Source organism: Eikenella halliae, assembly GCF_001648475.1.
Classification (GTDB): Bacteria; Pseudomonadota; Gammaproteobacteria; order Burkholderiales; family Neisseriaceae; genus Eikenella; species Eikenella halliae.
In genome coordinates, this window is record NZ_LXSQ01000030.1 from 1 (window position 1) to 55740 (window position 55740).

At 57.1% G+C, this 55740-nt stretch carries 56 protein-coding genes, 1 tRNA gene and 3 pseudogenes; 29 read left to right on the plus strand and 31 right to left on the minus strand.

Annotation, left to right across the window (positions count from 1 at the left end):
- The first annotated feature begins 283 nt into the window (after positions 1-283).
- Positions 284-844 carry a hypothetical protein gene (locus A7Q00_RS11650; protein ID WP_064090699.1) on the plus strand — a complete coding sequence of 187 codons (561 nt, stop codon included), beginning with the start codon at positions 284-286 and terminating at the stop codon, positions 842-844.
- Between the two features lie 101 nt (positions 845-945).
- Positions 946-2040, plus strand: a complete 1095-nt coding sequence (gene ribD / locus A7Q00_RS11655) for a bifunctional diaminohydroxyphosphoribosylaminopyrimidine deaminase/5-amino-6-(5-phosphoribosylamino)uracil reductase RibD (RefSeq protein WP_064090700.1) — start codon at positions 946-948, stop codon at positions 2038-2040.
- 262 nt (positions 2041-2302) lie between these two features.
- Here ribD and A7Q00_RS11660 read toward each other — a convergent pair whose 3' ends face one another.
- The 7 genes from A7Q00_RS11660 to A7Q00_RS11690 all read right to left on the minus strand — a co-directional run bounded on the left by A7Q00_RS11660 (position 2303) and on the right by A7Q00_RS11690 (position 10492).
- A complete protein-coding gene (locus A7Q00_RS11660) occupies positions 2303-3208 on the minus strand; it encodes a hypothetical protein (protein WP_064090701.1) in 906 nt (301 codons plus the stop codon).
- Positions 3209-3308: 100 nt separating this feature from the next.
- Positions 3309-4652, minus strand: coding sequence for a DUF58 domain-containing protein (locus A7Q00_RS11665; RefSeq protein ID WP_064090702.1), 1344 nt, complete (start codon positions 4650-4652; stop codon positions 3309-3311).
- Positions 4653-4661: 9 nt separating this feature from the next.
- Positions 4662-5666: an AAA family ATPase gene (locus tag A7Q00_RS11670; protein WP_064090703.1), complete on the minus strand. Its 1005-nt coding sequence runs from the start codon at positions 5664-5666 to the stop codon at positions 4662-4664.
- Positions 5667-5818: 152 nt separating this feature from the next.
- Positions 5819-7186: a DUF4350 domain-containing protein gene (locus A7Q00_RS11675; protein WP_064090704.1), complete on the minus strand. Its 1368-nt coding sequence runs from the start codon at positions 7184-7186 to the stop codon at positions 5819-5821.
- Positions 7183-8742 carry a DUF4129 domain-containing protein gene (locus A7Q00_RS11680; protein WP_064090705.1) on the minus strand — a complete coding sequence of 520 codons (1560 nt, stop codon included), beginning with the start codon at positions 8740-8742 and terminating at the stop codon, positions 7183-7185. The genes A7Q00_RS11675 and A7Q00_RS11680 overlap by 4 nt, the downstream gene beginning before the upstream one ends.
- Positions 8739-9719: a stage II sporulation protein M gene (locus A7Q00_RS11685; RefSeq protein WP_064090706.1), complete on the minus strand. Its 981-nt coding sequence runs from the start codon at positions 9717-9719 to the stop codon at positions 8739-8741. Before A7Q00_RS11685 ends, A7Q00_RS11680 begins: the two co-directional genes overlap by 4 nt.
- Positions 9716-10492 (minus strand): RDD family protein, encoded by a 777-nt coding sequence (locus A7Q00_RS11690; RefSeq protein WP_064090707.1) that lies wholly within the window; start codon positions 10490-10492, stop codon positions 9716-9718. The genes A7Q00_RS11685 and A7Q00_RS11690 overlap by 4 nt, the downstream gene beginning before the upstream one ends.
- Positions 10493-10521: 29 nt before the next feature.
- Between A7Q00_RS11690 and A7Q00_RS13780 the strand changes: the two genes are divergently transcribed.
- Together A7Q00_RS13780 and mscL are read left to right on the plus strand one after the other, a co-directional pair.
- Positions 10522-10662 (plus strand): hypothetical protein, encoded by a 141-nt coding sequence (locus tag A7Q00_RS13780; protein WP_156503822.1) that lies wholly within the window; start codon positions 10522-10524, stop codon positions 10660-10662.
- Positions 10663-10877: 215 nt separating this feature from the next.
- On the plus strand, positions 10878-11309 hold the full coding sequence (gene mscL / locus A7Q00_RS11695) for a large conductance mechanosensitive channel protein MscL (protein ID WP_064090708.1): 432 nt from the start codon (positions 10878-10880) through the stop codon (positions 11307-11309).
- A gap of 266 nt (positions 11310-11575) precedes the next feature.
- Here mscL and radC read toward each other — a convergent pair whose 3' ends face one another.
- The gene (gene radC, locus A7Q00_RS11700; protein WP_064090709.1) at positions 11576-12268 is read right to left on the minus strand and encodes a RadC family protein; all 693 of its coding nucleotides are present in this window, start codon (positions 12266-12268) and stop codon (positions 11576-11578) included.
- Positions 12269-12546: 278 nt separating this feature from the next.
- Between radC and hfq the strand changes: the two genes are divergently transcribed.
- From hfq to argS, 4 genes are all read left to right on the plus strand, one after another.
- Positions 12547-12807, plus strand: coding sequence for an RNA chaperone Hfq (gene hfq / locus A7Q00_RS11705; RefSeq protein WP_064090710.1), 261 nt, complete (start codon positions 12547-12549; stop codon positions 12805-12807).
- A gap of 106 nt (positions 12808-12913) precedes the next feature.
- Positions 12914-13612 (plus strand): 5'-methylthioadenosine/adenosylhomocysteine nucleosidase, encoded by a 699-nt coding sequence (locus A7Q00_RS11710; RefSeq protein WP_179946232.1) that lies wholly within the window; start codon positions 12914-12916, stop codon positions 13610-13612.
- 92 nt (positions 13613-13704) lie between these two features.
- Positions 13705-14097, plus strand: coding sequence for a fluoride efflux transporter FluC (locus tag A7Q00_RS11715; RefSeq protein ID WP_064090712.1), 393 nt, complete (start codon positions 13705-13707; stop codon positions 14095-14097).
- A gap of 43 nt (positions 14098-14140) precedes the next feature.
- Positions 14141-15859 (plus strand): arginine--tRNA ligase, encoded by a 1719-nt coding sequence (gene argS, locus A7Q00_RS11720; protein ID WP_064090713.1) that lies wholly within the window; start codon positions 14141-14143, stop codon positions 15857-15859.
- A gap of 394 nt (positions 15860-16253) precedes the next feature.
- Here the strand turns inward: argS and rpiA are convergent, their stop codons facing one another.
- The gene (rpiA, locus tag A7Q00_RS11725; protein WP_064090714.1) at positions 16254-16922 is read right to left on the minus strand and encodes a ribose-5-phosphate isomerase RpiA; all 669 of its coding nucleotides are present in this window, start codon (positions 16920-16922) and stop codon (positions 16254-16256) included.
- 119 nt (positions 16923-17041) lie between these two features.
- Complete coding sequence (locus tag A7Q00_RS11730; protein WP_064090715.1) at positions 17042-17680, minus strand: hypothetical protein; 639 nt, start codon at positions 17678-17680, stop codon at positions 17042-17044.
- A 145-nt stretch (positions 17681-17825) separates the two neighbouring features.
- On the opposite strand from A7Q00_RS11730, the pseudogene A7Q00_RS13785 reads away from it, so the two are divergent.
- Positions 17826-17965: pseudogene (locus A7Q00_RS13785) on the plus strand (IS5/IS1182 family transposase); the annotation flags it as partial.
- Here A7Q00_RS13785 and ispF read toward each other — a convergent pair.
- The 3 genes from ispF to A7Q00_RS11745 all read right to left on the minus strand — a co-directional run bounded on the left by ispF (position 17949) and on the right by A7Q00_RS11745 (position 19797).
- On the minus strand, positions 17949-18434 hold the full coding sequence (gene ispF / locus A7Q00_RS11735) for a 2-C-methyl-D-erythritol 2,4-cyclodiphosphate synthase (RefSeq protein ID WP_064090716.1): 486 nt from the start codon (positions 18432-18434) through the stop codon (positions 17949-17951). The pseudogene A7Q00_RS13785 and the gene ispF sit on opposite strands and share 17 nt — an antisense overlap.
- Before the next feature lie 67 nt (positions 18435-18501).
- Positions 18502-19092 (minus strand): GTP cyclohydrolase II, encoded by a 591-nt coding sequence (ribA, locus tag A7Q00_RS11740; RefSeq protein WP_064090717.1) that lies wholly within the window; start codon positions 19090-19092, stop codon positions 18502-18504.
- 51 nt (positions 19093-19143) lie between these two features.
- On the minus strand, positions 19144-19797 hold the full coding sequence (locus A7Q00_RS11745) for a GAF domain-containing protein (protein ID WP_064090718.1): 654 nt from the start codon (positions 19795-19797) through the stop codon (positions 19144-19146).
- 157 nt (positions 19798-19954) lie between these two features.
- On the opposite strand from A7Q00_RS11745, the gene A7Q00_RS11750 reads away from it, so the two are divergent.
- A complete protein-coding gene (locus A7Q00_RS11750; RefSeq protein WP_064090719.1) occupies positions 19955-20821 on the plus strand; it encodes an ATP-binding protein in 867 nt (288 codons plus the stop codon).
- Between the two features lie 231 nt (positions 20822-21052).
- On the opposite strand, the gene A7Q00_RS11755 is transcribed toward A7Q00_RS11750, so the two are convergent.
- The 4 genes from A7Q00_RS11755 to A7Q00_RS11770 all read right to left on the minus strand — a co-directional run bounded on the left by A7Q00_RS11755 (position 21053) and on the right by A7Q00_RS11770 (position 24150).
- Positions 21053-21829, minus strand: a complete 777-nt coding sequence (locus A7Q00_RS11755; protein WP_064090720.1) for a ferredoxin--NADP reductase — start codon at positions 21827-21829, stop codon at positions 21053-21055.
- A gap of 2 nt (positions 21830-21831) precedes the next feature.
- Positions 21832-22674, minus strand: coding sequence for a J domain-containing protein (locus tag A7Q00_RS11760; protein WP_064090721.1), 843 nt, complete (start codon positions 22672-22674; stop codon positions 21832-21834).
- A gap of 148 nt (positions 22675-22822) precedes the next feature.
- Entirely contained in the window at positions 22823-23254 is a 432-nt protein-coding gene (locus tag A7Q00_RS11765; RefSeq protein WP_082887854.1) for a DUF4124 domain-containing protein, read from the minus strand.
- A gap of 86 nt (positions 23255-23340) precedes the next feature.
- Complete coding sequence (locus A7Q00_RS11770; RefSeq protein ID WP_064090723.1) at positions 23341-24150, minus strand: outer membrane protein assembly factor BamD; 810 nt, start codon at positions 24148-24150, stop codon at positions 23341-23343.
- Between A7Q00_RS11770 and rluD the strand changes: the two genes are divergently transcribed.
- From rluD to A7Q00_RS11795, 5 genes are all read left to right on the plus strand, one after another.
- On the plus strand, positions 24149-25267 hold the full coding sequence (gene rluD / locus A7Q00_RS11775) for a 23S rRNA pseudouridine(1911/1915/1917) synthase RluD (protein ID WP_064090724.1): 1119 nt from the start codon (positions 24149-24151) through the stop codon (positions 25265-25267). The two genes, A7Q00_RS11770 and rluD, sit on opposite strands and share 2 nt — an antisense overlap.
- Before the next feature lie 259 nt (positions 25268-25526).
- Positions 25527-26513, plus strand: coding sequence for a thiamine-phosphate kinase (thiL, locus tag A7Q00_RS11780; RefSeq protein ID WP_064090725.1), 987 nt, complete (start codon positions 25527-25529; stop codon positions 26511-26513).
- Positions 26506-27009 carry a phosphatidylglycerophosphatase A family protein gene (locus A7Q00_RS11785; protein ID WP_064090726.1) on the plus strand — a complete coding sequence of 168 codons (504 nt, stop codon included), beginning with the start codon at positions 26506-26508 and terminating at the stop codon, positions 27007-27009. The genes thiL and A7Q00_RS11785 overlap by 8 nt, the downstream gene beginning before the upstream one ends.
- Before the next feature lie 10 nt (positions 27010-27019).
- Positions 27020-27502 carry a DUF4279 domain-containing protein gene (locus tag A7Q00_RS11790; RefSeq protein ID WP_064090727.1) on the plus strand — a complete coding sequence of 161 codons (483 nt, stop codon included), beginning with the start codon at positions 27020-27022 and terminating at the stop codon, positions 27500-27502.
- Between the two features lie 97 nt (positions 27503-27599).
- On the plus strand, positions 27600-28157 hold the full coding sequence (locus A7Q00_RS11795; RefSeq protein ID WP_064090728.1) for a Z-ring associated ZapG family protein: 558 nt from the start codon (positions 27600-27602) through the stop codon (positions 28155-28157).
- Between the two features lie 76 nt (positions 28158-28233).
- Here A7Q00_RS11795 and A7Q00_RS11800 read toward each other — a convergent pair whose 3' ends face one another.
- Entirely contained in the window at positions 28234-28875 is a 642-nt protein-coding gene (locus A7Q00_RS11800) for a tellurite resistance TerB family protein (protein ID WP_064090729.1), read from the minus strand.
- A 344-nt stretch (positions 28876-29219) separates the two neighbouring features.
- Positions 29220-31793 (minus strand): ATP-dependent chaperone ClpB, encoded by a 2574-nt coding sequence (clpB, locus tag A7Q00_RS11805; RefSeq protein ID WP_064090730.1) that lies wholly within the window; start codon positions 31791-31793, stop codon positions 29220-29222.
- Positions 31794-31955: 162 nt separating this feature from the next.
- Here clpB and A7Q00_RS11810 point away from each other — a divergent pair, with 162 nt between their 5' ends.
- Both A7Q00_RS11810 and A7Q00_RS11815 read left to right on the plus strand, forming a co-directional pair.
- On the plus strand, positions 31956-32405 hold the full coding sequence (locus A7Q00_RS11810; RefSeq protein WP_064090731.1) for an acyl-CoA thioesterase: 450 nt from the start codon (positions 31956-31958) through the stop codon (positions 32403-32405).
- On the plus strand, positions 32402-33310 hold the full coding sequence (locus A7Q00_RS11815; protein WP_064090732.1) for a tyrosine-type recombinase/integrase: 909 nt from the start codon (positions 32402-32404) through the stop codon (positions 33308-33310). The genes A7Q00_RS11810 and A7Q00_RS11815 overlap by 4 nt, the downstream gene beginning before the upstream one ends.
- A gap of 233 nt (positions 33311-33543) precedes the next feature.
- On the opposite strand, the gene A7Q00_RS13795 is transcribed toward A7Q00_RS11815, so the two are convergent.
- The 8 genes and pseudogenes from A7Q00_RS13795 to ccoN form a co-directional block, all read right to left on the minus strand.
- Positions 33544-33711 carry a hypothetical protein gene (locus tag A7Q00_RS13795; RefSeq protein ID WP_156503824.1) on the minus strand — a complete coding sequence of 56 codons (168 nt, stop codon included), beginning with the start codon at positions 33709-33711 and terminating at the stop codon, positions 33544-33546.
- Between the two features lie 87 nt (positions 33712-33798).
- Complete coding sequence (locus A7Q00_RS11820; RefSeq protein ID WP_064090733.1) at positions 33799-34077, minus strand: hypothetical protein; 279 nt, start codon at positions 34075-34077, stop codon at positions 33799-33801.
- A 57-nt stretch (positions 34078-34134) separates the two neighbouring features.
- A complete protein-coding gene (locus A7Q00_RS11825; RefSeq protein ID WP_064090734.1) occupies positions 34135-34968 on the minus strand; it encodes a PHP domain-containing protein in 834 nt (277 codons plus the stop codon).
- A gap of 73 nt (positions 34969-35041) precedes the next feature.
- Positions 35042-36334 carry a serine--tRNA ligase gene (gene serS, locus A7Q00_RS11830; RefSeq protein ID WP_064090735.1) on the minus strand — a complete coding sequence of 431 codons (1293 nt, stop codon included), beginning with the start codon at positions 36332-36334 and terminating at the stop codon, positions 35042-35044.
- A gap of 132 nt (positions 36335-36466) precedes the next feature.
- Positions 36467-37462 (minus strand): annotated as a pseudogene (gene ccoP, locus A7Q00_RS11835) (cytochrome-c oxidase, cbb3-type subunit III); the annotation flags it as partial.
- Positions 37459-37671 carry a hypothetical protein gene (locus tag A7Q00_RS11840; RefSeq protein ID WP_064090737.1) on the minus strand — a complete coding sequence of 71 codons (213 nt, stop codon included), beginning with the start codon at positions 37669-37671 and terminating at the stop codon, positions 37459-37461. The pseudogene ccoP and the gene A7Q00_RS11840, both read right to left, overlap by 4 nt.
- 14 nt (positions 37672-37685) lie before the next feature.
- Complete coding sequence (gene ccoO / locus A7Q00_RS11845) at positions 37686-38312, minus strand: cytochrome-c oxidase, cbb3-type subunit II (protein WP_064090738.1); 627 nt, start codon at positions 38310-38312, stop codon at positions 37686-37688.
- 36 nt (positions 38313-38348) lie between these two features.
- Entirely contained in the window at positions 38349-39791 is a 1443-nt protein-coding gene (gene ccoN, locus A7Q00_RS11850) for a cytochrome-c oxidase, cbb3-type subunit I (protein WP_064090739.1), read from the minus strand.
- Between the two features lie 263 nt (positions 39792-40054).
- Here ccoN and A7Q00_RS11855 point away from each other — a divergent pair, with 263 nt between their 5' ends.
- The 4 genes from A7Q00_RS11855 to A7Q00_RS11870 all read left to right on the plus strand — a co-directional run bounded on the left by A7Q00_RS11855 (position 40055) and on the right by A7Q00_RS11870 (position 42716).
- The gene (locus A7Q00_RS11855) at positions 40055-41794 is read left to right on the plus strand and encodes a M61 family metallopeptidase (protein ID WP_064090740.1); all 1740 of its coding nucleotides are present in this window, start codon (positions 40055-40057) and stop codon (positions 41792-41794) included.
- 195 nt (positions 41795-41989) lie between these two features.
- Positions 41990-42292, plus strand: coding sequence for an integration host factor subunit alpha (locus tag A7Q00_RS11860; RefSeq protein WP_064090741.1), 303 nt, complete (start codon positions 41990-41992; stop codon positions 42290-42292).
- On the plus strand, positions 42276-42620 hold the full coding sequence (locus A7Q00_RS11865) for a hypothetical protein (protein WP_064090742.1): 345 nt from the start codon (positions 42276-42278) through the stop codon (positions 42618-42620). The genes A7Q00_RS11860 and A7Q00_RS11865 overlap by 17 nt, the downstream gene beginning before the upstream one ends.
- Before the next feature lie 19 nt (positions 42621-42639).
- Positions 42640-42716: transfer RNA gene (locus A7Q00_RS11870), tRNA-Pro, on the plus strand.
- Between the two features lie 537 nt (positions 42717-43253).
- On the opposite strand, the gene A7Q00_RS11875 is transcribed toward A7Q00_RS11870, so the two are convergent.
- The 4 genes from A7Q00_RS11875 to clpS all read right to left on the minus strand — a co-directional run bounded on the left by A7Q00_RS11875 (position 43254) and on the right by clpS (position 47575).
- A complete protein-coding gene (locus A7Q00_RS11875; protein ID WP_064090743.1) occupies positions 43254-44030 on the minus strand; it encodes a ferredoxin--NADP reductase in 777 nt (258 codons plus the stop codon).
- Between the two features lie 247 nt (positions 44031-44277).
- Positions 44278-44823 (minus strand): thermonuclease family protein, encoded by a 546-nt coding sequence (locus A7Q00_RS11880; RefSeq protein WP_082887867.1) that lies wholly within the window; start codon positions 44821-44823, stop codon positions 44278-44280.
- Positions 44824-44968: 145 nt separating this feature from the next.
- The gene (gene clpA, locus A7Q00_RS11885) at positions 44969-47266 is read right to left on the minus strand and encodes an ATP-dependent Clp protease ATP-binding subunit ClpA (protein WP_064090745.1); all 2298 of its coding nucleotides are present in this window, start codon (positions 47264-47266) and stop codon (positions 44969-44971) included.
- Positions 47267-47269: 3 nt separating this feature from the next.
- Positions 47270-47575 (minus strand): ATP-dependent Clp protease adapter ClpS, encoded by a 306-nt coding sequence (gene clpS / locus A7Q00_RS11890; protein WP_064090746.1) that lies wholly within the window; start codon positions 47573-47575, stop codon positions 47270-47272.
- A 450-nt stretch (positions 47576-48025) separates the two neighbouring features.
- Between clpS and A7Q00_RS11895 the strand changes: the two genes are divergently transcribed.
- The 8 genes and pseudogenes from A7Q00_RS11895 to rfaE1 all read left to right on the plus strand — a co-directional run bounded on the left by A7Q00_RS11895 (position 48026) and on the right by rfaE1 (position 55631).
- Complete coding sequence (locus A7Q00_RS11895; RefSeq protein WP_003822547.1) at positions 48026-48229, plus strand: cold-shock protein; 204 nt, start codon at positions 48026-48028, stop codon at positions 48227-48229.
- Positions 48230-48317: 88 nt separating this feature from the next.
- Positions 48318-48427: pseudogene (locus A7Q00_RS13805) on the plus strand (IS5/IS1182 family transposase); the annotation flags it as partial.
- Positions 48428-48585: 158 nt separating this feature from the next.
- Complete coding sequence (locus tag A7Q00_RS11900; RefSeq protein WP_064090747.1) at positions 48586-50049, plus strand: DegQ family serine endoprotease; 1464 nt, start codon at positions 48586-48588, stop codon at positions 50047-50049.
- 88 nt (positions 50050-50137) lie between these two features.
- On the plus strand, positions 50138-52057 hold the full coding sequence (locus tag A7Q00_RS11905) for an ATP-binding cassette domain-containing protein (RefSeq protein WP_064090748.1): 1920 nt from the start codon (positions 50138-50140) through the stop codon (positions 52055-52057).
- Between the two features lie 22 nt (positions 52058-52079).
- On the plus strand, positions 52080-52586 hold the full coding sequence (locus tag A7Q00_RS11910; RefSeq protein ID WP_064090749.1) for a hypothetical protein: 507 nt from the start codon (positions 52080-52082) through the stop codon (positions 52584-52586).
- 189 nt (positions 52587-52775) lie between these two features.
- Positions 52776-53852: a peptide chain release factor 1 gene (prfA, locus tag A7Q00_RS11915; RefSeq protein WP_064090750.1), complete on the plus strand. Its 1077-nt coding sequence runs from the start codon at positions 52776-52778 to the stop codon at positions 53850-53852.
- Positions 53853-53912: 60 nt separating this feature from the next.
- Positions 53913-54608: an aspartate/glutamate racemase family protein gene (locus A7Q00_RS11920; RefSeq protein WP_064090751.1), complete on the plus strand. Its 696-nt coding sequence runs from the start codon at positions 53913-53915 to the stop codon at positions 54606-54608.
- A 54-nt stretch (positions 54609-54662) separates the two neighbouring features.
- Positions 54663-55631 (plus strand): D-glycero-beta-D-manno-heptose-7-phosphate kinase, encoded by a 969-nt coding sequence (gene rfaE1, locus A7Q00_RS11925; protein WP_064090752.1) that lies wholly within the window; start codon positions 54663-54665, stop codon positions 55629-55631.
- The last annotated feature ends 109 nt before the right edge of the window (positions 55632-55740 follow it).

Sequence of the window (55740 nt, forward strand, 5' to 3'; positions counted from 1 at the left end):
TGCGGTTTGGCTGATGTTTTTGCATTGTTCGTAATAGTTTAAAGCTTTGTTCCTTAAGTCCGCAGAGTATGCCATGGTTAGACCTTCAAAGTTGAATATTGTACTATTTTGTTTTTAATTTACTATAGTGATTATTGCGGATATACGGACAAAAATTGATCCACGGATTACCAAAAACCCCAATGTAACTGTTCAAAGGCTACCTTTTGATGACCTAATTGAGCAGGAAGCCAAAAGACAGGGCAAATGCCCGAAAACCGAAAAAATATGTTAGGAAATTAGAATGATAAATGATTCATACATTAAAAATAAGTTATTCGAACATTATGGTCCTGTTTATTATTTTCAGCCTAACAATAAGGAACTCGCGGATGAAGAATGGATTAAACTGGTATCGGAGTTGTCGGAGTTTATATACGACAACTATCAAGAGCCGGAAACCGTATTTGCCGACTGCAATTTTCATTTTGAACCCGTAATGATGAGTGCTTATTTAAGGATTGCCAAAGGATTAGAGGATAACCTTTACCTGCTGCAATCTGAAAAAGTCAGAGCTTTTTTAATCGAACAGCTTAAGGATAAAAAATGGCTATCCGGACACGCTAACTTCTTACGTCCTTTAATCATGATGAATGACAGGAAACTGATCAATGATATTGCAAAAGACATGCCCCACTTATGGGAAACGCATTTTGTGAATACTTTCCTGATGGAGGCTGTGGCAAAAATGAAAATTCCGGGATTTCGGAAGGAGATGGAACAGTTTCTGAATAGCGGGGCAAAAATATTGGTTAGGAAAGCAGAAACTTATTTAAAGAACGAAGGCAAGTACAAGCCTGTATAACTTTCGGTTGTTCAGTTTCATTTTTTCAGGTAGCCTTTAAAGCGATAAAGGCTACCTGAAAACCTTATTTACCCCGTTTCCCTATCCGCCCCTTACTCAAAATGCCCCAATTCTCCCCCGCCGACCACGCCCTGATGCAGCAAGCCATTGCCCTTGCCTGGCAAGGCCGTTTTTCCACTTCGCCCAATCCGCGCGTCGGTTGCGTGATTGCCCAGGGCGGGCAGATTGTTGGCCAAGGTTTCCACCTTAAGGCCGGCGGACCGCATGCCGAAGTGCACGCCCTGCGCCAGGCCGGCAGCGCCGCGCAAGGCGCCACCGCCTACGTTACCCTCGAGCCCTGCGCCCACCACGGCCGCACCCCGCCCTGCGCCGAAGCCCTGATCCGCGCCGGCGTGCGCCGCGTGGTGGCCGCCATGCAAGACCCCAATCCCCTGGTGGCGGGCAAAGGGCTGGCTATGCTTGAAGCCGCCGGTATTCAGGTAGCCTGCGGCCTGATGGAACGCGAAGCACGGCAGCTCAACCGCGGCTTCCTCTCCCGCATCGAACGCGGCCGCCCGTTTGTGAAGCTGAAAACCGCCTCCAGCCTCGACGGCAAAACCGCGCGGGCCAACGGCCAAAGCCAATGGATTACCGGCGATGCTGCGCGGCACGACGTGCAAATCCAGCGCGCCGAAAGCTGCGCCGTGCTCACCGGCATCGGCACCGCCCTGGCCGACAACCCGCGCCTCACCGTGCGCGACTTCCCCACCCTGCGCCCCCCGCTGCGCGTGCTGCTCGACAGCCGTCTGCGCCTACCCGCCGGCAGCCATCTGCTCGACGGCAGCGCCCCCACGCTTATCTACACCTTATCCGACCGCCCCGCGCCCGCCGGAGCGGCTGAAATCTGCCGTTTGCAGGCCGAAGCCCAAGGCCGCCTCAGCTTGAACGCCGTGCTGGTCGATTTGGCCGCGCGCGGCATCGGCGAGTTGATGCTGGAAGCCGGTGCCACGCTGGGCAGCGCGTTTTTGGTGCAGGATTTGGTGGACGAAATCGTTTGCTACCAAGCGCCCAAACTGCTCGGTGGTACACAGTCGCCCACCCTGTTCAGGCTACCTGAAAACCCTGCCGCCCTCAGCCGCGAGCCCGATTGGCACACCGTGGGCATCGAGCAGCTGGGCGACGATATTAAATGGGTGCTGCAACGGCGGCGCGGCTAAGTATCTGCACATATTCCCGCCTCCGGCTTTCATTCGCCTGCCAGGCAAACCTGCGGTCGGTTTCGTTGCCAAATAACTCTACCGCCTGAGGAGGAAGAACAGATTGGCATACAAAATAGCTTGCTATTACTCTTCTCTAAGGCTACCTGAAAATGCTAAGAGGCTACCTGAAAAAGGAATTTCCACTTTTCAGGTAGCCTCTTTGGCTTACGGTAGCAAACAGCCACGTGTGAACCAAAACAAGGCACAAGGGTCACGCCTGCTATCCGCCCCGCCACTTCTGTTGCACGGCTTCAGACGGCGGGCGGGCGATAAAGCTGCGGACGGCTTTCTCCGTTTGAGCCTCAATTTCCCGCCAATGCGGCAGGTTTTGGCGGTCATATAAAAGTTGCATAGCCACTTTCATATCATTGCCTTTCATCAGAAACCGATGATCACATGGCGGTTTGGGAACAGGATTATTGGAACATTTGATATAGCTGACAATATGCCCATCAGCATCGCGTTGAACAAACAGATCTTTTGCTCCATGGTTATTTCGCCAGGCAATTCCGTTTTCCGGGTTGATGCCGGGGTTGGCATATACCTCCAGGCCGAATTTGGTTTCGCCTGTTTTTGCATAAACATCAAGCGGAATATAGTGAGGTGGTTTGGCATAGTCATTTAAATTGCCATCCAAATATATATCGTAGATATGATCACGTTTCGGATATCTTGAACCACTTCTGACCCCTACATGTATCCATGAGGTTCCCGATACCTTTCTTGCCTCATACCATTTGTTGCCATTGGGATGCCAGCTGTCGTATATCGTGCCATCGGTGTAGTTCATAAAAAAACCAAAGCTTTCAATCATGTCCTTATAAGTCCGCACCGGCGGTTTGTAGTTTTCGGCTTTGCGCCAGTTGAAACCGGGTGAATCTTCATATTCCACCGGCGTTTCCATGCTGTGTTCCGGCAGATTGACCGGCTGCCCGCCCAAGTTGCCAATGCTATAAGGCACACCATAATGGTCGCGCGGATAATCGGCGGCAATCGGCGTGCCGTCGCGCCAGTGGGTGGGTACGATGGGCGCAGGCCGTTTTTCGGGGCCGCGGTCGGGCTCTTGGCAGGCGGCGAGCAATAAGGTGAGCAACAATAAGCAACTATACGATTGGATTTTATACATTTTTGTTCTCCTGTTCGCGGTTATGAACGCTGCCCTTAAGGCTACCTGAAAAACGGATTCCCATTTTTCAGGTAGCCTCCGGCATTTTCGGGCAGTCCCATTACCACGCCTGGCGGCGTTTGAGCTGGAGGTAGCGGTTGATGAGCTCGGTGCTCAGTTGGTTGGGCAAAACATTGATGGCGTTGATGCGGGCGGCATCGAAGTGGCGGATGGCTTCGGCCACGTGGCTTTCGTATTGCAGGGCGCCGAGGTAGGCTTGGGCGTCTGCTTCGTTGCGCACGGGCTGTTGGCGCACTTCTTCGGGGGCGAGCGGGCGCAGGCCGCCGAATAAAACCATGTGGTGTTTGCGCAGGCGCTGGATGTGTTGCAGCAGGTGGCGGCTGTCTTCGTGGTTCAGGTGGGAGAGCACCACCACGAGGGCGCGGCGTTTCTGCTTTTGCAGCAATAAGTTCACGGCGCTTTCAAAATCGGCGGCCTGCTGCGAGGGCTCGATATCGAATACGCCCTGCACCAGGCGGCCGAGCTGCTCCATGCCCTTGTGCGGCGGCACGAAGCGGGCCACGGGATGGGCGAAGGTGAGCAGGCCGACGGCGTCGCCGTGCTTGAGCGCGGTGTAGGAAAGCAGCAGCATGGCTTGCAGGGCGTGGTCGAAATGGCTTTTGCCTTCCATTTGCAGGCGCATATTGCGGCCGCAGTCGAGCAGGAAGATGAGCTGTTGGTCTTGCTCGTCTTGATAGGTGCGCACGATGGGGCGGCTCATGCGGGAGGTGGCTTTCCAGTCGATATTGCGGATGTCGTCGCCGTCTTGGTAGTCGCGCAGCTGGTGGAAGTCTTGGCCGAGGCCTAGGCGCGGCAGTTTTTTCACGCCCACGAGGTTGAGCCAGCGTTGCAGGCCGATTAAATCGGCACCGAGGATGCGGCTGAAATCGGGCAGCACGTCCACTTTGCCGGGCAGCTCCTGCCGATGCCGCCGCTGCCACAGGCCGAGCGGACTGGCGAGCCAGTATTCGATGCCGGCAAATTCGGCACGGCCGCGCCGGCGCGGGGTGAGCCGGTAGCGGATGGTGGAAAGGCGGCCGGGCCGCGTGTCGATAATCAGGTGCGGGGTGTCGGTGTCCCAGTCGGGCGGGAACAGGTCGGCCACCAGAATGGTTTGCGGCTGCCGCCAGCGGCCTTTGGCAGGCGGGGTGAGCGTGAGTTCTACTTCGTGAGGCCGGCCTTGGATAAACTGGTGCGGCAGGCTGCGCTCCCAGTTCGGCTCGGGCTGGCGACGCTGCCAGAAGGCATCAACCAGCGCAGCCAGGGCGAGCAGGAGGGCGAGGCCGCCGGCGATGTATTGGACGATGCGGCCGTTATCTGCGTTCAGGTAGCCTGCCAGCCAGCCGGCGGTGCACACGGCAACGAGGGCGGCAAACAGCAGCACCAGCAGTCTGGATGGTCTCATGGGCAGGCCTTACAAACGCGGGGCGGGCACGGAGGCGGCCAGTTCGTTCAACACCTGCTCCACTTGGATGCCTTCCATTTCCATTTGGGTGGAAAGGCGTACGCGGTGGCGCATGGCGGGCAGCCAGATGGCTTTGATGTCGTCGGGGGTAACGAAATCGCGGCCGGCCAGCAGGGCATAGGCGCGGGCGCAGCTGATGAGGGCGATGCCGGCGCGCGGCCCGGCACCCACGGATAAGGCAGGCCAGTCGCGGGTGGCGGCCACCAGGCGCACGGTGTAGTCGATAATCTGCGGATCGACGCCCACTTGTGCCACCAGTTTTTTCAGCTGCTCGATCTGCTGTGGCTGGAACACATGCGCAGGCTGGCTGCCGCTGAGCAGGTCGTTGTTGCTGCTGTTGATGACGGCGTTCAGCATACGCGCTTCGTCGGCCGGGGCGGGATAGCCGATCATCACTTTGAACATAAAGCGGTCGAGCTGGGCTTCGGGCAGCGGATAGGTGCCTTCCTGCTCGATCGGGTTTTGCGTGGCCAATACCATGAAGGGGCTGGGCAGGTGGTGGGTGTGGCCGTCGAGCGTTACGCTGCGCTCCTGCATCACTTCAAGCAGGGCGGATTGGGTTTTGGCCGGGGCGCGGTTGATTTCGTCGGCGAGCAGCAAGTGGGTGAACACCGGGCCTTGGCGCAGCTCGAAGCGGCTGTTTTGCGCATCGTAGCGGTAGTGGCCGGTCACGTCGGAAGGCATCAGATCGGGGGTGAACTGGATGCGGCGGAATTCACCGGCGAAGGTTTGTGCCAGCGAGCGCACGAGCAGGGTTTTACCGGTGCCCGGTACGCCTTCGAGCAGCACATGGCCGCCGGCCAAGAATACGGTGAGCACTTCGTCCACCACCTGCTGCTGGCCGATAAGCACTTCGTTCAGCCGCGTGCGCAGCACTTGGATGGCACGCACACCCTGCTGAATGGCGGGGTTAGTGCTGGCTTGGTGGGGCTGGGAAAAATTGATGTCCGTCATCGAATCATCCTTTTGCATTGTGTGTTTCGTTGGTTAATCGGAGGTTGGGGTTTCAGGTAGCCTGAGGATTGCTTAAGGCTACCTGAAAAATAGGTTGGTTCGGGCTACCTGAAACATGGCACTCATCTTTTCAGGTAGCCTTTAGCCGCCCGCTAATACCACGAGCGGTTTATCTTACGCACGATGCGCTGGTGGGCGGCAAGCATTTGCAGCCACTGTACCAAATTGACCTGTTCCGGCAAGGGTGTGAGCCAGGGCTCGACAACGGAGGGCGGCAGCTTGGTTTGGGCACACAAAAACTCCAGCTGTTTGCGGCTGCTCATCTGCTTCCAGGCCGGGTGGCGCTGTTGTAGGCCTTCGAGCAGTCGGCGCTGCATATCGCTGAGGATGGCACGGCGGCTCAGGTGGCGGGTGAGGAACTGGCCTTGTGCGAGCAGGTGCTGGTTCAGGTAGCGTTCCGGCGCGGGCGGCAGCTGCCGCACCACGCCCACGCGCACGATGATGCGCCACAGCAATACGGCGGCAGCGGCCAGCACAACGGCAAACAGTATGGGCTGGGCTTTCAGCATTTTCCACAGCATCGGCTCGGCGTCGTTGTAGCTGGACGGGTAAACTTTCTCGGCCAGCAGGATGCCGTCTTTCCCTTGAGCCAGATAAACGGCAAGGTAGGGGTGGTCGTAGAGGGCGAGGTGGTTGCGGTCGATATCGGGGCTGCTCGGGTTGCCAAGCCAATTTTCGTTCCAAGTGAGCAATACGCTGCCGTTACCGTAACGCACACGGATGGTCTGCACGGCGCCGTAGGCATTTTTGCCTTGGAACATCACCAGTTTGCCGTCTTTCGCCGCCCAGCCGTTGCCGGAGCTGTACTCGGAGCCGGTGAAGGTTTCAATGGTGGCGCCCTCGGGCAGTTGGATGCTGCTCAAACCGGCGTTGCAGTGCTGGTCAATCTGCAAAGCAACTTCGTCGCCAACTTGGCGGGCGGCTTCGCGGCGTTGCTCGGCCGCCTTCACGCAGGCGGGCAGGTTGGGCAGGGTTTTACCGTCGGTTTCTTCCCGCTCCACGGTGCCGATTTGCAGCCGGCGCAGCATGGTTTGGCGGAAGTTTTGCGTATCTCCATCATCTTCCGTATCGTTGGATTTATCTTCTGCTTTCAACGGATTGTCGTCGGCATAACTGGGCAGCGCCATCACCAGGTGGTTGCCTCGCCCCACCCATTCCAGCAGGCGTTCGGCATCTTCCTTATCACGCAGGCGGTTGTCGGCCACGATCAGCAGGCGGTTGTTATCGTAGGAATTGAGCTTCTCTAAGCCAAACATGCTGCGCTCATGCTGGATATTCTCCACGCCGTACCGGGTGAGCAGGGTTTTCAGGGCATAGAGCGAGCCTTCGCGCATTTCCTGCTGCGGGTCGAGCGACTGCCAGGTTTTGCTTTCCTGCTTGGACAGCCCGGCAACGGCAATCAGGCCGCCGATAAGCAATATGGCGGTCAGGCCGATGAGGATGGAACGAAGGTTTTTCATGCCCTACCCTCCCCGGCGGCACGCAGGCTACCTGAAAATTCCTGCTCTGCGCCGGCAAACACTTGGCGGTATTGGCGGCACAGGCTGTGCACCGCTTCGCGTTCGGGCAGGCGGTGGGCATAGGCCAGCGCCACCCAGTTGTCGGTGAGCGGCTGCCAGTAGTCCAAAAGCTGCGGCTGGCGCTGGCGCACGCGTTTGAGCACCTGGCCTTCGGTATCGCTGCTGCGCAGCGGCAGGCCGTGGCGGCGGCTGATTTGCGAGAGGCTGGCACGGTAGAGCAGGCTCATGGCGGCGCGCGGGTCGCGTTCGTATTCGGCCAACACGGTGGAAGCCACGTCTTTGGGCAGACTCTCGGGGGTAATCTTCATGCCGAACAGGGTTTCCGGCACTTCTTCGCCTTGGTTCAAACCGAAACCGAAGCCGCCGTTAGCCCGATACCAGCGGTATAAAACCCACAACACCAAGGCCAGCAGCAGGACGATTAAGGCATACATCAGGCCGTTAAACCAACCTGGCGAAGGAGTCTTTATATCAGGCATATCCGGCAGGCTGCGTTGCTGTCGAGTGTTATCTTCCTTGCCGCATTTGATCCAGCAGTATTCAGTTTGGGTTTTAATGCTTTGAAACGGTGCTTTGCGCAGGGTGTTATCACGGATTTGCTCCACCTTTTCCCGGCTGGGCAGCGGCTCGGCATGCAGGCTACCTGAAAAACCGAAGCCGATAAACACGGCCAGAGCCAAGGCCCATAAGGCGCTGCTGCTGCTCAACAGGCGGTCTTGGATTTTGCGGGCGGCCAAGCGGATATCCCAGCCTTCGGCCTTGGTGCGGGCATTCAGATAAAGCGTGAAGCCGCAGGCCACATAAATCGGCCCCCAAAAGCACAGCAGCAGCACATAAATACCGTTGAGCAAATGCTGGAAAAGCATGCCCCGTCCGGAAGAGACCAAAGTCTCAATCTGTTCTAAAGCCGCCATGGAACGTGCCCCGCCAAACGGACCGGCTACGATATTTTGCGTCGGATCGCCCACCCACAGCCAAAACAGCATTGAGAGCAGGCCGAAGGCAAGGATGGATTCCAAATGGATGCCGAAAACCGCCAGCCAGCCGGCTGCACCGCCGCTTTGGCGCGATAATTCGTTGCAGCGGCGCTGGTAGGCCTTGCCGTTTACCCCTTCCAACAGCGTAACCGGCAGCACCAAGCTGCGGCGCAGGCTGAACCGCCGCCAAGTCAAATCGCCAATCAGGCGCGGCCGCCACATCTGCCGAAACGCCGTGCGTATGCATTGCCGGTATGGCGGCAGTGGCTCGAACACCTGCTGCGACATCAGCCACAGCACAGGCGCTTCGAATAACGGCTTGAGCCACCAAACAAAAAAACCACCCCATTCAGGCTGCTGCCAGCACAAAGCCAGCACCAGCGCATACACTGGCAGCGACAGGGTTGCCCATACCGCCATATACAGCGCCGGCCGCTCCTGAAACAGGCGCGTGCCCAAATCTAAAGCCTCCCAGCCGCTGCGCGGGCGGAAATTGAGGCGGGTTTCCCAAATATTCATGCCGCCCTCCTGCCTGCATACAGCAGATAGGCATACACCAGAAGCCACATCACTATGGAAACAATATATTTTAAAATCATCGGAATACTGGTAATCGGCGACCAAAAGCCTTCAATAAACGCGGCAATAAACAGCATCAGGAAGCCGCCGTTCATCAGCCCCACCGCCTGTTTGCCCTGAATGCGCAAGGCATCGCGCCGCGACAAACCCTGCGGTTTGAGCAGCGCCAAGCCCAGCCGCAAGCCGCCTGCCGCCGCCATCACGATACCGGTGAGCTCGAACGCGCCGTGCGCGCCCACAAACGAGAAAAAGGCCGGCCCGGCCGGGTCACGGGTCATATAGCCCATTGCCCCGCCGATTAGCCAACCATTCATCACCGTAAGGTATGCCGTGCCCAAGCCGAACAGAATGCCGCTGGCAAAACTTTGAAACGCAATGCCGATGTTGTTGAAAATATAGTAGCCCGCCATGGCAAAGTTCTGCCACGCTTCGCGGTTGGTGCCGTCGGCATACTGCTTCATCATTTCTTTATAACTCTCGGACAACATCACCCCTTGGTTCAGACCGCCGATTTTGTCCACGCTCTCCGGCACAAAAGCCGTGAGTAAAAAAGCCACGACAAATGGCAGGTAAAACAGTGCATGCGCCAGCCACACCAGTTTTTTCTCGCGCCGTACCAGCTGCGGGAAACCTTGCATCACGAAATCACGGAAGCGCACCCACAGCGACACCTGCTGCCCCACATACAAAAGCTGGTGCGCGCGTTCGCACAGATATTGCAGATAATCGGTGAGGCCGCCGGAATAGCAGCGGTCGGTGGCCACCGCCAAATGGTGGCAAACCGTGCGGTAGTCCTGCATAAACAAAGCGGTTTTCTGTGCACTCAGGCTGCCGCGCCGTTTTTCCAGCTGCTGCAAATCCTGCTCGAACGTGCGCCAGAACGCCTGATGTTGTTCTTCAAAAAACAGTTGCCTCACGCCGCCTCCTTCCGCTGCTCACCGGCATAATATTTGGCCAAGCCCAAAATCAGCCGCTCGGCGCTGCGTTCGTCTTCATGTTGGCCGAAAATCGCCCCCACCATCATTTGCGCCAATTCGCCGGTGCGCGCCGCGCTCAAATGGCGGCGGCGTTCCACAAAGCTCAAAATTGCCTGCTGCTCCTCACGCGTGAGCGCCACGGGCGGGGTAACCGCTTCGATATTGCCCAAATCCATGCGCTCGGCCTGCCCACGCGTTTTATCCACATAAACCACCACCGTGGAAGCCATGATGTCGCCCAAGCGGCGGCCGTAGGGGTTGCACAGGCCGCAGATCATGCCGATGCCGTAGAAAAAAGGCAGGCTGTCGAACACGCGCAGCAGGTTGCGCAGCAATGAAGCCGACCAGGAAATATGCGTGCCGTTGTCGTTGATCACGCGCAGGCCGAAAATTTTCTTACCCGGCGTCTGCCCGTTCCAGCACACTTCGAACACCACGAAATACAGCCACAATGTGAAAAAAATATTTACAAACAGTAAGAAGAAAAACAAGCCTTTAACTGCACTGTTACCATCACCGTCGTTAACCGCACCGGAGAAGATAAAGCTGATCAACATAGAGGAAAGGATGATCCAAATGCCGCGCAGAATGAAATCGACAAACCAGGCGCGCGAGCGGGCGAATACCGAAGCTGGACGCAGATAAATATCGATGGCTTCCGGCGTTTCCACTTTGAGCAGGGTGTCCAGTCGCGAGAGAATGGGTTCAGACATAATGAAAGGTTTGCCAAACGAAATGAACGATGAGACAAGAAAACGCCGAACTTTGCCCGAAAGACGGGTGTTTGGCAAGCCCCAAGGAAGACAGAAATACGGCTACGGCTGATTTTCTTGTATGCAAGAGGCTACCTGAAAACCAAATGGCCGCCCTTCTGCAATCTTAATAAAAGCAAACCAACACGACTTATTATTTTAGTGATACACCCATGTTTAACAGATAAACTGCCATATTCTGCTAATAAACAACATTAGAATCAAATAATCCGCCCATTTTTCCGCCATTCGCCAGCAATTAACAAAATTTATCCGTTGCACATCAAGACGGCGGCAGCTAAAACCATTATCATGCCGCCCTTCTAACCATTCTAAGGAAACACACATGGCATTACGCGACGAATTCAAAGCATTTATTATGCGCGGCAACGTGATTGACCTTGCTGTCGGTATGGTAGTCGGCACTGCCTTCTCAGGTATCGTCAAATCATTGGTAGATGACGTGATCATGCCGCCCATCGGCCTGATTTTGGGCGGCGTAGACTTCTCCAACCTGTTCATCACCCTGAAATCGGGCGCCAACGCCCCTGCCGACGGCTACGCCACTTTGGCCGCCGCCCAGGCCGCCGGTGCGGTTACGCTTAATATCGGCCTCTTCATCAACACCGTAATCAGCTTCCTGATCATTGCTACTGCCATCTTCGCCGTAATCAAAGGCATCAGCAAACTGCAAAAACCCGCTCCGGAAGAAGCCCCTGCCGAGCCCTCCGAAGAAATCCTACTGTTGCGCGAAATCCGCGATTCGTTGAAAAAATAATCGCTGTACGATGCAAAAGGCTACCTGAAAATTTTCAGGTAGCCTTTACTCTTGCCATTGCACCCCATCATCCAAACCCTTTTCTTAACTATAGCGAATTAACAAAAACCAGTACAGCGTTGCCTCGCCTTGCCGTACTATCTGTACTGTCTGCGGCTCGTCGCCTTGTCCTAATTTTTGTTAATTCAATATAGAAAGGCTACCTGAAAACAGGCTTGGCACGGTGGCTGCGAAGCCAAGAGTATCAAACGGCCTTTAGCCGCCATTCAATTCGTTTCCCATTCCCGCAGCCAGCCGTTTGCCGCAAACGACACCGCCCGGTTGCCCGCCACGATAAAATGATCCAGCAGCCGCACGTCCAGCAGCGCCAACGCCTGCTGCAATCGTCGGGTAAAGGCCAGATCCGCCTCGGAAGGCTCGGCCGAGCCGCCGGGATGGTTGTGCGCGATAATCAGCGAAGCCGCATGATAGTGCAGGGCAAGTTTCGCCACTTCGCGGATATACACCGTGTTTTCCGCCACCGTGCCGCGCGACAGCTCCTGAAAGACAATCAGCTTATGGCTGCTGCTCAACAGCATCGCCACGCTCACCTCCACCGGCTCATGCGCCAGTTGCAGCACCAGATAATCAGCCACCGCGTCGGGCGAATCGAAAGCCGGGGTGTCGCGCATTTCCTCGGCCAGCAGGCGCCGCCCGATTTCCCGCACCACGGCAAACTGGCAATACGCCGCCTCGCCCATGCCCTTATGCCGCGTCAGTTCGGCGGCGGGCGCGGAAAACAGGCGGTTGAGCGAGCCGAATTCCTGCAACAGGTAACGCGCCAAATCCACCGCGCTCATCCCCTGCGTGCCAACTCTTAGTAGGATGGCCAGCAGCTCCGCGTCGCTCAACGCCCCCGCACCGCGATGCAGCAGTTTCTCACGCGGCCGCTCGTTTTCCGGCCAATGTTTGATGCCCATCTTAACGTTATCCCTTTGCGTGTGTGCGAAATGCCGGATTATACAGGAGCGGCACGATACCAAAGGCTTATAAACGAATCCGCCGAAGAGAGCTTTTGACCTGCCTCATAAAAAGAACTTTACGCTTCCATAGCTTGCGTAAAAGAGTTGGAAAAAGCCGTGCCAAACGGCTACAATTCGCCACCTTTTTCAGTTTTCTGCCGCCCCGTCCGGAGAACACCCCGCCGGGAAGGCTACCTGAAAAAGTTTGAACAAAAATAATCGGAGTGAAATAAACTATGGCAACCAAAGGACAAATGTTACAAGATCCTTTTTTGAACGCACTGCGCAAAGAACACGTGCCGGTATCCATCTATTTGGTGAACGGCATCAAACTGCAAGGACAGGTAGAGTCGTTTGACCAATATGTGGTGCTGCTGCGCAACACCTCGGTAACGCAAATGGTGTACAAACACGCGATTTCCACCATTGTTCCGGCACGCGCCGTGAGCCTGCAGCCGCCCGCCGAGCAGAAACCTGCCGCCGAAGCCGAGCAATAAGCAGGCATCCCCAGCGCACTGGCTGTTGCTCACAGGCAGTGCGTTTTTGCTATCCATACGCCGCCCACGCCCATTGCCCGTGCAGGCGGTTTGATAAGAAGAACCCATCATGCCCCAAACCATCGCCCTCATCGGCGCCATGCCGCCGGAAATCTCCCTGCTTCAAGAGAGCCTGCAAAACCTGCGCAGCGAACACATGGCCGATTTCGATATCTATTGCGGCGAATACGCCGGCAAAAACGTTGTGTTGGCCTTAAGCGGCATCGGCAAAGTGAACGCCGCGCTCAGCACCGCCCTGGTGCTGCAGCACCGCCCCGATTTCGTCATCAACACCGGCAGCGCAGGCGGACTGGGCAGCGGGCTGAAAGTGGGCGACGTGGTAATCGGCACGCAAACCGCGCACCACGATGTGGACGTTACCGCCTTCGGCTACGCCATCGGCCATGTGCCGCGGATGCCCGCGCGTTTCGAATCCGACCCCGCCCTGTGCGCCGCCGCCGAAAAAGCCGCCGCCGCATTCGAACACGCCGCCGTGCACCGCGGCTTAATCGTGAGCGGCGACCAATTCGTGCACAGCAGCGAATCCGTGGCCGAAGTGCGCCGCCATTTCCCCGACGCGCAGGCAGTGGAAATGGAAGCCGCCGCCATCGCCCAAAGCTGCCACCGCTTCGGCGTGCCGTTTGTGGTGGTTCGCGCCATTTCCGACCTTGCCGACGAAGAAGCCGACACCAGCTTTGAAACCTTTTTGAAAACCGCCTCCGTGCATTCGGCCAAAATGGTGTTGCAGCTGATTGAAGCGCTTTGAGGCTACCTGAAAAATTAAACCGGCATAAAAACAAACGGCTATTCATTCAGTACAGCCATGCCGTCCGCCTGCCGCCAAGAGGCTACCTGAAAATGCACCCGCCCTATAGCCAGCCCGCCCTGATTGCCGTCGGCGCCGCCCTCGGCGCCTTGTTGCGCTGGCAGCTGGGTTTGCGTTTCAACCCGCTGTTTGCCCAATTCGCTTTCGGCACTTGGCTGGCCAACCTGCTCGGCTGCCTGCTGGCCGGTGCGGTATTGGGTCTGCTGTTGGCCGGCAGGCCGCTTGCCCAGCCGCTGCAAAATGTGCTGGTAGTGGGTTTTCTCGGCAGCCTCACCACCTTTTCCGCGCTCTCCGGCGAAGTGTCCGAACGCCTGCTGAATAAGCAATGGCTGCCCGCCGGCCTGATTCTGGCGCTGCACACCGTGTGCGGCATCGCCGCCACCCTGCTGGCCGCCGCTGCCGTGCAACGTTTAATTAAAGGCTAATACACAGATTTTTTATTGTTTATCTACCCAAGCTGAAAACATTATGAACTTATCCCACCTCCTCAACCGCGAAGCCGAACAGGCCTTTGCTGCCGCCGGTATCGAAGGCGCGCCGGTAGTGTTGCAACCGGCCAAAAACCCCGAATTCGGCGATTTCCAAATCAACGGCGTGATGGGCGCGGCCAAGCAGCGCAAGCAAAACCCGCGCGAGCTGGCGCAGAAAGTGGCCGACGCGCTGGGCGGCAACGGGCTGATTGCCTCCGCCGAAGTGGCCGGTCCCGGCTTCATCAACCTGCGCCTGAACCCGCAGTTTTTAGCCAAACAAGTGCACGCCGCCCTGCAAAGCAGCCGCCTCGGCGTGGCGCAGGCCGCCGCACCGCAAACCATCGTTATCGACTACTCCTCGCCCAATCTGGCCAAAGAAATGCACGTCGGACACCTGCGCTCCAGCATCATCGGCGACAGCTTAAACCGCGTCCACTCCTTCCTCGGCCACCGCGTCATCGCGCAAAACCACGTGGGCGACTGGGGCACCCAATTCGGCATGCTGGTGGCCTATTTGGTGGAGCAGCAGGCGCAAAACGAACATTTCGAGCTAGCCGACCTGGAACAGTTCTACCGCAACGCCAAAGTGCGTTTCGACGAAGACCCGGCCTTTGCCGACACCGCGCGCGAATACGTGGTGAAACTGCAAAGCGGCGACGAAGCCGTGCTCGCCCTGTGGCGGCAGTTTGTGGCCATGTCGCTCAAACACGCGCAAAACGTATACAACCGGCTCGGCGTGCTGCTCAAACCCGAAGACGTGCGCGGCGAGTCTTCCTACAATGCCGATTTGCAGCCCGTGGTAGACGAACTCTTGGCCAGCGGCTTAGCCGTGGACGACGGCGGCACCAAAGTAGTCTTCCTCGACGAATTTAAAAACAAAGAAGGCGACCCCGCCGCCTTCATCATCCAGAAACAAGGCGGCGGTTTCCTTTACGCCACCACCGATTTGGCCTGCATCCGCTACCGCGTGCGCGAACTCAAAGCCGACCACATCATCTATGTAGTGGACACACGCCAAAGCCTGCATTTCGCCCAGCTTTTCGCCGCCTCGCGCAAAGCCGGCTGGCTACCTGAAAACGTGAAAGCCGAATTCATCGGCTTCGGCACCATGATGGGCAAAGACGGCAAGCCCTTCAAAACCCGCAGCGGCGACACCGTGAAGCTGGTCGAGCTGCTCGACGAAGCTGTGGAACGCGCCACTGCCCTCGTAAAAGAGAAAAACCCCGAATTGGACGACGCCACCGCCGCCCAAATCGCCCGCAGCGTCGGCATCGGCGCCGTGAAATACGCCGATTTGAGCAAAAACCGCACCAGCGACTACATCTTCGATTGGGACAACATGCTCTCCTTCGAAGGCAACACCGCCCCTTATTTGCAATACGCCTACACCCGCGTGCAAAGCGTGTTGAAAAAAGCCGGCGAATGGAGCCGAACCGAACAGCCCGTATTCACCGAGCCCCTGGAATGCCAGCTCGCCGCCGAGCTTTTGAAGTTTGAAGACGTGTTGCAAACCGTGGCCGACAGTTCCTACCCGCACTATCTCGCCGCCTACCTCTACCAAGTGGCCACCCTGTTCTCCCGCTTCTACGAAGCCTGCCCCATCCTCAAAGCCGAAGGCAGCGTCCGCAACACCCGCCTGCAGCTGGCGGCCCTCACCGGCCAAACCCTGCAAACCGGCCTCAATCTCTTGGGCATTGATACGCTGGAAGTGATGTAAGCCTTATACTGCCACATGACAAACAGGCTACCTGAAAGTTTTCAGGTAGCCTGTTTTTACGGCTGTTTGATTTTCAGGCAGTCTACGGAAACCATAGAGGCTACCTGAAATTTCTTGCACAATGCGGCGGTATAGTGGATTAACAAAAATCAGGACAAGGCGGCGAGCCGCAGACAGTACACACGTCACGGCAAGGCGAGCCAACGCTGTACTGGTTTAAATTTAATTCACTATACTGCCGCATGACAAACAGGCTACCTGAAAGTTTTCAGGTAGCCTGTTTTACAGCTGTTTGATTTTCAGGCAGCCTATGAAGACCATAAGGGCTACCTGAAATTTCTTGCGCGATACAGCGGCACAACAATGCCGCCTTGTCTGATATGGTAGGAAGCAGTCAGCCGCCGATTTTAATCACTTCTGCGCCGCCCTCGCGGCCGATAATCAGCACGTGGGCGGGATGGCGGGCGAACAGGCCGTTTTCCACGATGCCGGGGATGCGGTTGAGCTCGTCTTCCAGTTTGAGCGGCTCGTTGATGGGCATATCGTGCACGTCGATGATTTTGTGGCCGCTGTCGGTGGTGAAATTCAGGCGCAGCTGCGGGCTGCCGCCGTATTTGAGCAGCTGGCGCGATACCAGCGAGCGGGCGGCGGGGATGATTTCGATCGGCAGCGGGAATTTGCCCAGCCGGGAAACGTATTTGCTCTCGTCTACGATGCAGACGAATTTTTCGGCGGCGCTGGCCACGATTTTTTCAGCCAACAGCGCGCCGCCGCCGCCTTTAATCATTTGCAGGCTGTGGTTGACTTCGTCGGCGCCGTCGATATACACGGGCAGCTCGTCCGCCTCGGTGAGCGGCACTTCGGGGATGCCGTGTTGTTTCAAGAGTTCGCTGGTGGCTTTGGAGGTGGAAACGGCACCTTTGATGCGGATGCCGCTATTGGCCAGCTCTTCGATGAAAAAGTTTACGGTGCTGCCGGTGCCGATGCCGATGTAGGCATTTTCGGGCACGAATTCGAGGGCTTTTTGGGCGGCGGTGCGTTTGAGTTGGTCTTGGGCGGACATAGTGTTCTCCTGTTAGCGTGATTGGTGGGCTTGGCTTCGTTTCAGGTAGCCTTATTCTACTATGCGGGCGGGAGTTTGGGTATGCGGCCGCCCTGCCCTTTTGCTTTGGCGGGTGGGGTTTAGAACTTTGCCCAGCCGGCAAAATCTTTTTTAATTTCCCAGCCTTTTTTCGTAAGCTCGGCGGCATGGGTGGGGAATAAATCCATGATGCAGTCTTGCCATGCGCCGGAAAGGCCTTCTTTGCAGGGGTAGGCGTATTGCGTTTGTTTCCGCAGGCGCAAGTCGGCTTGCAGCAGCGTGCTGAGGCGGTTGAGCAATTCGTGCACAACAGTTTCGCCCAGTTCGTCGAAATAATCTTGGCGGAAGCTGAGCAGCAGGCCGCTCTGCGGCAGGCCGCCGGAGGTGGCGTCATGCAGCACCAGGGTAAGCGCCGGTGTGGTGTCTTGCTTGGAACAGGTAACGGGGCTGGGGAAATTGGCACTGAGGTAGGAAAATTTAAAGGCTTCCGGTTGGACGCTGAGGTAGTAGCTATCGGCAAGTTTCTGCAATTTTTCCGCGCGCCACGATAGGCGGCCGAGTTTGACTTCCCCGTTGCCGTCATACTGGCTGGCGCCGATGCGCGGTATGCCTTTGATTTTACCTGTGAAGGGGTTGATTTCGTTGATGAAGGCGGGCCAGAAGGTGCGGTTTTCAAGGTGTTGCTTGATGCCGAGCGGGGCGAGGAGGATGAAGTTTTGGTGGAGATTGGTGAATTTCATCGTGCGGCCTTTCCGGCTGGTGGCAGAGGGGCTGCCTGAAGAGAGAAGGAGGGGAAATCCGGTTTCAGGTAGCCTGGCGAGGCTTGAGGCTACCTGAAAAACGGGCAGCTTGGCAAATCCGTGCCCTGCCGCTCGTTTTCGTTTTTATAGTGGATTAAATTTAAATCAGGACAAGGCGGCGAGCCGCAGACAGTACAAATAGTACGGCAAGGCGAGCCAACGCTGTACTGGTTTAAATTTAATTCACTATATACGCGGGCTTCGGGTTTTATCCGCCGACCTTTTCCAGCAGCACCACGGCTTGGGCTTCGATGCCTTCCATGCGGCCGAGGTAGCCGAGTTTTTCGTTGGTTTTGCCCTTGATGTTGACGCAGTTTTCGGCTAATCCCAAGTCGGCGGCGATATTGGCGCGCATGGCGGCAATATGGGGGCGCAATTTGGGCTGCTGGGCGATGACGGTGCTGTCCACGTTCACTACGCGCCAGCCTTGAGCCTGCACGGCGGCGTAGGCTTGGCGCAGCAGGACGCGGCTGTCGGCGTCTTTATGTTCGGCGGCGGTGTCGGGGAAGTGGGTGCCGATGTCGCCCAAGGCGGCGGCACCGAGCAGGGCGTCGGTGATGGCGTGCAGCAGGGCGTCGGCGTCGGAGTGGCCGAGCAGGCCTTTTTCAAAGGGGATGGTTACGCCGCCGAGGATGAGCGGGCGGCCGGGCACGAGCTGGTGGACGTCGTAGCCTTGTCCGATGCGGAGGGTCATGAGGGTTGCCTTTTGCGGGTGGGTTTTGGGTTTCAGGTAGCCTTGGGGCAGGAGGCTACCTGAAAAGTCAGTTATCAATCAAATGGCCGAGTTTGGCGGCTTTGGTTTTCAGGTAGCCTGTGTTCTCGCTATTTTGCCCCACCAAAAGCGGCACGCGTTCGCTGATTTGAATGCCGCTTTGCGCCATCTTGCTGACTTTCTCTGGATTGTTGGTTAGCAGGCGGATGGAGCGGACGCCGAGGTGTTGGTAGACGGCTTGGGCCAGGCTGAAATCGCGGGCGTCTACGGGCAGGCCGAGCGCGAGGTTGGCTTCTACGGTATCGAGGCCTTGATCTTGCAGCGCGTAGGCGCGGATTTTATTAATGAGGCCGATGCCGCGTCCTTCTTGGCGCAGATACACAATCACGCCGCGCCCTTCGCGCTGCACGGCCTGCATGGCGGCTTGCAGCTGGGGGCCGCAGTCGCATTTTTGCGAAAACAGGGCGTCGCCGGTGAGGCATTCGGAGTGGATACGGGAGAGTACGGGCTCGCCGTTAGTGATGTCGCCCATGCTCAGGGCGATGTGTTCTTGGCCGCTCGGCTCTTCGAAGCCGTGCATGGTGAAGACGCCGTATTCGGTGGGCAGGCGGCAGGAGGCGATGAATTTTAGCGGGGTCATGATGCTTGTTTGGTGTGTGTGGAATGGTTGTTTTGAACTTTCAGGTAGCCTTTATTCGGCAGCTTCTTCCGGCTGCAACAAATCAGCGAGCGGGTCGGCCAGGGCGAGGGCCAGGCCGACCCAGATGCTTTGGGCGGCTTCGTCGAAGGCGGCGGGGTGGCCATGCTCGAGATACACCACGCCGAGCACGCGGCCGTTTTCGGCGTATACCGGCACGGCCAGCTGGCTGCCGGGGCGGTGGCGGCTGCCGGCGAGGTCGCCGTTTTGCAGCCATTGGGCAACGTCGTCTATTTGGTTCAGCCAGCCGGTTTGTGCGCTGCGCGCGGCCAGGTGGGCGGTGTGCGCGGCTTCCAAGTCTTGCTCTACGGCGAGCAGCTTTTCCAACGGCTCGCCTTGCGCCACCAGGTGCAGCAGGCGATCCGGCGTGTGCAGCAGATACACGGCGGCGCTGCGGCAGGGGCTGGCGGTGTAGGCGGAATCGAGCGCCATAAAGATTTGGCGCAGCCGGGCGTGGTGCGCTTCGTTGCGCGGCAGATGCTGCTCCAATGTGCCGTCTGCCCCGCGATACCACAGGATTTCCGGTTCTATCTCCGCCCTGCCCGCCGCCATCACGCTGCCGGCGGTGAGCATGGCTATCTGCACGGCTTCGGGCGGCAGCTTCAGGCCTTGGGTGCGCAGGTAGTCTTGAATCAATGCGGTGCTCATGGCGGCTTTCCTGAAAAATGGGCAATGATACTGCCAGAGCGGGCAAATGACAATTTCCATTGCCATAGCAATCGGCTATCGCCGCCCTGCCCCTTGTGCTGTGCCGACATTTTCAGGTAGCCTTCCTCCCTTTGATAACCAGCCACCCAACCCTATCATGAAACTCAAATCCTTCCTCACGCAAGCCGCCTCCGTACTGCGCCGCCTCGACCAACTCCTGCCGCCCGAGCCGTGCGAACCCGATTGGCAGGCCATCGCTTTCCGCTGGCAGAAACACGGCAACGGCGGCCTGCTCACCGCCCTGCCCCGCCCGCATACCTTCCCCCTCGCCCGCCTGTGTGCCGTTAGCCCGCAAACCCAGCGCCTGGTGCGCAACACCGAGCAATTCCTTGCCGGCCGCCCCGCCAACAACGCCCTGCTCACCGGCGCGCGCGGCACGGGCAAATCCTCGCTCATCAAAGCCCTGCTGCACGAATACGCCGAGCGCGGCCTGCGCCTGATTGAAGTAGACAAACACGACCTTGCCGGCCTGCCCGCCCTGCTCGAATTGCTCGCCCCGCGCAGCGAAAAATTCATTGTTTTCTGCGACGACCTCTCCTTTGAAGATGGCGAAGACAGCTACAAAGCCCTCAAAACCGCGCTGGACGGCGGCCTCTCCCGCCGCGCCGACAATGTGTTGGTGTACGCCACCTCCAACCGCCGCCACCTCATGCCCGAGCACATGGCCGACAACCTCGCCCGCACCGGCGAGCGCGGCGAAGTACACCCGCAGGAAGCCGTGGAAGAAAAAGTCTCCCTTTCCGACCGCTTCGGCCTTTGGCTCAGCTTCTACCCCTTCAGCCAAGAAGACTACCTCGCCGCCGCCGAAAGCTGGCTGGCCGATGCCGGCCTGCCGCTGGACGACACCGCCCGCCGCGCCGCCCTCCAATGGTCGCAAATGCGCGGCAGCCGCTCCGGCCGTACTGCCTACCAGTTCGCCTGTGATTGGGCCGGCCGCCTGCCGCACGAGCGGGAAGTGGACTAGCCGTTTGAAATATAGTGGATTAACAAAAATCAGGACAAGGCGGCGAGCCGCAGACAGTATGAGCAACACGGCAAGGCGAGCCAACGCTGTAGCATTCTTATTTTAATTCACTATAATTCGCTATAAGTACAAATTAAAGGCTACCTGAAACCCCGGTTTGGGTTTTCAGGTAGCCTTTTCCAATACCGCCATCGGCACACCGCTGCCGATGGCGGCGGAAGCCGACACGTCTTAAAACCCGTTTTCCATCATGATGTGGCCGGGGATGCGGTTGCGGTGCATGGCAAAGCCGAGCTTGAGCAGGGCTTGGAAGGTGTCTTTCACCATGGCGGGGTTGCCGCACAGCATGAAGCGGCTGCGCCCGGTGCTGAACGGCAGGCCGAAGGCCTGGCTGAGGCTGCCGTTTTCCAACAGCTGTGGCAAGCGTTGGTTGAGGCTGCCGGGCTGCTGCTCGCGGGTGAGCACGGGAACGAAGCGCAGTTTGCCGTAATACTCGCCCACTAATGGGTGTTCGGCCAAATCGCGGATACGCTGGTTGAACACGGCTTCGTTGGCATGGGAAACGGAATGCGCCAGGGCGAGATGGTCGAAACGCTGCCAAATCTGCGGCTGCTGCAAAATGGAAAGGAAGGGGGCGATGCCGGAGCCGGTGCTGAGCATGATGAGGTCGCTGCCGTCGGGGAAGCGTTCGGGCAGCAGGAAGCCGGTGGCGGTTTTGTCGAGCAGGATGGTGCTGCCGGCTTCCATCTGTTCGAACCGGGCCGACATGGGGCCGCCTTCGATGAGCACGGCGAAGTATTCGAGGGTGTCGTCGTATTCGGCGGAAACCACGGAATAGGCGCGCCAGATGAAGCCGCTGCCTTCGGGGAAGCCGAGGCGGGAAAATTGGCCGGCGGCAAAACGGTATTCTTCGGGGCGGCTGATGGCGAAACTCATCAGCTTGGGTGTGTGGCGCTTTACCCAAAGTACGGTTTCTTCTGTGTATTTGGCGGCAGGAGAGGCACTCATGATTATCCTTGCTGTGTGGGCGGGAGGGTGATGCTGGCATCGGGGTATACCGGAGCATCATTTTGTTTTTCTATTTGCCAAACATCGGTTTGGGTGTGGCGGCCGCTGTCTAAATCGAGATAGAGCAGGCGGTATTGGCCGGCGCCGAGTTCGTAGAGGGTGAAGAATCCCTTCTCGGGCATGTAGAAAGTGCGAATGTTTTGCCAGCTGCCGTCTTGCTGCATTTGCAGCTCCACCATGCGGTCGGCGCCGTGGTTGGCGATGCTGGCGATAGACATGCCGTTTTGCGCGGCCACGGGGTAGCCGGCGATATAATCAGAAAAATACGGCCAGATGTTGCCGTTGGGGGCTTTGGCCGGGCGTTGGTAGGCGCTGCCCTGGGCGGCCAGCTGCCTCACGGCGGAAGGTGTCTCTTGCGGCGCAGCCGGGGTTTTATCCAGCCACCACCAAAGCTGCAACACCAGCAGCCCGAGCAACAGGCCGGTGCCGAACACCAGCCAAAATGCTTTGTTGGCACGCAGCCGCTGCCACTGTGCTTTCAGCTTCTCTCCCCAAGGCATCAGCTTGGCTTGCTGCCGTGCGGCGGCCTGCTGCAGCAAGGGGTTGGTGGCTTTGGCTTGGCGCTGGGCGGCAATCCAGGCATCGTGCCGTTTGCGCTGTTCGGGGTCGGACAACACGGCGTAGGCCTTGTTTACCATCTGCATGATGCGCAGGGCTTCGGGGTTGTCGGGATTGAAATCGGGATGATAGCGTTTCGACAGGCGGAGGTAGGCCTCGCGTATCTCCTTATCCGAAGCGGTTTCGGACACGCGCAGGTTGCGGTAGTGCGTGGGGATGGCGGGCATAAGGGCTACCTGAAAGCGTAAGCGGCAACGAAATTAAATCGGGTGGGATGTCAAACGGGAATTTGGGTTGATGCGTTTTTCAGGTAGCCTGTGTCACACCAAAGGCTACCTGAAAACATGACTGCAAGAAATTAAAGCACAACCGGATTTATTTATTCAGGCTGTTCACTTCCTGCCGGGCTTTGTTCACTTCCTCTTCCAGCTTGCCGATGCGCTCCAGATAACGGGCGTAGTTGCGCTCGTTGCCGTAGCGCACTTTGCGGCCTTCTTCCAGATTGCGTTCGGCCTGGCGCAGGCGTTCGTTGGCAGCCTGGCGCTGGCTTTCGTTAACGGCAGGTTGGGCAGCGGGGGTGGCAGGCTCTGGCGTAGCGGGGCTGTTGTAGCTCGGATAGCTGGGCGCAGTGCTCACGGGAGCAGGATAGGTGGTTACGCGGCCGAGGTTAGCGGCGTGGCAGTTGGGGCCGGGGGTGGCGGTGTAGGTGCGGCGGCCTTGGCGGTCGGTGCACTCGTAGGTGGTGGCGCTGGCTACGGCGCAGAAGCCCAGCAGGCAGGCAGAGAAGAGGGGGGATAATTTTTTCATGTTCATATCCTTAATTTTGAAGTAAGACGTTCCGGCTGATAAAGGCTACCTGAAAAACCGCTTTCAGGTAGCCTCCAAGTTCTATACTACTTCCAATAGCGCCACCACGGAATATCGTTTGGCTGCCATTCTTTCTGCAGATAAGGGCTTTGCGGGAAGTTCTGCGCTAGCACGCGGCGGGTGTCGCTGCTCAACTCCGGTTTTTCCAAACGGGCGTAGGCGGTCATCATAATCGCCAGCGCCTCTTCCACATAGCGCGTATTCTGATAACGGCTCACAATCCCCTGCGCGCGGTTGGCGGCGGCCAAGTAGGCGCCGCGCTGCATGTAGTAGCGGGCGATGGCCATTTCGTTGCCGCCCAGCGCATCCACCAGGCGCGTCATTTTCTCGCGTGCGTCGTTGGCGTATTTGCTATCGGGGAAGCGGGTGATGAGCTCGTTAAACACCTGATAGGCTTCGCGGTTTGCTTTCGGGTCGCGGTCGGACCAATCCTGCGAAGCCAGCTTATTGAAGATGGATTTATCTTGATTGAGCACAATCAAGCCCTTCAGATACAGCGCATAATCGGTGTTCGGATGGTTGGGATACAGCTTCAAAAACTGCTCCACATGCGCCAGCGCCTGCGGCTGCTGCTCGTCTTTATAATACACATAAGCCGTATCCAGCCGCGATTGCACCGCTTGGCGGGTGTTGGGGAAACGCGCCCGCAGAATTTCATATAAACGCACCGAACGGCTATAATTGCGGCTCTCCATTTCCTCGTGCGCTTCGGCATACAGCTTATCTACCGACCAATCCTGCGTAACCTGGGCATCTTGGCTCACAGCGGTGGTTGAAGTGCTGGAGCAGGCCGACAGCATCACTGCCAGGCCGGTAACTAAAAGAATCTTTTTCATGCAGAACATTTCTTCCTATACCAACAATGACGCCGATTATAACGATGATTTCGACTTTTCGGCAGGGGCAGACGCGGAAAATTGTATAAATTTAACCGTGCCCACCGATTTGGCCGGCCAAAGACTCGATGCCGCACTGGCCAAACTGCTGCCCGATTATTCCCGCAGCCGCCTGAGCACTTGGATTAAAGACGGCAACGTGTTGCTCAACAGCCAGGTTGCCCGCCCCAAAGAGCGGCTTATCGGCGGCGAAACCTTGGAAGTGCACATCCAGCACAGCCACGAAACCGCCGCCTTCACGCCCGAGCCCATACCGCTGGATATTGTATTTGAAGACGACAGCGTGATTGTGTTGAACAAACCCGCCGGCCTCGTCGTCCACCCTGCCGCCGGCAACTGGAGCGGCACCCTGCTCAACGGCCTACTCGCCCACTGCCCGGCACTGGCCGAACTCCCCCGCGCCGGCATCGTGCACCGCCTCGACAAAGACACCAGCGGCCTGATGGTGGTGGCCAAAACCCCGGCCGCACAAAACAGCCTCGTGCAGCAGCTGCAAGAGCGCAGCGTGAAGCGCATCTACCGTGCCGTGGCCGACGGCATCGTGCCGTTCGACGGCAAAATCGACACCCTCATCGGCCGCGACCCGCACAATCGCCTCAAAATGGCCGTGGTCGGCTTTGGCGGCAAAAAAGCCGTGACCCACATCAAAGTGCTCGAACGCTACCAAAGCCACAGCTACATCGAATGCGCCCTCGAAACCGGCCGCACCCACCAAATCCGCGTGCACATGCGCGAAGCCAAACACCCGCTTGCCGCCGACCCCGTGTATGGCAACCCGCGCCACCCCTGCTCCGATGCGGTGAAAGAAGCCGTACACCAGCTTGCCCGCCAAGCCCTGCACGCCTACCGGCTCAGCTTCGTCCACCCCGAAAGCGGCGAAACCGTACAATTCGAAGCCCCGCTGCCGGAAGATATCCACCACCTACTCTCCGTATTGCGCTGGGAGTGCGGCATGGATTCCGCCCTCAGCCACACCTTGCCCCCCGCCGAGCTCGATGACGAAGACGATTGGGATGACGACGATTACGACGTAGAAACCATCTACGTGCGCGATTAAAAGCTACCTGAAAGCGTCTGCTTCAATGAAGTTAAAACGAAGTTTCCGAAGGAAGCTGAGTTTCTACGAAGCTAAAGTGATGTCTTAGTGCAGCCAAGACTGAGTTTCTGCGAAGCTAAAACGCGACTTCAGCAACACAAAAACGTAAACCCAAGGCTACCTGAAAATTCTAGCTTCACAGCAACTCGCTTCAATCGCTTTAACTTCATTGAAGCCGACGCTTTCAGGTAGCCTCCACCCTACAACCAAACACCCCGCCATGCCCCACTCCACCGCAAAGCCCCTCGGCGAATTCGACTTCATCCGCCGCTACCTCGCTGCCGAACAGCCGGCCGACCCCGATCTCCTGCTTGGCATCGGCGACGATGCCGCCATCGTCCGCCCGCGCCCCGGCCACGATTTATGCTTCAGCAGCGATATGCTGTTGGCCGGCCGCCACTTCTTCCCCGATGTTGCCCCTGCCGACCTCGCGCACAAAATCCTGGCCGTAAACATTTCCGATATGGCCGCCATGGGCGCGCGGCCACGCTGGGTGATGCTCAGTGCCGCCCTGCCCGAGCTCAATCCCGGCTGGCTGGAAGCATTTTCAGGTAGCCTGTTCGACATGCTGCGCCGATACGGCATCACCCTCATCGGCGGCGACACCACCAAAGGCGATCTCGTTTTCAATGTAGCCATCACCGGCGAACTGCCTGCCGGCCTTGGCCTGCGCCGCAGCGGCGCGCAAAATGGCGACGATATTTGGGTGTCCGGCCAAATCGGCCTGGCCGCCGCTGCCCTGCACCATATCTGGCAGAACATCAAGCTACCTGAAAACCTGTTTGCCGAATGCGAAACCGCCCGCCTGCGCCCCACTCCGCGCGTCCCCCTCGGCCAAGCCCTGCTGCCCGTTGCCACGGCGGCGCAGGATATTTCCGACGGCCTGGCCCAAGACCTCGGCCACATCCTGCGCGCTTCCAACGTGGGCGCGGAGCTATACGCCGACCTGGTGCCCACCGCGCCCGGCCTGCGCCAATGCCTGCCCGGGCAAACCGTATACGAGCTCACCCTCACCGGCGGAGACGACTACGAATTATTGTTCACCGCCCCGCCGCAAGCGCGCCAAGCCGTGCTCGCTGCGGCCGAAAGCAGCCGCACGCCCGTCACCCGCATCGGTTGCATCAACGACACAGGCCACCTGAAACTACTGCGTACCAACGGCAGCGAACTGCATCTTTCCCATTTAGGATTCGACCACTTTGGCTAAACAGAAACCCGCCTTCCGCCCCACTTTCGCCTGGCTACTGCGCCGCCCTGCCTGTTTCCTCGGCTTCGGCTTCGGCAGCGGCCTCGCCCCGGTTGCTCCCGGCACTTTCGGCACCCTGCCCGCCCTGCCCATCGCCGCCGCGCTGATGGCGCTGGGTATCGACGGCTGGCTGCTCGCCCTGCTGTGCCTGCCCTTGTTTGCCGTCGGCATCTGGATTTGCAACCAAACCGAAGCCGCCCTCGGTGTGCACGACTACGGCGGCATCGTGTGGGACGAAATCGTGGCCATGCTACTGGTGCTCGCCTTCACCCCGAATTCTTGGCCGTGGTGGCTGGCTGCCTTCGCCGCCTTCCGCTTCTTCGATGCGGTAAAACCGCCGCCCATCCGCTGGTTCGACCGCCAAGTGGGCGGCGGCTTCGGTGTGATGTTGGACGACATCATCGCCGCGCTGATGAGCCTGCTCCTTATCCGCCTCGCCGTCTATTTAATCCAATGAAAATAAGCTGATGGATACGCCCAACCTCAACGAATGCTATCTCTACTTCGCCCTCACCGGCCACGGTTTCGACCCCGATGCCATCAGCGCCGCCCTCAATCTTGCCCCCACCCGCGCGGTGTATGAGGGCAACAGCATAGGCATGGGCGGCAGGATATTAGGCCATTCAAGCTGGCAATACGGCACACCCGTGCTACGCGGCGGCGACGTGTTCCGATTGGACGAAATCGCCGACGAACTCATCACCCCCTTGCTGCCGGTGCAAGACAAAATTGCCGAGTTAGCCAAAGCCCACCGGCTCGAAGCCTACTTGATGGTTGTGCTCACCGTGAGCACCGACGAGCGCGACTCCACCCCGGCCATCGGCTTTTCGCCCCGGGTAATCAGCTTCTGCCACGCCGTGGGCGCCCGCATCGAATTCGATATCTACCAAGGCCTGCCCGAAGAAGAAACCGGCCACAGCGCAGATAATCCGCAGCGAGTGCTGCATTAACGCAGCAAAATTTTCAGGTAGCCTTTACACAAGGCAACAAACCGCCTAAATTGCTATACAATAGCAATACCGCCCGTCCACCACAAAGGAAAATCCCATGAACAACCTGCCCCTCATTACCCAATTTATCCTCACCGGCCTCGGCGGCTTCCTCATCGGTATGCTCATCACCCTGCTGTTCAAACGTGGCAACAGTAAGCAGCAAGCCGAGCTGGAAGAAGCTAAAAAAGCCCTGCAAGACTACCGCGAAGCCGTAAACCACCACTTCATCGACACCGCCGAAGCGGTGGACGAACTCACCCGCAGCTACCAAAACGTATTCGCCCAGCTGAGCCGTGGTGCTGAAGAGTTGATGACGCCCGAAGCCTACCGCAGCCAGCTCGAACAGCGCAGCGGCCAAAGCGTTACCCTCTCCTACCTGGCCGAGCAAGCCCCTGAAACCCATGCCGACAACGCCGAGCAACGCGTACAACTCGTGCCGCACGACGCGCCCGTACCCCTGCAAAACGACTTAGACGAAGCCGACGCCGCTGCCGACGCCACCGTGTTCAATCTTGCCGACACCACCGAACCTGCCCAGGCCGCCGAGTCGGCTACTCCAACCCCGGCAGATGAAGCCGCCGAACCCGCCAAAGAAACCCCGCCTACGGTGTGATGCTTTGTCCAGAACGAATGAAAGGCTACCTGAAAATGTTCAGGTAGCCTTTTGCTTACGCCAAACGGCTGGCGTTTTATTGCGCCAACGCCAACTGCCGTTCCAACTGCTCCACCAAGCCGTCATCCAGCCCCAAAGCCTGCGACAGCCGGGATAAGAAGGCAATCTCACCGCGCACTAAACCGCCGCAAACCGCGCGGGCAGCTAAATAGGCTTCGGCAGCCAGCGCCTGATCGCCACCCACCGCCTCGGCCAGCTCGTTAATAGAAGCCGGATGGGCATATTCGTTGGCCAACCACTGCCGCACTTCGGCATCAGAGCCGCCCTCTTGGGCAATCAGCTGCTTTTCCGTTTCATCAATCAAGCCGTCTGAAGCGGCGGCGGCAATCATGGTGCGCAAGATCACGCGGCTGCGCTCTTCAGCCAACTGCCCCTGCGCGGCAAAAGCCGCTTCGGGCAAAGCGGCCACCGTGCTCGTGCTGTTTTGCCGGCCTCCCTGCCAATTTTGGTAGGCCTGATAGGCCATCATCCCCAAAGCAGCGGCCGAGCCGGCCTTCAGCAATGATTTCGTGCCGCCTTTTTTCAGCAGCATCGCAGCTAGCCCGCCGATTAACGCCCCGCCACCGAATGAGTTGAGCGGATTGTTATCAGACATCACTTTGTTGCCGCTTTGCTGCACGGCACCCAATACTTGGTTGAGCAGATTATTGAAATTCATAGCACTTCCTTTTTGCGTGGGGTTTATAGTGAATTAACAAAAATCAGGACAAGGCGACGAGCCGCAGACAGTACAAATAGTACGGCAAGGCGAGGCAACGCTGTACTGGTTTTGTTAATTCACTATAGTTTATATAGTGGATTAAATTTAAATCAGGACAAGGCGGTGAGCCGCAGACAGTACAAATAGTACGGCAAGGCGAGACAACGCTGTACTGGTTTAAATTTAATTCACTATAGTTTCCGTATCGCCTATTTGCTGCAATGTGCAAAGAAGGCTACCTGAAAACATCGGTTTAATCATTTTCAGGTAGCCTTTCCGTTTCAACTATTCAAGCCCTCAAATCAGGCAAAAACCAACTTGCCGCCTTCTTCTTTCACATGAATCGTGCTTTCGGGCGCATATTTGCCTTCGAGCAACGCCATGGCCAGCGGGTTTTCGATTTCCGACTGGATGGCGCGTTTGAGCGGACGTGCGCCGTACACGGGGTCGAAACCGGCTTTGGCAATCAAATCCAAGGCGGCATCGTCCACTTTCAGGTGCAGGTGCTGCGCTTCCAAACGTTTTTCCAAGCCTTTGAGCTGGATTTTGGCGATGTTGCGGATATTCTCCTGATCCAGTCCGTGGAACACGACCACTTCGTCGATACGGTTGATCATTTCTGGGCGGAAGTAGGCTTTGACTTCTTCCATCACAGCTTCTTTCACAGCATCGTAATCCTGCGTACCCATTTGTTGGATGTGCTGGCTGCCGATGTTGGAAGTCATGACGATGACGGTGTTTTTGAAGTCCACGGTGCGGCCTTGTCCGTCGGTCAGGCGACCGTCATCCAATACTTGCAACAGGATGTTGAACACGTCGGGATGGGCTTTTTCCACTTCGTCCAAAAGAATCACGCTGTACGGTTTGCGGCGGACTTGTTCGGTCAGGTAGCCGCCCTCTTCGTAGCCGACATAGCCCGGAGGCGCGCCGATTAAGCGGGCAACGGCATGTTTTTCCATGTATTCGGACATGTCGATGCGGATGAGGTGGTCTTCGCTGTCGAACAGGAAGCCTGCCAAGGCTTTGCACAACTCGGTTTTACCTACGCCGGTCGGGCCTAGGAACAGGAAGCTGCCGTAAGGTTTGTTCGGATCGGCAAGACCGGAGCGGCTGCGGCGGATGGCGTCGGACACGGCGCGCACGGCTTCGTCTTGACCGACCACGCGGCGGTGCAATACTTCTTCCATTTTCAGCAACTTATCGCGTTCGCCTTCCATCATTTTGGACACAGGGATGCCAGTCATGCGCGATACGATTTCGGCCACTTCGTCCGCACCGACTTCGGTGCGGAAGAGTTTGTTTTGTTTTTTGCCATCAGGATTGCTTTCCGCAGCTTGCAACTGTGCGCCCAATTTCGGTAACTCGCCGTATTCGAGTTCAGACGCGCGGGCAAAGTCGCCTTGGCGTTTGGCCTGCTCGATTTTAACTTTGATATCGTCCATCTGTTTCTTGATGTCGGCAGTGCTGGAAGACGCGGCTTTTTCGGCTTTCCAGATTTCGTCCAAATCGGCGTATTCTTTTTGCAGGCCGTCGATTTCTTCGTCTATCAGTTCCAAACGTTTTTTGCTGGCGTCATCGCTCTCTTTGGCAACGTGCATTTTTTCCATTTTGAGCTGAATGATGCGGCGGTCGAGTTTGTCCATCTGCTCGGGTTTGCTGTCCAACTCCATTTTGATGCGGCTGGCGGCTTCGTCAATCAAATCAATCGCTTTGTCGGGCAGGAAGCGGTCGGTGATGTAGCGGTCGCTCAACTCTGCGGCGGCAACGATGGCGGGGTCGGTAATGTCGATGCCGTGGTGGATTTCATAGCGCTCCTGCAAACCGCGCAGGATGGCGATGGTGTCTTCCACGCTGGGTTCGCCGACCAATACTTTTTGGAAGCGGCGTTCGAGTGCCGCGTCTTTTTCGATGTATTGGCGGTATTCGTCCAAGGTGGTCGCGCCGATGCAGTGCAGTTCGCCGCGCGCCAAAGCCGGTTTCAACATATTACCCGCATCCATCGCGCCGTCGGTTTTGCCCGCGCCGACCAAAGTATGGATTTCATCAATGAAAATCAGAGTGTTGCCGTCGTCTTTCGCCAAGTCGTTCAACACGCCTTTCAAGCGTTCCTCAAATTCGCCGCGGTATTTCGCGCCGGCAATCAATGCCGCCAAATCCAAAACCAGCAGGCGTTTGTTGCGCAGGGATTCGGGCACTTCGCCGTTGACGATGCGTTGCGCCAAGCCTTCGACGATGGCGGTTTTACCCACGCCCGGTTCACCAATCAGCACAGGGTTGTTTTTGGTGCGGCGTTGCAGCACCTGAATTGCACGGCGGATTTCGTCGTCGCGGCCGATAACAGGGTCGAGTTTGCCGTCGCGGGCGCGCTGGGTCAGGTCGAGCGTGTATTTTTTCAGCGCATCGCGTTGGTCTTCGGCATTGGCATCGTTCACGTTTTGTCCTCCTCGTACCGCGTCAATCGCGGCATTGATGTTTTGTTCGGTCGCGCCGGCTTCTTTCAGGATTTTGCCGGTCGCATCGTTCTGCTGCACCAAGGCAAGCAGGAAAAGTTCGCTGGCGATATAGGCATCGCCGCGTTTGGTTGCCGCTTTGTCCATCAGGTTCAACACCGCCTGCAATTCGCGGCTGGGCAGAATATCGCCGCCCTGACCGGACACTTTCGGCAGGCTGTTCAAATGCTGCTGCAAACGCTGTTTCACCTGCGGCACGTTCACGCCCGCATGAGCCAAGAGCGCGGCGGCTCCGCTGTTTTGGTCGTCAAGCAGGGCTTTCAACACGAAGCCTGCTTCCAGATAGCTGCTGTCCGCAGCCAACGCCAAACTCTGAGCTTCTGCAAGGGCTTGTTGGAATTTGGCGGTTAATTTGTCATATCGCATAATTTTTTCCTTTACATATTATTTTCTTGCCACGCATATGGGTTTAGAGCAGATTTTGTCAAGACCTTTGCAAAACAATTTTATGAAATGTTGTTGCAATACGTTCAATCATCAGGCAACAAATGCTAAGATAGCCCCGTTTTTAATCAGCAGGCTCCCAATATGCCCGCCGCCCAACGCATCCAAATCAACCTGCCCGAGCACTTCTGTTTTTCAACCCGCATCACGGTAGAAGTCGGTCATCTCAATTATGGCAACCACCTCGCCAACGATGCCGTTTTGCGTATCGCCCACGAAGCCCGTCTGCGCTTTCTTGCTGCACACGGCTGCACCGAAATCGACGCCTTTGGCGCTGGCCTGATTATGGCTGATGCTGCCGTGCAATATCGCACCCAAGCCTTTCATGGCGAGGAGCTGTTGGTTCAGGTAGCCTTAGGCGAAATTGGCAAGGCCGGCTTCCCGTTTTTCGCCAAACTCACCCGCCTCTCCGACCAGGCCGAAATCGCCCGTGTGCAATGCGGCATGGTGTTTTTCAACTACGCCACCCAGCGTATCGAACGCACCCCCGACGCCTTCCGCACCCATTTTGCCCGCCACGGAGCAGCGCAATGAGCATCGGTTGGACAGCACAAATCGAAGCCTGGCTGCATAGCCTGCAACAACAAAACCACTCCCCCCACACCCTGGCCGCCTACCGCCGTGACCTTACCTGGCTGGCCGATTTTCAGCCGCAAAGCAAACTTGCCCGCCCCTTATTCACCGCTGCCCTGCGCCGGCTCGGCCAACAAAACCAACACCCCCGCAGCATCGCCCGCCGCCTCAGCGCCTGGCGGCAGTTTTGCCGCTGGCTGGTGCAAACAGGCTACCTGAAAGCCGACCCCACCCACGGCCTAAAAGCCCCTAAAGCTCCCGAACGCCTGCCTAAAGCCGTGCCCGCCGAGCCGCTCAACCAACTGCTCGACCAAGCCCCGGAAAACCCGCTCGACAGCCGCGACCTCGCCATCTTCGAACTGCTCTACGGCAGCGGCCTGCGCCTAGCCGAAGTCTGCGCCCTCGATTTGGCCGACCTCAACCTGCAAAGCGGCTGGGTGGCCGTAACCGGCAAAGGCCGCAAACAACGCCATCTCCCCCTTACCGCCCAAAGCATCCGCGCCCTCGAAGGCTACCTGAAAACCCGCGCCGCCGCGCCCGGCGAAACCGCCCTCTTTACCGGCCGCACCGGCCGCCGCCTCGGCGCGCGCCAAATCCAGAAACGCCTGCAGCAATTCGCCGCCCACCATGGCAGCCGACATCTCAGCCCCCATATGCTGCGCCACAGCTACGCCAGCCATCTGCTGCAAAACGCCCGCGACATCCGCGCTGTGCAAGAGCTGCTCGGCCACAGCCAACTTGCCACTACCCAGCACTACACCAAGCTAGATTTCGACCACCTCGCCCGCGTATACGACGACGCCCACCCTCGCGCCAAACGACGGCAAAGCAAAGCTGAAACAGCGCAAGACCAAGGTGAAGAATAACAAATATAGCCACCCGAATTGGCTGCTGATACAAGGCGGTTAGACTCAGGTATAGTGAATTAACAAAAACCAATACAGCGTTGGCTCGCCTTGCCGTACTATCTGTACTGTCTGCGGCTCGTCGCCTTGTCCTGATTTAGATTTAATTCACTATATAACAAAAGGCTACCTGAAAATTTCAGGTAGCCTTTCCTACAGTTTAACCAATGGCAAAACCGCATTCCGCCAAGCAATCAGCCCAGCGTTCTGTGCTGATCGATTTCCTGCTTTTTGCGCTCCAGGATGCGCTCGATTTCTTCTTCGCGGCGTTGACGCTCGATTTCCTGTTCGATACGGCGGTTACGGAAAAAGAAAAAGGCCACCACACCGGCCAAAATCAGGGCTAGTAACACTAAAAACATATTCACCATTCCTCTAAGGTTCTCAAATATCAGGCAGGCATTTCTGCACACTCAAAAATACCACCTGACGCTTTTCGGCAGTTTGCCTTATTTGGCTTTTTTTGCCTTTTTGCTATCGTCGCCGCCTTGCAGGCGATCGGCAATAAAACCTTGGATCAATTCGCGCTTTTCCCAGAAAAAGGTTTGCATTTTGCCCAAGGAATAAATCCTGCGCACCATGCCGGGCAAGCCGGCGTGCACGATGGCGGCAATTTCGTTGTTGCTGGCTTCTTCGGCCATAGCCTGCCCCAGCGTAAGCTTCTTCTCAGTGAGGTAGTCTTGCAGCTGCTTTCTCACATAGTTATTGATTTCAAACTGTTTTATCATGGTTCATTTCCTTAATATCCTTTTCCCGTGCACAGGCATCGGTGCGTGAATGAAGTACTACAAGCAAAATTCTTGCCAAACCGGCCGGCAGCGTTCGGGCAATGGCGGGCAGGCGCCGAGGCGGCCGCTGCCGAAATCGCCTATGCGGTGGAAATCGCTGCCGGCGCTGGCGAGGAAGCCGTATTGTTCGGCGAGGCGGGCGTAGTTGAGGCGGTCGTTCAAATCTGTGGTGCTGCTGTGCACCTCAATGGCCTGGCCGCCCAGTGCTTTGAATTCGGTGAACAAATTCCGCTGCGCGGTGGCGGATAGGCCGTAGCGGATGGGGTGGGCAACCACGGCGATGCCGCCCGCGCCCAAAATGGCAGCTACGGCCTCTTCGAGCGGTGCCCATTCGTGTTTTACGCAGGCGGGCTTGCCGTCGCCCAAATATTTTTTAAAAGCCTGCTGCTTATTGCGCACATGGCCTTGTTCTATCAGCCATTGTGCCAGATGGGTGCGGCTGGCCATTTCGCGGTTGGGCACCAGCGCGAGCGCGCCCTCGCAGGCACCGGCAAGGCCTTTCTTCTCAAGCTTTTCCGCCATGCGCAAAAAACGCTCCAGCCGCCCGCGCCGCAGCCTGGCCAGCAGGTTTTGCAGTACGGTATCGGTGTCGTCGAAATTGAGGCCGACGATATGGATGGTGCGTTTGCGCCAGCTCACGGAGACTTCTACGCCATTTATCAGCCGGATGCCCAAGGATTGCGCTTCCTGCCGCGCTTCGGCCAAACCGCCGGTGTGGTCGTGGTCGGTGAGCGCGAGCAGGGTGCAACCATTGGCGTGCGCCAGTTTCACTACTTCCCGTGGCGGCAGGGCGCCGTCTGAAATATTGGAATGGCAGTGTAAATCTATCATTTAATCAGCTAATTGGTATGAAATGAAGGCTACCTGAAAACCTGTTCCGGTTTTCAGGTAGCCTTTTTTGCTTTTATGGGACGAGCTTGTCCACGCCGCCCAAATAGGGCCGCAAAGCGGCGGGAATGCTGATGCTGCCGTCGGCATTCTGGTGGTTTTCCAGCACCGCCACCAAAGTACGGCCTACTGCCAAGCCGGAGCCGTTCAGGGTGTGCACCAGGCGGTTTTTGCCGCTTTCATCCTTGAAGCGGGCTTTCATGCGGCGGGCTTGGAAATCTTCGCAGTTGGAGCAGCTGGAGATTTCTCGGTAGGTGTTTTGCGCGGGCACCCACACTTCCAAATCGTAGGTTTTGGCGGCGCCGAAGCCCATGTCGCCGGTACACAGGGTGATGACGCGGTAGGGCAGTTCGAGCAGTTGCAAAATACGCTCGGCATGGCCGACCATTTCTTCCAGCGCGGCATAGGAGGTATCGGGGTGGACGATTTGTACCATTTCCACTTTGTCGAACTGGTGCTGGCGAATCAGGCCGCGCGTGTCTTTGCCGTGCGAACCGGCTTCGCTGCGGAAACAGGGCGAATGGGCGGTGAGCTTGATGGGCAAGGTATCGGCCGGCAGGATGCGCTCGCGCACGGTGTTGGTGAGGGTAACTTCGGCGGTGGGAATCAGGTATTGCGTGGTTTTGCTCTCGTCGCCGCCACGGATAACATGGAACAGGTCTTCACCGAATTTGGGCAGCTGGCCGGTGCCGATGAGGGTGCTGTCGCTGACGATATAAGGGGTGTAGCACTCGGTGTAGCCGTGCTGGCGGGTGTGGGTGTCGAGCATGAATTGCGCCAAGGCGCGGTGCAGGCGGGCGGCTTGGCCTTTCATCAGGCTGAAGCGCGCACCGGACAAGGCGGCGGCGGTTTCAAAATCAAGCCCGAGCTTTTCGCCCAAGTCCACATGGTCTTTGATTTCGAAATCGAATTGGCGCGGCGTACCCACACGGCGCACTTCCACGTTTTCGGTTTCATCTTTACCCACCGGCACGCTCTCGTGTGGCAGATTTGGAATGCCGAGCAGCAAGGCATCGATTTGCATCTGTACGGCCTGATAATCGGCATCGGCCTGTTCCAAATCCGTTTTGATTTGCGCTACTTCGGCCATGGCGGCTTCGGCTTCGGCATGTTTGCCCTGCCCTTTGAGCGCGCCGATTTGTTTGGACACGCTGTTGCGCCGTGATTGCAGCTCTTCGGTACGCATTTGCAGTGCCTTACGCTGCGCTTCCAGTGCGTCGAAGGCGGCAGGGTCAAAAACAAAACCGCGCTGCGCCAGCTTGGCGGCTACGGCGGTGGCATCGGTACGGAGAAGTTGGATATCTAGCATGGTTTGCGTCCTGTAAAGAAAAGTCAGCTATATTGTAAACGCGGCGTATGGGAAAGGCTACCTGAAATTCTAAAGGCTACCTGAAAACTTTTTCAGGTAGCCTTTTGGCCGATTACCTATCTATTTGCCTGTAGGCTGTGATGCGGCGGCTGAAGCGGCTGAGGCCGCCGCCGGGGCGGAGGCAGGCGCGGATGCTGCGGGTTTGGCTGCGCCGTTCGGATGGGATTTGCCCCACACGTAAGCGGTTAGGATATGGATTTTGTTGTCGTCCAGGAAGCCTTCCCAGGCCGGCATTTGGCTGTGGCGGCCGTTGGTGATGGTTTCCACGATGGCCCTTTCGCTGCCGCCCCACAACCAGACTTTGTCGGTCAGGTTCGGGCCTGCGCCCTGTACGCCCTGGCCTTTGTCGCCGTGGCAGACGAAGCAGTTGGTGGGCGGGCCGTGGAAGATGGCGTCGCCGCGTTTGGCACGTTCTTCATCGTGCGGCGCACCGGAGAGGGAGAGTACGTAGTTGGCGGCATTTTTCACGCCTTCCTCACCCAAGGCCGGCCCCCACGGCGCCATGATGCCGATGCGGCCTTTGGCGATGGTTTGCTTGATTTGCTCGGGCGAACCACCCCACAGCCAGTCGTCGTCGGTGAGGTTGGGGAAGCCGGTTTGGCCTTTGGCATCCGAGCCGTGGCATTGGATGCAGTAGGTGTCGAACAGGTTTTTGCCGAAACGCTGAGCCTGCGGGTCTGCCGCGACTTGTTCCACCGGCATATTGGCAAATTTGCCGTATACGGGCGCAAACTGGGCGTTGGCATCTTGCATTTCTTTTTCATATTGGTTGGTGCTGGTCCAACCTACTGCACCTTTGTAGTCGCCCAAGCCGGGATAGATATACAGATAGCCGATACAGAACAGCCAAATCAGGATATAGAGGTAAAACCACCAGCGCGGCAGGGGGTTGTTGTATTCCTCGATGCCGTCCCAGTTGTGGCCTGTGGTTTTCACATCTTCGCCCTTGGGCGGCATTTTCACTTTGTTTTGCGATAAAACCAGCCACAGCAGCCCGATAAAGCTGAGTACGACGATGCCGGCGATATAGTAGTTCCAAAAATTGCTGGTAAAGTGGGATGTATTCATTCTTGTGCTCCGTTGTCTGACTGACGGGAGGTTTCAATTCGGCTGCCGGCCTCTTCTGATGGCACATTGTCATCATCGTTCACAATCCGCCACCCTTCATCTTGATAGTGTTCTTTGCCTTTGCGGCTAAATACAACCCATACGATGCCAAAAAACACTATGCCAACGAGGAAGGGCGAAATCTGAGACCAAATGATGGGCGCGCTCATAAGACAGCCTGATATTATTGTTGTTTTTGGATATTGTTGTTTTTCAGTGCCAAACCCAAGCCTTGCAGATAGGCGATAACCGCATCCATTTCGGATTTGCCTTCCACCTGTGCCGGAGCAGCGGCGATTTCTTCGTCGCTGTAGGGCACACCTACTTTGCGCAGGGCACGCATATGGCTGGCTACGGTTTCGCCGTCCACACGGTTGCGCGCCAACCACGGGAAGGCGGGCATATTGGAATCCAGCTGAACGGAGCGCGGATCCATCAAGTGGCGGCGGTGCCATTCGTCGGAATAGCGGCCGCCTACGCGCGCCAAATCAGGGCCGGTACGTTTGGAACCCCACTGAAACGGGTGGTCATATACCGATTCGCCGGCCACGGAATAATGGCCGTAACGCTCGGTTTCAGCACGGAAGGGGCGAATCATTTGGGAGTGGCAGTTGTAGCAGCCTTCGCGAATATAAACGTCGCGGCCTGCCACCTGAAGCGCAGTGTAGGGCTTCACGCCCGGGATGGGCTGGGTTACGGCCGGGCTGAAAAACAGCGGCACCACCTCGACAATCAACCCGACACTAATCAGCAGAAAGGTAAAAACAATCAGGTAGCCTACTTTTTCTTCGGCAAGTTTTTGCAGTTGCATTTTGGTAGCCTGTTCTTTTTCTGTGGTTTCGTTGCTTTAATGCTGTTGATGCTGTGTGAGCGCGGGAATGACGGCATCTACCAGTTTACCCGCCACTGCGGTACGGTAAACGTTATAAGCCATCAGTATCATGCCAGACAGATACAGCAAGCCGCCGGATAAGCGAATCAGATAAAAACGCATGCTTTCGCGAACTGTGGTAACGAAATCAGGATTGGTAAGCGTACCGTCTTCATTCAGCGCACCCCACATCAAACCCTGCATCACGCCGGCAATCCACATGGAGGCGATATACAGCACAATACCTACGGTGCCAATCCAGAAATGCGCTTCCACCAGTTTGGTGCTGTACATTTCCTTCTGGCCGAACAGGCGCGGAATCAGGTAGTAAATCGAGCCCATGGTAACGAAGCCCACCCAGCCCAAAGCACCGGCATGCACATGGCCGACCGTCCAATCGGTATAGTGGCTCAAGGCATTTACGGTTTTAATCGACATCATCGGGCCTTCGAAGGTAGACATACCATAGAAGGAGAGGGAAACCACGAGGAATTTCAAAATCGGATCAGTGCGCAGTTTGTCCCACGCGCCGGAAAGAGTCATGATGCCGTTGATCATGCCGCCCCAAGAAGGTACGAACAAAATCAGCGAAAGCACCATACCCAAAGACTGCGTCCAATCCGGCAGGGCGGTGTAGTGCAGGTGATGAGGGCCTGCCCACATATAGGTGAAAATTAGCGCCCAAAAGTGCACCACGGAGAGGCGGTAGGAGTACACAGGACGACCTGCCTGCTTGGGCACGAAGTAGTACATCATGCCGAGGAAGCCTGCGGTAAGGAAGAAACCCACGGCGTTGTGCCCGTACCACCATTGCACCATGGCATCGATTGCGCCGCCGTAGATAGGATAGGAAGTCATGTCGAACAAACCGGCGGGAACAGCCAGATTGTTGACTACATGCAACAGCGCCACAGCCAGAATAAAGCCGCCGTAGAACCAGTTGGCCACATAAATATGCTGCACTTTGCGCTTGGCGATGGTGCCGAAAAACACAATGGCGTAAGCCACCCAAACTAGAGTAATCAGAATATCGATCGGCCAGGCCAATTCGGCATATTCTTTGCCTTGCGTATAGCCCATTAACAGAGTAACCGCCGCCAGTACAATCACCAGCTGCCAGCCCCAAAAGGTAAAGGCCGGCAACCAACCACCATAAAGACGGGCATTACAAGTGCGCTGCACCACATAATAAGATGTGGCGATTAGGCCGCAGCCGCCGAATGCGAAAATAATGGCATTGGTGTGTAGCGGGCGGATACGGCCGAAGTGAAACCACGGCCCCACTTCAGACAAATTCAGCTGCGGGAAATAGAGCTGCGCCGCAGCAATTACGCCGACCAGCATCCCAACCACACCCCAAACCACCGTCATCACGGCAAACTGCCGCACTACCTTGTAGTTATAGGTTTGTGTTTCCATGAAAAACCTCCATTAAAGATGGCTGTATTCTTTTTCAACACCGGTTCAGCCAAACCCATGCAGCTGGCACATCCGATTTTCTTATATTTATCTAGAAAGAAACCACCGCGAGCCACAACAGCAATAGACTGCGCGCAGTTTAAGCGGTATATTTTAAAGCAAAATACACACAATAACCACAAAAACAAACATATCTTTTCATCTGCCGCAAAATAGGCTACCTGAAAAAGCCATATCCCTTTCAATCGAAACAAAATAAACAGATGCCTCACTACACCATTACCTCCCTGCCCGAACAACATCTCTTCCGCGTTGGCCTGCGCTTCAGCCACCACGGCAACCAACCTGTCCGCCTCAGCCTGCCCAACTGGGTGCCCGGCAGCTATATGATCCGCGAGTTTGCCCGGCACATCATCCGCATCGAAGCCAGCTGCAACGGCCAAGCCGCCGGTTTGCAAGCCGTGAGCAAAAACATCTGGCAGGCCGAAGAAAACACACCCGGCGACTGGCTCATCGAATACGACGTTTATGCCTTCGACCTTTCCGTGCGCGGCTGCTATTTAGACAGCGAACGCGCCTTCTTCGACGGCGCCGCCCTGTTTTTTCAGGTAGCCTCACACAGCGAAGAGCCGCACCAAGTCGAACTCCGTTTCCCCGTCCAATGGCAAACCGCCACCGCCCTGCCCAAACTGGATAAGCACCTCTACCAGGCAGACAACTACCGCCACCTCATCGACTGCCCGCTGGAAGCCGGCATCCTTGAAATTCTCGAATTCTCCGCCGAAGGCATTCCGCACCGCATCGTCCTCAGCGGCCACTATCCCGGGTTCGACCGCCAACGCCTGCTGGCCGACACCCAAGCCGTCTGTACCGCCCAACTCCAATTCTTCCCCAGCCCCGCCCCCTTTGCGCACTACACCTTCCTGCTGCACCTGGGCGACCACGTCTACGGCGGCCTCGAGCACACATCATCCACCGCCCTGCTCGCCGACCGCAGCTGGCTACCTGAAAACAACCTTGCCGAAACCTCCGACAACTACACCCAGCTGCTCGGCCTGATTTCCCACGAATACTTCCACGCCTGGAACGTCAAATCCATCAAACCCGCCGCCCTCGCCCAATCCGACCTCAACCAAGAGGCCTACACCGAGCTTTTATGGGCATTCGAAGGCATCACCTCCTATTACGACGACCTATTCCTCGTACGCAACGGCCGCATCAGCCCTACCGCCTATCTCGAAATATTGGCCAAAACCATCACCCGAGTGCACCGCAACCCCGGCCATCGCCGGCAAACCCTAGCCCAATCCAGCTTCCACGCCTGGGACAAATACTACAAACAAAACGAAAATAGCCCCAACGCCATCACCAGCTACTACCAGCAAGGCGCCCTCGCCGCCCTCTGCCTCGACCTATACATCCGCCAACAAAGCCGGCACAGCCTCGACAGCATCATGCAAGCCCTCTATCAAGACTGGCTGACCAGAAAACAACCGCTGCATGAAACCGAATGGGAAGCGCTTGCCCAAGCCATCACCGGCCTCGACTTGCGCAGCCTGTTCAACCAACTCATCCGCAGCACCCGGCCACTGCCGCTCGAAACCGCCCTTGCCCACGCCGGCCTCCGCCTGCACTGGCTGCCCCTGCCGCCCTCGCACAACGGCGGCTGCGGCCCGTTGCCGGCTGTTCCGCCCGCCAACGACTTCGGCGCCCGCTTCCAGCAAAACGGCAGCGACATCACCCTCAGCCACGTACTCAACGGCGGCAGCGCCGAACAAGCCGGCCTCGCCCCCGGCGACCTCATCGTCGCCATCAACGGCTATGCCGCCAACAACTTCGCCACCCAATGGCAGCAACAAAAAACCGGCAGCCAAACCGAGCTGCACTACTTCCGGCACGGCGTATTGCACCACACTAACGCCACCGTACAGCCCGCCGAAGCCAATACCGCCTGGCTGACCATCGAAAATCCGGCTGCATTACAAGCCTGGCTGAAAATATAGAACATAGCCATTTTTCAGGTAGCCTGTGTGCTATAGAAGCTCACAACGCAACCCACCGTGGATAGGCATAATGCGCAGATTGCCACACAATCTGCCGCCCTGCTCTACAGATTTTGCCATATACCCCAGCATTCGCTTGATTTCTAAAAAGTAATTAGCGATAATCCGCAGCTTAGTAACTCAGAGGTAAACCCAATGACACTCACCAAAGCAGAATTAGCCGATATTCTGGTAGAAAAAGTCGGCAATATCAGCAAGAACGATGCAAAAGAAATCGTTGAACTGTTCTTCGAAGAAATCCGCGCCACTTTAGAACGTGGCGAAGAGATCAAAATTTCTGGCTTCGGCAACTTCCAACTGCGTGACAAACCGCAGCGCCCCGGCCGCAACCCCAAAACCGGCAAAGAAGTACCGATTACCGCCCGTCGGGTGGTAACCTTCCACGCCAGCCAAAAACTTAAAGGCATGGTGGAACACCACTATGGCAAACAAAACTGAACGCGCCCTGCCGCCCATTCCGGTTAAACGCTATTTCAGCCTGGAAGAATTGTGCTATCTGGCCGACATCCAGCCCGAACAATTCTTCCAATGGCAGCAAGATAACGGCATAGTAATCGGCCACGGCGGCAACCAATATACCCGGCAAGATGTGGTGAAAATCCGCAAACTAAGCGGCAGCTTCCCCACCTTTATCGACCGCTTCAATCTAAACGGACACGACAGCCTAAACCGCCCCGCGGCCAATGCTGAAGAAGTTCGGCAGGATTTGCAGGCAGTTTTAGAAAAAATCGAAGCAGTCCTTGCCAAGCCGCAAAAAACAGCTTAGAATTGCTTTTTTCAGAAGTCGGAGTGTGGCGCAGTCTGGTAGCGCACTTGCATGGGGTGCAAGGGGTCGAAGGTTCGAATCCTTTCACTCCGACCAAAAATACAAAGGCTTAACCAAAATGGTTAAGCCTTTTCTTGTTGGCTCTTCATACAATATTGCCCACCTTGCTTACAATCCCTACTTAATATCCAAGTTTATATAGTGAATTAAATTTAAATCAGGACAAGGCGGCGAGCCGCAGACAGTACAGATAGTACAGCAAGGCGAGCCAACGCTGTACTGGTTTAAATTTAATTCACTATAAACCTACTAAAGGCTACCTGAAAACGAACGCAGTGAGTTTCGCTAAAACGAACACTATGGGTTTGCTAAAACATAAGCCTCAAGCAAACTAAAACGAGTTTCAGCATAACTGGAGCTGAGTTTCTACGAAGTTAAAATCAGGTTTCCCAAAACAGGCGAATTCCTGTAAAAGTAAAATGGGCAAAACAAGTCTCGCTAAAACTCTCAACTCTTCCCTCAGTATCTGATAAAAATTGGATACTTTAGCCGATATCCAGCTATGTAGCGACTCCACTAAAAAGGCTACCTGAAATCTTCAGGTAGCCTTTTCCGCATTCACATATTCCGACCTTATTGGTCCACAAACGCACGTTCAATCAGATAATCGCCGCGCTGCCCCATTTTGGGCGACACAGTGAGGCCGAAGCCGTTGAGCACATCACTGGTATCTTTGAGCATGGCCGGGCTGCCGCACAGCATGGCACGGTCGTCCTGCGGATTAATCGGCGGCAGACCGATGTCTTCGAACAATTTGCCGCTGCGCATCAAATCAGTGAGGCGGCCTTGGTGTTGGAATTCCTCTCGGGAAACAATGGGGTAGTAAATCAGTTTCTCCCGAACCATTTCGCCTAGGTATTCGTGATTGGGCAGCTCTTGGGTGAAACGGTCGTAGTAGGCGAGGTCTTTTTTGTAGCGCACGCCGTGTACGAGGATTACTTTCTCAAACTGCTCATACATGTCCGGGTCTTTGGTAATGCTCAAGAATGGGGCGATGCCGGTGCCGGTGGAGAGTAGGTAGAGGTGTTTGCCGGGGTTTAAATCGCCGCAAATCAGGGTACCGGTGGGCTTTTTGCTGATGAGCACTTCGTCGCCGACTTTGAGGTGCTGCAGGCGGCTGGTGAGCGGGCCATCGGGCACTTTGATGCTGAAAAATTCGAGATGCTCTTCCCAGTTGGCGGAAGCCACGCTGTAGGCGCGCATCAAGGGTTTGCCGTCCACCAGCAGGCCGACCATGACGAATTGGCCGTTTTCAAAACGCAGGCTGTCGTCGCGGGTGCAGGTGAAGGTGAAGTAGGCATCGGTCCAGTGGTGTACGGACAGAACTTTTTGTGTGTTGAAGGCTGCCATATTGTCTTTCTGAATGAAGTGAATCCGCACGGCGGCGGAAAAATTTGCGAATTATAGCATTGTGTTGGCAGGGATAGGGATTTCGCAAACGATTTTGATTAAGCAGCAGCCTGGTTTTGCCCAAGCGCATTAGCTCGTTTTAGCTTCGTTGCAGCTTACATTTTAATGAAACTCACGGCTTCGTTTTAGCGAAACGCACTGCGTTCCGTTTTGGCGAAACTCACTACGTTCGTTTTCAGGTAGCCTTTCAAGGCCGGTGCTGCTGCGGCTGCCGGTGGCGGAACTGCCAAGGTGCCTGCGGAGAAGCTTGCCGCCACAGGCCGAGCCGCTGGCTTTTGGCTTGCGCTTCAGCTTCGGTATAGGCGGCATATTCGGCCGCACTCTGCCATTCGCGGGCGTAGCGGCGGTAGTGCCAGGCACAACCTTCGGCTACCTGCTGCTGGTTGATGTCATGGCCGCTCCGGCGGATTTGTGCCACTTTGCGGCCGTTGCGGTCGGTATCCATAATTGCAGCCTGCACTTGCCGATGCAGCACTTGTTCGGCCAAACGGTCGCGACAAGCTTTGCCCTGGGCTTGCTCCAATTCCGGCGCATCGATGCCGGCAAGGCGGATTTTATGCCTCTGGCCGAAGCTATCTTGCAAATGCAGCGTATCGCCGTCCCACACGCGCACCACTTCGCCGCTGATGATGTTGCCTCGGGCGGGCTCGGCACTGGCAGGCAAGGTGGAGCAGGCGGCCAAAAATAAGGCGCAACCGGCAATGCTATTTCGGACAAGGTTTACTACACTCATTTCGACAAAACCTACCATATTCGTTTTCAGGTAGCCTTTGTATAGAGAATAATCTTAATAAATCAATATTATTACTCATAACACAGGCTACCTGAAAGCAGACAAACGGCTTCAAAAAAGAAATCCCGCCTCGTTTCAAACCGAATCAGCCGTTGGCATCCGCCACTTTGCCGCGTTTGGTTTTGGCGGCCGAAAAGGCGAGGGTTACTTTGTCGGACTTGGTGTCGTAGCCGATGGTTACCTCGCCGCCTTTGCTTAGACGGCCGAACAGGAGTTCGTCGGCGAGCAGGCGGCGGATTTTGTCTTGAATCAGCCGTTGCATGGGGCGTGCACCCATTTGCGGATCAAAGCCCTGCTCGGCCAGATAGCTGCGCAGGCCGGTGGTGAAGTGGGCTTCCACGTTTTTCGCTAACAGCTGCTGCTCCAGGGCAAGCAGGAATTTGTCGGTTACCTTGGCGATGACTTCGTTGTCCAACGGGGCAAAGGAAATCACGGCATCCAGACGGTTGCGGAATTCGGGGGTGAAAGCTTTTTTCAGTGCTTCGCCCTCGTCGCCGCTCATGCGCTGGCGGGTGAAACCGAGCACGGGGCGGCTGAGGCTTTCGGCACCGGCATTGGTGGTCATAATTACGATGGCGTTGCGGAAGTCGGTTTTGCGGCCGTTGTTGTCGGTGAGTGTGCCGTAGTCCATGATTTGCAACAGGATATTGTGCACATCGGGGTGGGCTTTTTCGATTTCGTCCAAAAGCAGCACGCAGAAGGGTTGCTTGTTTACCGCTTCGGTAAGCAGGCCGCTCTGTTCGAAGCCGACATAACCGGGCGGTGCGCCGATGAGGCGGGCCACGGCGTGACGTTCCATGTATTCGGACATATCGAAACGTTGCAGCGGCACACCCAAAATGAAGGCGAGTTGGCGGGCGACTTCGGTTTTGCCCACGCCGGTGGGACCGGAAAACAGGAAGCTGCCGATGGGCTTTTCCGCCGAACCCAGTCCGGAGCGGGACATCTTAATGGCGGCAGCCAATGCTTCGATGGCAGCATCTTGGCCGAACACCATGTTTTTCAAGTTGCGCTCCAAATGGCGCAACACTTCTTTGTCGTCTTTGGAAACAGTTTGCTCGGGAATACGGGCGATTTTGGCCACCACTTCTTCAATCTGCGCAGCTTCAATCACTTTGCGCCGTTTGTCGCCGGGCAGAATGCGCTGAGCGGCGGCGGCTTCGTCAATCAAATCAATGGCCTTATCGGGCAGGAAGCGGTCGTTCAGGTAGCGTACCGAAAGCTCGGCGGCGGCATTCAGGGCGTGCTGGGAAAAGCGAATTTGGTGGAAGTCTTCGAGCGCGGGTTGCAGGCCTTTGAGGATTTCCACGGTTTCGGCCACGCTGGGCTCGGGCACGTCGATTTTCTGGAAACGGCGGCTTAAGGCGTGGTCTTTGGCGAAAATGGTGCGGTATTCGTCATAGGTGGTGGCGCCGATACAGCGCAGATGGCCTTTGGAGAGGGCGGGTTTGAGCAGGTTGGAGGCATCCATGGTGCTACCGGTGGTGCTGCCTGCGCCGATGATGGTGTGGATTTCGTCGATAAACAGGATGGAATGCTCGATTTTAGCCAGCTCTTTGAGCACGGCTTTGATGCGGGCTTCAAAGTCGCCGCGGTATTTGGTGCCGGCCAAGAGCGAGCCCATATCCAGCGCAAACACGGTGGCGCCGGCCAGCGCTTCGGGCACATCGCCGTGTTCCAAACGATAAGCCAAGCCTTCGGCCAGCGCGGTTTTGCCCACACCGGCCTCGCCCACCAGAAGCGGGTTGTTTTTGCGGCGGCGGCACAGGGTTTGCATAAGGCGTTCCAATTCCATGGCGCGGCCGACCAGCGGGTCGATACGCCCTTCGCGTGCTTCAATATTAAGGTTGACGGTATATTTAGCCAAGGCATGACGGATTGGTTTGCCTTCTTCGTCGCCTTCTTGTTCAACTTCGTCGCTTTTATCGGCTTCCGCTATGCGATCCGGCACGATACCGTGCGCGATGTAGTTGAGAATCTCGCTGCGGCCAATTGACTGCAAGCCTAGGAAATACACGGCATGGCTGTTTTTTTCCGACATAATCGCCACCAGCACGTCCACCGGCTGCACTTGCCGTTTGCCTGCCGACTGCACATGCACAATCGCACGCTGAATCACGCGCTGGAAGCCGAGCGTGGGCTGGGTGTCGCCACCGGTTGGCGAATCCTCGAGCAGTATCGGCGTATTCTCTTCGATGCTGATGGCCAGCTGTTCGGCCAAAACCGGGATGTTCGCACCGCAGCTTTGCAGCACCGCCCGTACTTCGTCGCTCTCCTGCACCAGTGAGAGCAACAGGTGTTCGATGCCGATAAACTCATAGCGCTGCATGCGGGCGTCGGCATAGATCACCTGCAAAATGCTTTCCAGCTCTTTCGACAACATGGCTCACACCTCCTCAACCGTACTCAGCAGCGGATGGCCGGCCTGCCGGGCAAGGTTTTGCACTTGCTGATGCTTGGTATCAGCAATATCTTTTTGGTAAACACCACACAGGCCTTTGCCTTCGTGATGCACTTGCAGCATCACCGCCTCCGCCCGGTTTTCAGGTAGCCTGAAAACATCAGTAAGCAAACCAACCACAAAATCCATCGGCGTATAATCATCATTCAGCAAAAATACGCCGTATTTCTTGGGCGGCGGCGCATTTTCCCGGATAACTTCCGGTCGGAGCGCCTGTTCGGTATCAGACATAACTCTAAATTCTTCAAGATGTGTTGCATTCGGCTGAAACCTTATCACCTTCCCGCCGCAGGCAAAGCCTGCCTAGGCGGCAGAGGGAAAACGATAGCTCCAAGCCTAATCGGTTTTACATTGTAAATCAAACCTGTTTGCAGGCTGCCGTTTTTCATGCAACCCAACTGCAGGATGATGCCAGCAAATTATATTCAACCACACGATGAAATACAAAATAAGGGCAAACGCTCAGATTTCTGTCTTTTTTTTGCGATTTTTAACGTTATTATTCAAACATTACTTGACTGTTAATTCCAGCTGCGCGAAACTTACTCACGCAAGCGCGGCAGGCCGGATAAATTGCTCCGGCTCGGCAGCTGAACAAACCGTTTTACCCAACACAGTCGTTTTCCTGCTTTGCCAACCCTGCTTTTTCCGATATTTTGTTTTTTAGATAGGATGTATTGTATGGCAACTGGTACTGTTAAATGGTTTAACGATGCTAAAGGTTTTGGTTTCATCACTCCCGATGAAGGCGGCGAAGATTTGTTTGCCCACTTCTCAGCCATCAACATGAATGGCTTCAAAACCCTGAAAGAAGGCCAGAAAGTTTCTTTTGAAGTAACCACCGGCCCGAAAGGCAAACAAGCCTCCAATATCCAACCGGCTTAAATAGCCGCTTATGTGAAAAGACAGGTAATGGCCTGTCTTTTTGTGCTTTCATGCCTCCCTAACTTCACTTAAAGGCTACCTGAAAACATATAGTGGATTAAATTTAAATCAGGACAAGGCGGCGAGCCGCAGACAGTACAAATAGTACGGCAAGGCGAGACAACGCTGTACTGGTTTAAATTTAATTCACTATATCTCGACAAGGCCGCAGCCTGGCTATAGCGGGTTTTACCCCGCCAAACTCACACACTCCCAACACATCCCGCCAAAACAAGGCAATCCCGCCCGGCATAGCTAATTAAATGCTTTAGTTATACAATACCTCCCCTGCCTGCCAATACAATATTGTTGTTATCATGCCCAATACCACCCGCCCCCTCTTTCCCCTCCTGCTCGCCCTGCTGCTCTTAGGCGGATGCGGCAAAGAAGAAGCCTCCACCACTGGTGATTCCGAGTTTGTCCGCACCGTGAGCGCGCCCGCAGGCGGTACCGATATGCTGCTGCCCGATTTCACCAAGCTGGTAGAACAGGAAGGCGGCGCCGTGGTTAACATTCAAGCCAGCCGCACCAATGAAAACACCACCCTGGCCGGTGGCGAAGACAATATCGACCAGCTGCCGGAAAACGACCCTTTCTCCGAATTTTTCAAACGCCTGCAACCCAGTCAATCCGATTTAGTCGAGCCTGGCGACGACGAATACAATTTCGGCTCCGGCTTCCTCATTAGCTCCGACGGCTACATCCTCACCAACACCCACGTCCTCAGCGGTATGAACAGTATCAAAGTCGTGCTCAACAACCGCCGCGAATACACCGCCCGCCTAGTCGGCTCCGACACCCAAACCGACATCGCCCTCTTAAAAATCGACGCGCAAGGCCTGCCCACCGTCAAAATCGGCGATCCCAAAACCCTGCGCGTTGGCGAGTGGGTAGCCGCCATCGGCGCACCTTTCGGCTTCGACAACAGCGTAACCGCAGGCATCGTCTCTGCCAAAGGCCGCAGCCTGCCCAACGAAAACTACACCCCCTTCATCCAAACCGACGTAGCCATCAATCCCGGCAATTCCGGCGGCCCGCTGTTCAACCTGCGCGGGCAAGTAGTGGGCGTAAATTCCCAAATCTACAGCCAATCCGGCGGCTTTATGGGCATCTCCTTCGCCATCCCCATCGATGTGGCCATGAATGTGGCCGACCAGCTGCGCCGCAACGGCAAAGTTGAGCGCGGCCGCATCGGCGTGGTTATTCAAGAAGTAAACTACGACTTAGCCAAATCCTTCGGCCTCGAAGCCGCCAACGGCGCACTGATTTCGCAGGTAACGCCCGGCGGCCCTGCCGACAAAGCCGGCCTCCAGCCCGGCGACATCGTGCAAAGTGTGAACGGCGAAAACGTAAAAGCCTCCAGCGACTTGCCCGTGCTCGTCGGCATGATGCCGCCCGGTACCCAACTCACCCTCGGCATTTGGCGCAACGGCAAACGCGAAGAAGTGCAAGTCACCCTCGGTTCTGGTAACACCGGCAGCGCCGATGCTGGCAACCAATCCGGCAGCGCCACCAATACCGATAACGGCAGCGGCTTCACCTCCGAGCCCACCGGCCTGCAACTGCGCAGCCAAGGGCAAGGCCTCTTGGTTTTGCAGGTTGAAGGCGCCGCCCAACAGGCCGGTCTGCGGCGCGGCGACATCATCTTAATGGTAAACCGTACCGCCGTGAGCGACGAAAACAGCTTCAATCAAGCCCTCAACCATGCCGACCGCACCGTTGCCCTACTCGTCCAGCGCGGCAACAGCAAACTGTTTTTAGCCTTGGAATTACACCGTTAGCCAAACCACACAGCAAAGGCTACCTGAAAAATAGTTTTCAGGTAGCCTCTTCATCTAAAAAAATTCAGATTCCCACATATCAAACAATATGATAGAAATCAACTGCCTTACCCTACAACGTGGCAGCAAGGTTCTGCTCGAACAAGCCTCCGCCCGCATCGCCCCCGGCCGCCGGGTCGGCCTCATCGGCCAAAACGGCAGCGGCAAATCCAGCCTGTTTGCCCTGATTAAAGGCGAAATCGGTGCCGACGCCGGCGACATCCGCCTGCCCCCGCATTGGAAACTCGCCGCCGTGGCGCAAGAAACCCCCGCTTTAGAAATCAGCGCCCTGGATTACGTGTTGCAAGGCGATGCCGAGCTGCAAACTTTTCAGGTAGCCCTAAAGCAGGCCGAAGCGCAAAACGACGGGCACGCCATTGCCGAATGCCACGCCAAGCTTGAAGAAATCGATGCCTACAGCGCGCCCGCCCGCGCCGCCAAACTATTAAACGGGCTGGGCTTTAGCCAGGCCGAACACAGCCGCCCCGTCAAAGCCTTTTCCGGCGGCTGGCGCATGCGCCTCAACCTCGCCCAAGCCCTCATGTGCCGCGCCGACCTGCTCCTGCTCGACGAGCCCACCAACCACCTCGACCTCGAAACCGTGTTGTGGCTGGAAAACCACCTCGCCGCCCTGCCCTGCACCCAAATCATCATCTCCCACGACCGCGACTTCCTCAACGCCGCCACCAACCACACCATCGAGCTCGCCCAACGCCAGCTGCACAGCTACAGCGGCAACTACGACTTCTACCAGCAGCAACGCGCCCAACGCCTTGCCAACCAGCAGGCCGCCTACGTTAAACAGCAGGCGCACATCCAACACCTCCAATCCTTCATCGACCGCTTCAAAGCCAAAGCCACCAAGGCCAAACAAGCCCAAAGCCGCGTTAAAGCCCTGGCCAAACTCGAGCTCGTCGCCCCCGCCCACCTCGACAGCAGCTTCAGCTTCTCCTTCCCCCCGCCCGAACACCTGCCCAACCCCCTGCTCAAGCTCGAACAAGTCGATCTCGGCTACAGCGGCCACACCGTCCTGCACCAAATCACCCTCTCGCTCGAGAGCGGCGCCCGCCTCGGCCTGCTCGGCGTCAACGGCAGCGGCAAATCCACCTTCATCAAAGCCCTTTCAGGTAGCCTCGGGCCCCAAAGCGGCCAAATCATCCGCACCGACAAACTCAAAATCGGCTACTTCGCCCAACACCAGCTCGACACCCTGCGCGCCGACCAAAGCCCGCTGTGGCACATCCAGCGCCTCAGCCCAGAAGCCAAAGAGCAAGACATCCGCAACTTCCTCGGCGGCTTCGACTTCGCCGGCGACATGGCCGTCCAGCCCGTCGCTCCCTTTTCCGGCGGCGAAAAAGCCCGCCTCGCACTGGCCGTTATCGTGTGGCAGCAGCCCAACCTGCTCCTGCTGGATGAGCCCACCAACCACCTCGACCTCGACATGCGCCACGCCCTCACCCTCGCCCTGCAAAGCTTTCAAGGCGCGCTCATCGTCGTTTCCCACGACAGAAGCCTGCTCGAAGCCACCACCGACAGCTTCCTGCTCATCGACCAAGGCTACCTGAAAACCTTCGAAGGCGACCTCAACGACTACCGCCGCCTGCGTCTGGCCCAAAGCAACCCAGAAGCCGCCCCGCCTCCTTCTGCCGCCGGACAAAACCGCAAAGACGAAAAACGCCTCGCCGCCCAAATCCGCCAACAACGCGCCCAGCGCGGCAAACCCATCCAGCAGAAAATCGAAAAAGCCGAACAGCTCATGGCCAAACTCAGCGCCGAGCAAGCCGAATGCGAAGCCTTCCTCGCCGACGAAGAAGCATATAAGGAACACAATAAAGCCAAATTGCACCAATACTTAGCCAAAACAGCCGAAGTCAAAGTACAATTAGCACAAACAGAAGAAGACTGGCTCGCCCTGCAGGAAGAACTGGAAGCCGTATATCAGGCGGTTGAGCAGGAATTCGGCCAGTAAACATTAGAAAAGGGAAAATAAAATGCAGAAAACTACATTACTTACCATTTTCGCCTTAAGCTGCCTCAGCGCAGCCGCCGGCCCCGTTTATTCCTGCGGCAACGGCAGCTACAGCAGCAAACCCGGCCCAGGCTGCCAACGCGCCGACCTGCCCACAATCGGCCGCTACAGCGCCGCCCGGCCGCGGCCTGCACCCGCGCCCGTAGCCGCCGCCCCCGCTCCGCAGCGCGCTGCCGTCGGTAGCCAGCAGGCCGCCGTATATCATGCGCCCGCCCCACAGCCCGTGGCCGCAGCCGCCCCCTCCAGCCGCACCAACAGCGGCCGGCGCATGATTCTCGAGCAAGAGCTGGCCAACGAGCGCCGCGCCCTGGCCACCGCGCAAAGAGCCCTCACCGAAAGCCGCACCATGCCCAAAGGCGACGGCGCAGCCTACCAGGCCCACCAAGCCCGCGTGAGCAGCCTGCAAAGCGACGTGCTCGACCGCCAGCAAAACATCCAAGCCCTGCAGCGCGAACTCAGCCGCATGTAGGCACAGCGGCAAACCCGGCCGCATTTGCTATAATCCTTTTCAGGTAGCCTCTATCGTTTGAGGCTACCTGAAAATTATGGCGGGTCAAAATAAGAATGAGATAAGGCCGCAAGCCGCAGGCAAAGCAGTACGGCAAGCCGACGCAGAAGCATCCTTCATTTCCAATCCGCTATATCCGAAAGAACCCACATGAAACCCTCCGTTCTCGACAAACTCCAATCCCTCTCCGAGCGGCTCGAAGAAGTCACCGCCCTGCTCAGTACCCCCGAGGCCACCGCCGACATCAACCGCTTCCGCCAGCTCAACCAAGAGCACGCCGAGCTCACCCCCGTAGTGGAAGCCTACCGCCAATACCGCCAAGCCGAAAGCGACCTTGCCGACGCCGAAGACATGCTGGCCGACCCCGAAATGAAAGACTTCGCCGCCGAAGAAATCGAGGTCGCCAAAGCCAAAATCGAAACACTGGATACCGAGCTGCAAAAACTTTTGCTGCCTAAAGACGAAGACGACGGCAAAAACATCTTCCTCGAAATCCGCGCCGGCACCGGCGGCGACGAAGCCGCCCTGTTTGCCGCCGATTTGCTGCGCATGTACACCCGCTATGCCGAGCGCAACCGCTGGCAGGTCGAAATCGTTTCCGCCAACGAAAGCGATTTGGGCGGCTACAAAGAAGTCATTGCCCGCATCGCCGGCATCGGCGCCTACGGCCGGCTCAAATTTGAAAGCGGCGGCCACCGCGTGCAGCGTGTGCCCGCCACCGAAAGCCAAGGCCGCATCCACACCTCCGCCTGCACCGTGGCCGTGATGCCCGAAGCCGACGAGCTCGAAGAAATCCAGCTCAACCCCGCCGAACTGCGCATCGACACCTTCCGCGCATCCGGCGCCGGCGGCCAACACATCAACAAAACCGACTCCGCCATCCGCATCACCCACCTGCCCACCGGCATGGTGGTGGAATGCCAAGACGGCCGCAGCCAGCACGCCAACAAAGCCCAAGCCATGAAGGTGCTCGCCGCCCGCCTGAACGACAAACAAAAGCGCGAAGCCCAGGCCAAAGAAGCCGCCGAACGCAAATCCCTCATCGGCAGCGGCGACCGCAGCGAACGCATCCGCACCTACAACTACCCGCAAGGCCGCGTTACCGACCACCGCATCAACCTCACCCTGCATAAGCTCGACTTCGTGATGGACGGCGACATGGAAGAAATCACCAACGCCCTGATTGCTGAACACCAGGCCGAGCTGTTGGCCGCCATGGGGGATTGATTTTTCAGGTAGCCAATACTGCCCACAGGCTACCTGAAACCCTCCCGAAAGAAAGACCGCATGAACACACTCGGCATCATCGGCGGCATGTCGCCCGAAAGTACCGCCGCCTACTACACCCAAATCAACCGCCTCATCAACCGGCAAAAAGGCGGCAACCACAGCGCGCCCATCCTACTCGCCAGCGTGGAATTTCAAGAAATCGTGGATTGCCAGCAGCGCGGCGATTGGCACAAAGCCGGCGAAATCCTCGCCCACGCCGCCCGCACTCTGGAGCAGGCCGGGGCAGACGCCGTCCTCCTGGCCACCAATACCATGCACAAAGTTGCCACCCCGATACAGGCCGCCATCGGCGTGCCCTTCCTGCATATTTTAGACAGCGTGGCCGAACGCATCCGCGCACAAGGCATCCGCACCGTTGGCCTGCTCGGCACACGCTTTACCATGCAGGACGCGTTCTACCGCGAAGGCCTGGCCGAACGCGGCATCCAAGCCATCGTGCCGGATGAAGGCGCGCAAGCCGAAATCCACCACATCATTTTCGAAGAGCTCTGCGTGGGCAACTTTCCCGAAAGCAGCCGCCGCTTCTATGTGCAAACCATCGAACAGCTGGCCGCCCAAGGCGCAGAAGGCATCATCCTCGGCTGCACCGAAATCGGCCTGCTGGTGCGCCCCGAAGATACCGCCGTGCCGCTGTTCGACACCACGGCAATCCACGTGCAGGCCGCCGCTGAATTTATTTTGCAGCCCACCTGACCGATATCGTTTTTCAGGTAGCCTGCCCACCCCACCCATACGAGGTTAGCCATTATGCCAACATTGCCTGCCAACCTAATTTCGCTCCTCCAATCCGCCCGCGTGCTGGTGGTGGGCGACACCATGCTCGACCGCTACTGGTTTGGCGAGGTGGAGCGCATTTCCCCCGAAGCCCCCGTGCCCGTAGCCAAAATCGGGCGCATGGATCAGCGCGCCGGTGGTGCCGGCAACGTAGCACGCAACATCGCGGCCCTGGGCGGGCAGGCAGCCTTGTTGTCGGTGGTTGGCCAAGACGAGGCTGCCAACGAACTGGAAAAAATCGTTCAAAGCAATGGCGTACAAACCTTTTTAGAACGCGATGAAACCATTGACACTACCGTAAAACTTCGTGTGCTCTCGCGCAATCAGCAGCTTTTGCGCATTGATTTTGAAGAAAAACCCAGCCAAGATGTGCTGGATCGGCTCAACCGCCGTTTCCGCAGCCTGTTGCCGGATTATGATGCCGTTATCCTTTCCGACTACCGCAAAGGCTGCCTGTTTCAGGTAGCCGATATGATTGATTTCGCCCGCGAGCACAACAAACCCGTGTTGATCGACCCCAAAGGCGACGACTACGAAAAATATGCCGGTGCCAGCCTCATCACTCCCAACCGCAACGAACTGCGCCAAGTGGTCGGCTCGTGGGAAAATGAAGTCGAGCTCACCGAAAAAGCCGAAGCCCTGCGCCGTCACTTGCAATTAAACGCCATCCTGCTCACCCGCAGCGAAGAAGGCATGAGCCTGTATGAGGCAGAGCACATCAGCCACCAGCCCACCCGCGCGCAGGAAGTGTTCGACGTATCCGGCGCCGGCGACACCGTCATCGCCACCGTAGGCCTCGGCCTGGCCGCCAAACTGGATTTGCGCCAAGCCATGCACATCGCCAATGCCGCCGCCGGCGTGGTGGTGGCCAAACTCGGTACCGCTGTGTGCAGCCAAGCCGAACTGCTCGCCGCCTTGCAGCAAGATGTCGAGGCAGGCTAAAGCCCAGCCCCATTCCCAACACAGGCTACCTGAAATTTTGTTCCACTCACTTTCAGGTGGCCTGTTTCTTGTATGCCCGGCACAGGTGGGATAGCCATAAAGCACCAAT

Excerpts from the sequence above, each read along its gene's own strand:
- A7Q00_RS11825 (WP_064090734.1), bottom strand. The coding sequence starts at position 34,968 with ATGATAGATTTACACTGCCATTCCAATATTTCAGACGGCGCCCTGCCG.
- A7Q00_RS11840 (WP_064090737.1), bottom strand. The coding sequence starts at position 37,671 with ATGAGCGCGCCCATCATTTGGTCTCAGATTTCGCCCTTCCTCGTTGGC.
- A7Q00_RS11730 (WP_064090715.1), bottom strand. The coding sequence starts at position 17,680 with ATGAAATTCACCAATCTCCACCAAAACTTCATCCTCCTCGCCCCGCTC.
- ribA (WP_064090717.1), bottom strand. The coding sequence starts at position 19,092 with ATGACCCCGCTAAAATTCATCGCCTCCTGCCGCCTGCCCACCGAATAC.
- A7Q00_RS11795 (WP_064090728.1), top strand. The coding sequence starts at position 27,600 with ATGAACAACCTGCCCCTCATTACCCAATTTATCCTCACCGGCCTCGGC.
- A7Q00_RS11875 (WP_064090743.1), bottom strand. The coding sequence starts at position 44,030 with ATGGCAGCCTTCAACACACAAAAAGTTCTGTCCGTACACCACTGGACC.
- ispF (WP_064090716.1), bottom strand. The coding sequence starts at position 18,434 with ATGACCCTCCGCATCGGACAAGGCTACGACGTCCACCAGCTCGTGCCC.
- A7Q00_RS11770 (WP_064090723.1), bottom strand. The coding sequence starts at position 24,150 with ATGAAAAAGATTCTTTTAGTTACCGGCCTGGCAGTGATGCTGTCGGCC.
- A7Q00_RS11910 (WP_064090749.1), top strand. The coding sequence starts at position 52,080 with ATGCAGAAAACTACATTACTTACCATTTTCGCCTTAAGCTGCCTCAGC.
- A7Q00_RS11800 (WP_064090729.1), bottom strand. The coding sequence starts at position 28,875 with ATGAATTTCAATAATCTGCTCAACCAAGTATTGGGTGCCGTGCAGCAA.
- A7Q00_RS11880 (WP_082887867.1), bottom strand. The coding sequence starts at position 44,823 with ATGAGTGTAGTAAACCTTGTCCGAAATAGCATTGCCGGTTGCGCCTTA.
- A7Q00_RS11900 (WP_064090747.1), top strand. The coding sequence starts at position 48,586 with ATGCCCAATACCACCCGCCCCCTCTTTCCCCTCCTGCTCGCCCTGCTG.
- radC (WP_064090709.1), bottom strand. The coding sequence starts at position 12,268 with ATGGGCATCAAACATTGGCCGGAAAACGAGCGGCCGCGTGAGAAACTG.
- A7Q00_RS11855 (WP_064090740.1), top strand. The coding sequence starts at position 40,055 with ATGCCTCACTACACCATTACCTCCCTGCCCGAACAACATCTCTTCCGC.
- A7Q00_RS13780 (WP_156503822.1), top strand. The coding sequence starts at position 10,522 with ATGAGACAAGAAAACGCCGAACTTTGCCCGAAAGACGGGTGTTTGGCA.
- mscL (WP_064090708.1), top strand. The coding sequence starts at position 10,878 with ATGGCATTACGCGACGAATTCAAAGCATTTATTATGCGCGGCAACGTG.
- A7Q00_RS11790 (WP_064090727.1), top strand. The coding sequence starts at position 27,020 with ATGGATACGCCCAACCTCAACGAATGCTATCTCTACTTCGCCCTCACC.
- ccoO (WP_064090738.1), bottom strand. The coding sequence starts at position 38,312 with ATGCAACTGCAAAAACTTGCCGAAGAAAAAGTAGGCTACCTGATTGTT.
- A7Q00_RS11745 (WP_064090718.1), bottom strand. The coding sequence starts at position 19,797 with ATGAGCACCGCATTGATTCAAGACTACCTGCGCACCCAAGGCCTGAAG.
- prfA (WP_064090750.1), top strand. The coding sequence starts at position 52,776 with ATGAAACCCTCCGTTCTCGACAAACTCCAATCCCTCTCCGAGCGGCTC.
- rpiA (WP_064090714.1), bottom strand. The coding sequence starts at position 16,922 with ATGTCCGCCCAAGACCAACTCAAACGCACCGCCGCCCAAAAAGCCCTC.
- A7Q00_RS11820 (WP_064090733.1), bottom strand. The coding sequence starts at position 34,077 with ATGATAAAACAGTTTGAAATCAATAACTATGTGAGAAAGCAGCTGCAA.
- A7Q00_RS11670 (WP_064090703.1), bottom strand. The coding sequence starts at position 5,666 with ATGACGGACATCAATTTTTCCCAGCCCCACCAAGCCAGCACTAACCCC.
- rfaE1 (WP_064090752.1), top strand. The coding sequence starts at position 54,663 with ATGCCAACATTGCCTGCCAACCTAATTTCGCTCCTCCAATCCGCCCGC.
- hfq (WP_064090710.1), top strand. The coding sequence starts at position 12,547 with ATGGCAACCAAAGGACAAATGTTACAAGATCCTTTTTTGAACGCACTG.
- A7Q00_RS11810 (WP_064090731.1), top strand. The coding sequence starts at position 31,956 with ATGCCCGCCGCCCAACGCATCCAAATCAACCTGCCCGAGCACTTCTGT.
- A7Q00_RS11755 (WP_064090720.1), bottom strand. The coding sequence starts at position 21,829 with ATGAGTGCCTCTCCTGCCGCCAAATACACAGAAGAAACCGTACTTTGG.
- A7Q00_RS11760 (WP_064090721.1), bottom strand. The coding sequence starts at position 22,674 with ATGCCCGCCATCCCCACGCACTACCGCAACCTGCGCGTGTCCGAAACC.
- thiL (WP_064090725.1), top strand. The coding sequence starts at position 25,527 with ATGCCCCACTCCACCGCAAAGCCCCTCGGCGAATTCGACTTCATCCGC.
- rluD (WP_064090724.1), top strand. The coding sequence starts at position 24,149 with ATGCAGAACATTTCTTCCTATACCAACAATGACGCCGATTATAACGAT.
- A7Q00_RS11690 (WP_064090707.1), bottom strand. The coding sequence starts at position 10,492 with ATGTCTGAACCCATTCTCTCGCGACTGGACACCCTGCTCAAAGTGGAA.
- A7Q00_RS11895 (WP_003822547.1), top strand. The coding sequence starts at position 48,026 with ATGGCAACTGGTACTGTTAAATGGTTTAACGATGCTAAAGGTTTTGGT.
- A7Q00_RS11905 (WP_064090748.1), top strand. The coding sequence starts at position 50,138 with ATGATAGAAATCAACTGCCTTACCCTACAACGTGGCAGCAAGGTTCTG.
- serS (WP_064090735.1), bottom strand. The coding sequence starts at position 36,334 with ATGCTAGATATCCAACTTCTCCGTACCGATGCCACCGCCGTAGCCGCC.
- ccoN (WP_064090739.1), bottom strand. The coding sequence starts at position 39,791 with ATGGAAACACAAACCTATAACTACAAGGTAGTGCGGCAGTTTGCCGTG.
- clpS (WP_064090746.1), bottom strand. The coding sequence starts at position 47,575 with ATGTCTGATACCGAACAGGCGCTCCGACCGGAAGTTATCCGGGAAAAT.
- A7Q00_RS11815 (WP_064090732.1), top strand. The coding sequence starts at position 32,402 with ATGAGCATCGGTTGGACAGCACAAATCGAAGCCTGGCTGCATAGCCTG.
- A7Q00_RS11750 (WP_064090719.1), top strand. The coding sequence starts at position 19,955 with ATGAAACTCAAATCCTTCCTCACGCAAGCCGCCTCCGTACTGCGCCGC.
- A7Q00_RS11665 (WP_064090702.1), bottom strand. The coding sequence starts at position 4,652 with ATGAGACCATCCAGACTGCTGGTGCTGCTGTTTGCCGCCCTCGTTGCC.
- A7Q00_RS11865 (WP_064090742.1), top strand. The coding sequence starts at position 42,276 with ATGGCAAACAAAACTGAACGCGCCCTGCCGCCCATTCCGGTTAAACGC.
- A7Q00_RS11715 (WP_064090712.1), top strand. The coding sequence starts at position 13,705 with ATGCACCCGCCCTATAGCCAGCCCGCCCTGATTGCCGTCGGCGCCGCC.
- A7Q00_RS11650 (WP_064090699.1), top strand. The coding sequence starts at position 284 with ATGATAAATGATTCATACATTAAAAATAAGTTATTCGAACATTATGGT.
- A7Q00_RS11680 (WP_064090705.1), bottom strand. The coding sequence starts at position 8,742 with ATGAATATTTGGGAAACCCGCCTCAATTTCCGCCCGCGCAGCGGCTGG.
- clpB (WP_064090730.1), bottom strand. The coding sequence starts at position 31,793 with ATGCGATATGACAAATTAACCGCCAAATTCCAACAAGCCCTTGCAGAA.
- A7Q00_RS11765 (WP_082887854.1), bottom strand. The coding sequence starts at position 23,254 with ATGAAAAAATTATCCCCCCTCTTCTCTGCCTGCCTGCTGGGCTTCTGC.
- A7Q00_RS11920 (WP_064090751.1), top strand. The coding sequence starts at position 53,913 with ATGAACACACTCGGCATCATCGGCGGCATGTCGCCCGAAAGTACCGCC.
- A7Q00_RS11675 (WP_064090704.1), bottom strand. The coding sequence starts at position 7,186 with ATGAAAAACCTTCGTTCCATCCTCATCGGCCTGACCGCCATATTGCTT.
- ribD (WP_064090700.1), top strand. The coding sequence starts at position 946 with ATGCCCCAATTCTCCCCCGCCGACCACGCCCTGATGCAGCAAGCCATT.
- A7Q00_RS11860 (WP_064090741.1), top strand. The coding sequence starts at position 41,990 with ATGACACTCACCAAAGCAGAATTAGCCGATATTCTGGTAGAAAAAGTC.
- A7Q00_RS13795 (WP_156503824.1), bottom strand. The coding sequence starts at position 33,711 with ATGTTTTTAGTGTTACTAGCCCTGATTTTGGCCGGTGTGGTGGCCTTT.
- argS (WP_064090713.1), top strand. The coding sequence starts at position 14,141 with ATGAACTTATCCCACCTCCTCAACCGCGAAGCCGAACAGGCCTTTGCT.
- clpA (WP_064090745.1), bottom strand. The coding sequence starts at position 47,266 with ATGTTGTCGAAAGAGCTGGAAAGCATTTTGCAGGTGATCTATGCCGAC.
- A7Q00_RS11660 (WP_064090701.1), bottom strand. The coding sequence starts at position 3,208 with ATGTATAAAATCCAATCGTATAGTTGCTTATTGTTGCTCACCTTATTG.